53 protein-coding genes are annotated in these 50042 nt (G+C 62.9%); 13 read left to right on the top strand and 40 right to left on the bottom strand.

All coding sequences use genetic code 11. From position 1 onward, the window contains the following. Window positions 1–332 precede the first annotated feature (332 nt). The 3 genes from ACK6AU_RS14870 to ACK6AU_RS14860 all read left to right on the top strand — a co-directional run bounded on the left by ACK6AU_RS14870 (window position 333) and on the right by ACK6AU_RS14860 (window position 3052). Complete coding sequence (locus tag ACK6AU_RS14870) at window positions 333–1022, top strand: crotonase/enoyl-CoA hydratase family protein (protein WP_409299748.1); 690 nt, start codon at window positions 333–335, stop codon at window positions 1020–1022. Between the two features lie 193 nt (window positions 1023–1215). After that, window positions 1216–1938, top strand: coding sequence for a 1-acyl-sn-glycerol-3-phosphate acyltransferase (locus ACK6AU_RS14865; RefSeq protein ID WP_185699546.1), 723 nt, complete (start codon window positions 1216–1218; stop codon window positions 1936–1938). A 142-nt stretch (window positions 1939–2080) separates the two neighbouring features. Next, the gene (locus ACK6AU_RS14860; RefSeq protein ID WP_185699545.1) at window positions 2081–3052 is read left to right on the top strand and encodes a magnesium and cobalt transport protein CorA; all 972 of its coding nucleotides are present in this window, start codon (window positions 2081–2083) and stop codon (window positions 3050–3052) included. 39 nt (window positions 3053–3091) lie between these two features. Here the strand turns inward: ACK6AU_RS14860 and ACK6AU_RS14855 are convergent, their stop codons facing one another. The 3 genes from ACK6AU_RS14855 to ACK6AU_RS14845 form a co-directional block, all read right to left on the bottom strand. Further along, on the bottom strand, window positions 3092–3814 hold the full coding sequence (locus ACK6AU_RS14855) for an amidotransferase (protein ID WP_185699544.1): 723 nt from the start codon (window positions 3812–3814) through the stop codon (window positions 3092–3094). A gap of 105 nt (window positions 3815–3919) precedes the next feature. Then, complete coding sequence (locus tag ACK6AU_RS14850) at window positions 3920–6064, bottom strand: 3-hydroxyacyl-CoA dehydrogenase NAD-binding domain-containing protein (protein WP_185699543.1); 2145 nt, start codon at window positions 6062–6064, stop codon at window positions 3920–3922. A 24-nt stretch (window positions 6065–6088) separates the two neighbouring features. Continuing rightward, a complete protein-coding gene (locus ACK6AU_RS14845; RefSeq protein WP_409299745.1) occupies window positions 6089–7294 on the bottom strand; it encodes an acetyl-CoA C-acetyltransferase in 1206 nt (401 codons plus the stop codon). 600 nt (window positions 7295–7894) lie between these two features. On the opposite strand from ACK6AU_RS14845, the gene ACK6AU_RS14840 reads away from it, so the two are divergent. Both ACK6AU_RS14840 and ACK6AU_RS14835 read left to right on the top strand, forming a co-directional pair. Beyond that, a complete protein-coding gene (locus ACK6AU_RS14840) occupies window positions 7895–8344 on the top strand; it encodes a rhodanese-like domain-containing protein (RefSeq protein WP_185699541.1) in 450 nt (149 codons plus the stop codon). A 35-nt stretch (window positions 8345–8379) separates the two neighbouring features. Next, a complete protein-coding gene (locus tag ACK6AU_RS14835) occupies window positions 8380–9144 on the top strand; it encodes a c-type cytochrome (protein WP_409299750.1) in 765 nt (254 codons plus the stop codon). Window positions 9145–9451: 307 nt separating this feature from the next. On the opposite strand, the gene ACK6AU_RS14830 is transcribed toward ACK6AU_RS14835, so the two are convergent. The 11 genes from ACK6AU_RS14830 to ACK6AU_RS14780 all read right to left on the bottom strand — a co-directional run bounded on the left by ACK6AU_RS14830 (window position 9452) and on the right by ACK6AU_RS14780 (window position 17446). Then, window positions 9452–9793, bottom strand: coding sequence for a ribonuclease E inhibitor RraB (locus ACK6AU_RS14830; protein ID WP_185699540.1), 342 nt, complete (start codon window positions 9791–9793; stop codon window positions 9452–9454). Window positions 9794–10002: 209 nt separating this feature from the next. Then, window positions 10003–10239 carry a hypothetical protein gene (locus ACK6AU_RS14825; RefSeq protein ID WP_409299742.1) on the bottom strand — a complete coding sequence of 79 codons (237 nt, stop codon included), beginning with the start codon at window positions 10237–10239 and terminating at the stop codon, window positions 10003–10005. 142 nt (window positions 10240–10381) lie between these two features. Further along, entirely contained in the window at window positions 10382–10990 is a 609-nt protein-coding gene (locus ACK6AU_RS14820; protein ID WP_185699538.1) for an START domain-containing protein, read from the bottom strand. 43 nt (window positions 10991–11033) lie between these two features. Beyond that, window positions 11034–11288: a YkgJ family cysteine cluster protein gene (locus ACK6AU_RS14815; protein ID WP_185699537.1), complete on the bottom strand. Its 255-nt coding sequence runs from the start codon at window positions 11286–11288 to the stop codon at window positions 11034–11036. 169 nt (window positions 11289–11457) lie between these two features. Next, window positions 11458–11973: a translation initiation factor 2 gene (locus ACK6AU_RS14810; protein WP_409299740.1), complete on the bottom strand. Its 516-nt coding sequence runs from the start codon at window positions 11971–11973 to the stop codon at window positions 11458–11460. Window positions 11974–12043: 70 nt separating this feature from the next. Continuing rightward, window positions 12044–13483, bottom strand: a complete 1440-nt coding sequence (locus ACK6AU_RS14805; protein WP_022643200.1) for a PLP-dependent aminotransferase family protein — start codon at window positions 13481–13483, stop codon at window positions 12044–12046. Window positions 13484–13686: 203 nt separating this feature from the next. Next, complete coding sequence (locus ACK6AU_RS14800) at window positions 13687–14499, bottom strand: OmpA family protein (RefSeq protein WP_185699535.1); 813 nt, start codon at window positions 14497–14499, stop codon at window positions 13687–13689. Further along, window positions 14496–14852, bottom strand: a complete 357-nt coding sequence (locus ACK6AU_RS14795) for a DUF4398 domain-containing protein (protein WP_185699534.1) — start codon at window positions 14850–14852, stop codon at window positions 14496–14498. Before ACK6AU_RS14795 ends, ACK6AU_RS14800 begins: the two co-directional genes overlap by 4 nt. Window positions 14853–14861: 9 nt before the next feature. Next, window positions 14862–15686: an ABC transporter substrate-binding protein gene (locus ACK6AU_RS14790; RefSeq protein ID WP_185699533.1), complete on the bottom strand. Its 825-nt coding sequence runs from the start codon at window positions 15684–15686 to the stop codon at window positions 14862–14864. A gap of 78 nt (window positions 15687–15764) precedes the next feature. After that, entirely contained in the window at window positions 15765–16694 is a 930-nt protein-coding gene (locus tag ACK6AU_RS14785; RefSeq protein WP_409299736.1) for an electron transfer flavoprotein subunit alpha/FixB family protein, read from the bottom strand. Window positions 16695–16696: 2 nt separating this feature from the next. Beyond that, a complete protein-coding gene (locus tag ACK6AU_RS14780; protein ID WP_185699531.1) occupies window positions 16697–17446 on the bottom strand; it encodes an electron transfer flavoprotein subunit beta/FixA family protein in 750 nt (249 codons plus the stop codon). Window positions 17447–17992: 546 nt separating this feature from the next. On the opposite strand from ACK6AU_RS14780, the gene ACK6AU_RS14775 reads away from it, so the two are divergent. Next, the gene (locus tag ACK6AU_RS14775) at window positions 17993–19657 is read left to right on the top strand and encodes an electron transfer flavoprotein-ubiquinone oxidoreductase (protein ID WP_185699530.1); all 1665 of its coding nucleotides are present in this window, start codon (window positions 17993–17995) and stop codon (window positions 19655–19657) included. 58 nt (window positions 19658–19715) lie between these two features. On the opposite strand, the gene ACK6AU_RS14770 is transcribed toward ACK6AU_RS14775, so the two are convergent. Next, window positions 19716–20606: an AraC family transcriptional regulator gene (locus tag ACK6AU_RS14770; RefSeq protein ID WP_185699529.1), complete on the bottom strand. Its 891-nt coding sequence runs from the start codon at window positions 20604–20606 to the stop codon at window positions 19716–19718. Between the two features lie 183 nt (window positions 20607–20789). On the opposite strand from ACK6AU_RS14770, the gene ACK6AU_RS14765 reads away from it, so the two are divergent. After that, complete coding sequence (locus ACK6AU_RS14765) at window positions 20790–21842, top strand: NAD(P)-dependent alcohol dehydrogenase (protein WP_185699528.1); 1053 nt, start codon at window positions 20790–20792, stop codon at window positions 21840–21842. Window positions 21843–21891: 49 nt separating this feature from the next. On the opposite strand, the gene ACK6AU_RS14760 is transcribed toward ACK6AU_RS14765, so the two are convergent. Next, entirely contained in the window at window positions 21892–22371 is a 480-nt protein-coding gene (locus tag ACK6AU_RS14760; RefSeq protein ID WP_185699527.1) for a GNAT family N-acetyltransferase, read from the bottom strand. 179 nt (window positions 22372–22550) lie between these two features. Between ACK6AU_RS14760 and ACK6AU_RS14755 the strand changes: the two genes are divergently transcribed. From ACK6AU_RS14755 to ACK6AU_RS14740, 4 genes are all read left to right on the top strand, one after another. Continuing rightward, the gene (locus ACK6AU_RS14755) at window positions 22551–23192 is read left to right on the top strand and encodes an HD domain-containing protein (protein ID WP_185699526.1); all 642 of its coding nucleotides are present in this window, start codon (window positions 22551–22553) and stop codon (window positions 23190–23192) included. A 114-nt stretch (window positions 23193–23306) separates the two neighbouring features. Continuing rightward, window positions 23307–24521 (top strand): MFS transporter, encoded by a 1215-nt coding sequence (locus ACK6AU_RS14750; protein WP_409299732.1) that lies wholly within the window; start codon window positions 23307–23309, stop codon window positions 24519–24521. A gap of 84 nt (window positions 24522–24605) precedes the next feature. Further along, window positions 24606–24932, top strand: coding sequence for a hypothetical protein (locus ACK6AU_RS14745; RefSeq protein ID WP_409299730.1), 327 nt, complete (start codon window positions 24606–24608; stop codon window positions 24930–24932). Between the two features lie 61 nt (window positions 24933–24993). Further along, window positions 24994–25374 carry a Rho termination factor N-terminal domain-containing protein gene (locus ACK6AU_RS14740; protein WP_185699523.1) on the top strand — a complete coding sequence of 127 codons (381 nt, stop codon included), beginning with the start codon at window positions 24994–24996 and terminating at the stop codon, window positions 25372–25374. 5 nt (window positions 25375–25379) lie between these two features. On the opposite strand, the gene ACK6AU_RS14735 is transcribed toward ACK6AU_RS14740, so the two are convergent. The 21 genes from ACK6AU_RS14735 to ACK6AU_RS14635 all read right to left on the bottom strand — a co-directional run bounded on the left by ACK6AU_RS14735 (window position 25380) and on the right by ACK6AU_RS14635 (window position 43376). Beyond that, the gene (locus tag ACK6AU_RS14735) at window positions 25380–26300 is read right to left on the bottom strand and encodes a PfkB family carbohydrate kinase (RefSeq protein ID WP_409299728.1); all 921 of its coding nucleotides are present in this window, start codon (window positions 26298–26300) and stop codon (window positions 25380–25382) included. Continuing rightward, on the bottom strand, window positions 26293–27759 hold the full coding sequence (locus tag ACK6AU_RS14730; protein ID WP_409299726.1) for a purine-cytosine permease family protein: 1467 nt from the start codon (window positions 27757–27759) through the stop codon (window positions 26293–26295). The genes ACK6AU_RS14735 and ACK6AU_RS14730 overlap by 8 nt, the downstream gene beginning before the upstream one ends. A gap of 162 nt (window positions 27760–27921) precedes the next feature. After that, window positions 27922–28920 carry an ADP-ribosylglycohydrolase family protein gene (locus ACK6AU_RS14725; protein WP_409299724.1) on the bottom strand — a complete coding sequence of 333 codons (999 nt, stop codon included), beginning with the start codon at window positions 28918–28920 and terminating at the stop codon, window positions 27922–27924. Beyond that, entirely contained in the window at window positions 28917–29630 is a 714-nt protein-coding gene (locus ACK6AU_RS14720) for a GntR family transcriptional regulator (RefSeq protein ID WP_185699519.1), read from the bottom strand. Before ACK6AU_RS14720 ends, ACK6AU_RS14725 begins: the two co-directional genes overlap by 4 nt. A gap of 149 nt (window positions 29631–29779) precedes the next feature. After that, the gene (locus tag ACK6AU_RS14715; protein WP_409299722.1) at window positions 29780–30343 is read right to left on the bottom strand and encodes a DUF1285 domain-containing protein; all 564 of its coding nucleotides are present in this window, start codon (window positions 30341–30343) and stop codon (window positions 29780–29782) included. 17 nt (window positions 30344–30360) lie between these two features. Beyond that, window positions 30361–30963 carry a DUF4823 domain-containing protein gene (locus ACK6AU_RS14710; RefSeq protein ID WP_185699517.1) on the bottom strand — a complete coding sequence of 201 codons (603 nt, stop codon included), beginning with the start codon at window positions 30961–30963 and terminating at the stop codon, window positions 30361–30363. 101 nt (window positions 30964–31064) lie between these two features. Continuing rightward, window positions 31065–32033, bottom strand: a complete 969-nt coding sequence (locus ACK6AU_RS14705) for a GTP 3',8-cyclase MoaA (RefSeq protein ID WP_185699516.1) — start codon at window positions 32031–32033, stop codon at window positions 31065–31067. A 138-nt stretch (window positions 32034–32171) separates the two neighbouring features. Further along, window positions 32172–32810 carry a TetR/AcrR family transcriptional regulator gene (locus ACK6AU_RS14700; RefSeq protein WP_185699515.1) on the bottom strand — a complete coding sequence of 213 codons (639 nt, stop codon included), beginning with the start codon at window positions 32808–32810 and terminating at the stop codon, window positions 32172–32174. Further along, entirely contained in the window at window positions 32791–33132 is a 342-nt protein-coding gene (locus ACK6AU_RS14695; protein ID WP_409299719.1) for a hypothetical protein, read from the bottom strand. The genes ACK6AU_RS14700 and ACK6AU_RS14695 overlap by 20 nt, the downstream gene beginning before the upstream one ends. A gap of 409 nt (window positions 33133–33541) precedes the next feature. Next, the gene (locus ACK6AU_RS14690) at window positions 33542–34333 is read right to left on the bottom strand and encodes a TatD family hydrolase (protein WP_409299717.1); all 792 of its coding nucleotides are present in this window, start codon (window positions 34331–34333) and stop codon (window positions 33542–33544) included. 84 nt (window positions 34334–34417) lie between these two features. After that, a complete protein-coding gene (locus ACK6AU_RS14685) occupies window positions 34418–35404 on the bottom strand; it encodes a DNA polymerase III subunit delta' (RefSeq protein ID WP_185699512.1) in 987 nt (328 codons plus the stop codon). Then, entirely contained in the window at window positions 35397–36029 is a 633-nt protein-coding gene (tmk, locus tag ACK6AU_RS14680; protein ID WP_409299715.1) for a dTMP kinase, read from the bottom strand. Before tmk ends, ACK6AU_RS14685 begins: the two co-directional genes overlap by 8 nt. 16 nt (window positions 36030–36045) lie before the next feature. After that, window positions 36046–37209, bottom strand: coding sequence for an endolytic transglycosylase MltG (gene mltG, locus ACK6AU_RS14675; protein ID WP_185699510.1), 1164 nt, complete (start codon window positions 37207–37209; stop codon window positions 36046–36048). 3 nt (window positions 37210–37212) lie between these two features. Beyond that, window positions 37213–38028: an aminodeoxychorismate lyase gene (gene pabC / locus ACK6AU_RS14670; RefSeq protein WP_409299713.1), complete on the bottom strand. Its 816-nt coding sequence runs from the start codon at window positions 38026–38028 to the stop codon at window positions 37213–37215. Continuing rightward, window positions 38028–39272: a beta-ketoacyl-ACP synthase II gene (gene fabF / locus ACK6AU_RS14665; RefSeq protein WP_031321260.1), complete on the bottom strand. Its 1245-nt coding sequence runs from the start codon at window positions 39270–39272 to the stop codon at window positions 38028–38030. Before fabF ends, pabC begins: the two co-directional genes overlap by 1 nt. Before the next feature lie 112 nt (window positions 39273–39384). After that, window positions 39385–39621, bottom strand: a complete 237-nt coding sequence (gene acpP / locus ACK6AU_RS14660; RefSeq protein WP_004884578.1) for an acyl carrier protein — start codon at window positions 39619–39621, stop codon at window positions 39385–39387. Between the two features lie 195 nt (window positions 39622–39816). Beyond that, on the bottom strand, window positions 39817–40557 hold the full coding sequence (gene fabG / locus ACK6AU_RS14655) for a 3-oxoacyl-ACP reductase FabG (protein ID WP_185699508.1): 741 nt from the start codon (window positions 40555–40557) through the stop codon (window positions 39817–39819). 16 nt (window positions 40558–40573) lie between these two features. Then, window positions 40574–41512, bottom strand: a complete 939-nt coding sequence (gene fabD / locus ACK6AU_RS14650; protein ID WP_185699507.1) for an ACP S-malonyltransferase — start codon at window positions 41510–41512, stop codon at window positions 40574–40576. 126 nt (window positions 41513–41638) lie between these two features. After that, on the bottom strand, window positions 41639–42649 hold the full coding sequence (gene plsX, locus ACK6AU_RS14645) for a phosphate acyltransferase PlsX (RefSeq protein ID WP_185699506.1): 1011 nt from the start codon (window positions 42647–42649) through the stop codon (window positions 41639–41641). A gap of 3 nt (window positions 42650–42652) precedes the next feature. Continuing rightward, complete coding sequence (gene rpmF / locus ACK6AU_RS14640) at window positions 42653–42835, bottom strand: 50S ribosomal protein L32 (RefSeq protein WP_003179396.1); 183 nt, start codon at window positions 42833–42835, stop codon at window positions 42653–42655. 13 nt (window positions 42836–42848) lie between these two features. Next, window positions 42849–43376, bottom strand: a complete 528-nt coding sequence (locus tag ACK6AU_RS14635; RefSeq protein WP_053135801.1) for a YceD family protein — start codon at window positions 43374–43376, stop codon at window positions 42849–42851. A gap of 104 nt (window positions 43377–43480) precedes the next feature. Here ACK6AU_RS14635 and ACK6AU_RS14630 point away from each other — a divergent pair, with 104 nt between their 5' ends. Beyond that, complete coding sequence (locus tag ACK6AU_RS14630; RefSeq protein ID WP_409299708.1) at window positions 43481–44059, top strand: Maf family protein; 579 nt, start codon at window positions 43481–43483, stop codon at window positions 44057–44059. Window positions 44060–44109: 50 nt separating this feature from the next. Here the strand turns inward: ACK6AU_RS14630 and sppA are convergent, their stop codons facing one another. Genes sppA through rluC form a run of 3 tightly spaced genes read right to left on the bottom strand, consistent with a single transcriptional unit; the run spans window position 44110 to window position 46729 of the window. Next, on the bottom strand, window positions 44110–45099 hold the full coding sequence (gene sppA, locus ACK6AU_RS14625; protein ID WP_409299706.1) for a signal peptide peptidase SppA: 990 nt from the start codon (window positions 45097–45099) through the stop codon (window positions 44110–44112). 21 nt (window positions 45100–45120) lie between these two features. Further along, window positions 45121–45783 carry an HAD-IA family hydrolase gene (locus tag ACK6AU_RS14620; protein ID WP_409299704.1) on the bottom strand — a complete coding sequence of 221 codons (663 nt, stop codon included), beginning with the start codon at window positions 45781–45783 and terminating at the stop codon, window positions 45121–45123. Further along, a complete protein-coding gene (gene rluC / locus ACK6AU_RS14615; protein ID WP_185699502.1) occupies window positions 45773–46729 on the bottom strand; it encodes a 23S rRNA pseudouridine(955/2504/2580) synthase RluC in 957 nt (318 codons plus the stop codon). Before rluC ends, ACK6AU_RS14620 begins: the two co-directional genes overlap by 11 nt. Before the next feature lie 714 nt (window positions 46730–47443). Between rluC and rne the strand changes: the two genes are divergently transcribed. Then, the coding region (gene rne, locus ACK6AU_RS14610) for a ribonuclease E (protein WP_409299702.1) at window positions 47444–50042 on the top strand (2599 nt) is incomplete at its 3' end.

Below are 50042 nucleotides of genomic sequence, written 5' to 3'. Positions count from 1 at the left end.
CGGACACCTCACCGTTTCTCTTCAAACCGATTCAGTCTGTCGAGGCGCGCTAATGTAGTCGAAAGCTTTTCAGATGGCAAAGGTTTTTTTCAGAATTTTCATGCGCTTAAGCACTTTTCTGGTTTTCAGGGCCTGCACGCCCCTGCGGCACACGGCAAACCGGCCAATCTTCGGCTCGCTCCAGGCTGCCGTGCACCTACAGGGGTGCAGCCCAGCGGGCCGCGCGACCTACCGTCCGGAGCAAAGCCTGACTCATCAGTCAGTCACGGCGCTTTACCGGGCCGGTCATGCTGGGTAACTTCTGCTGCACTTCTAATACAAGGAATTGCGTCATGAGTGAGTTGATTTCCTACCATCTCGAAGACGGTATCGCGACCCTGACCTTGAGCAATGGCAAGGTCAATGCCATCTCCCCGGACGTGATTGCCGCGTTTAATGCCGCACTGGACCAGGCCACCGCCGATCGCGCGGTGGTGATCATCACTGGCCAGCCAGGGATCCTCTCCGGCGGCTATGACCTCAAGGTCATGACCGCAGGTCCCAAGGAGGCCGTGGCCCTGGTGACCCTGGGCTCGACCCTGGCCCGGCGCTTGCTGTCCCATCCGCTCCCGGTGATCGTCGCATGCCCTGGGCACGCAGTAGCCAAGGGCGCCTTCCTGTTGCTGTCGGCCGATTACCGTATCGGTGTCGAGGGGCCCTTCAGCATCGGCCTCAACGAAGTGCAGATCGGCATGACCATGCACCACGCCGGCATCGAGTTGGCCCGTGACCGCCTGCGGCGCTCGGCCTTCCACCGCTCGGTGATCAACGGCGAGATGTTCGACCCGCACAGCGCGGTGGATGCCGGCTTCCTCGACAAGGTAGTCAGCGCCGAAGAGCTCCAGAGCGCCGCCCTGGCCGCTGCGCGCCAGTTGAAGAAGATCAACATGGTGGCCCACAAGAACACCAAGCTGAAGGTACGCAAGGCCCTGCTGGAAAGCCTGGACAACGCCATCCGCGAAGACCAGCAGCACCTGGGCTGATACACCAGGCCCGTTGTCCCATGGCCCGGCCTCGCGCCGGGCTTTTTCATGGGCGTCGACCGCGCATGGTCCCGCGCCCATCGGCATATACGCTCCAATATAGAGCGCCTTCCATCCAGCATGGCAATTGCCGAAAACAGTGCACACTCGTACACTGCGCGACTCTTTGTCCCCAGCGCGGTGGGTCGTTTAGATGCTGTATCTATTACGTATGTCATTGATGGGACTGCACTTTATTGCCGCTGGCACACTAGGCCTGCTGCTGGCGCTGTGTCGTCCCCTGAACCCGGACAACAGCCGCCTGTGCGCCCGCCTCTATGCCTGGCCAGCCATGCGCATCCTGGGCCTGAAGCTCAAGTCCGAGACCGGCCCGCTGATGGATAAACCGCAAAGCTGCGTGATCATCGCCAATCACCAGTCCAACTACGACCTGTTCGTGTTCGGCAATGTGGTGCCACGACGCACCGTGTGCATCGGCAAGAAGAGCCTGAAATGGGTCCCGTTTTTCGGCCAGCTGTTCTGGCTGGCCGGCAATGTGCTGATCGATCGCGGCAACCCGCACAAGGCCCGGCGCTCCATCGTCACCACCACCCATACCCTGCAGCACAAGGACACCTCGATCTGGGTGTTTCCCGAGGGCACGCGCAATAGCGGCAAGGAGTTGCTGCCTTTCAAGCGCGGTGCGTTCCAGATGGCCATCGCCGCCGGGGTACCGATAGTGCCGGTGTGCGCCAGCACTTACACCCGGCACATGCGCCTGAACCGCTGGAACAGCGGCCAGATCCTGATCCGCTCGCTGCCGGCGATCCCCACCGCCGGCCTGGGCATGGACGATATCCCGCACCTGATGGCCCAGTGTCGCCAGCAGATGCTCGAGTGCATCGCCAGCATGGATCGTCAACTGCAATCGGCCTGAACCGCCTGCCTCCACGCCAGCCCGCCCCGTGCGGGCTTTTATTTGCGCGAACTCGGCTTCTATCCGGGACTCTGATGCTGCAATGCAGGCTAAGCTGCTGATTTGCCACCGCTCCCTTGATAAGAAGAAGTGAACCTGAACCATGGGTAGAGTTGTTGCTGCCGCCGTCTACAGCGGCGGAAAGAAAGTCACGGACATCAGCCTCGACGAGGGCGCGGCCTGGGCGGCCAAGCCCGGGCATTTCGTCTGGATCGGCCTGGAAGAACCCAACGCCCACGAACTGGCCAACCTGCAACGCCAATTCAACCTGCATGAACTGGCCATCGAGGACGCCCTGGAGAAGCACAGCCGGCCCAAGCTGGAAACCTTCGGCGACGCCCTGTTCATCGTCACCTACTCGCCGGTGCGCACCGAGGGCAAGCTGGAGTTCATCGAAACCCATATCTTCGCCGGCAATGGCTACATCATTACCGCCCGCAATGGCCACTCGGCCTCCTACGGCCATGTGCGCCAGCGTTGCGAGGCGCGCCCGCTGCTGCTCGACCATGGCGAGGACTTCGTGCTCTATGCCCTGCTGGATTTCGTCACCGAGAACTACCAGCCCGTCAGCGAAGCCATCCACGCCGAGATCGAGGAACTGGAGAGCAACGTGTTGTGCCAGTCGATGAACGAGCGCGACATCCTCAGCCTGCACAGCCTGCGTCGCGATGTGCTGCGCCTGCGCCGCCACGTGGCGCCGATGGTGGAGATCAGCGAGGACCTGCAGAAGCTCAGCTTCCCCTTCATCGACAAGAACATGCGGCCGTATTTCCGCGATGTGCAGATCCATGTCACACGGCAGATGGAAGACCTTTCGACGCTACGCGACATCGCCAGCCAGACCATCGAGATCGGCGTGCTGCTGGAGGCCTCGCGGCAAAGCATCGTGCAGCGCAAGTTCGCCGCCTGGGCGGCGATCCTGGCGTTTCCCACGGCGGTGGCGGGGATCTACGGGATGAACTTCCAGAACATGCCGGAGCTGAGCTGGCACTACGGCTACTTTGGCGTACTGGGTTGCATCGGCGTGGGCTGCGTGGCCCTGTGGGCCAGCTTCAAGCGTTCAGGCTGGCTGTGAAACGACGTGGCCCCACGCCAGGCGGGGCCACGGCTTGCCTCAGGCCGCCGCGGGCTTGTGGGCGACGAAGCGCATCATCCATTCGGCCACGGTAGTGCCGTGATGATCGTGCTCGAGACTGGCCACGCCCTTCTGGTAGACCTGCTCGCCGAGGAACTCCTGGCGCAGGTCGAGCAAGGCGCGGGAGTAGTCGTGGATGAACTCCGGGTGCCCCTGGAAGCACAGCACCTGGTCATTGATGTGGTAAGCCGCGTACGGGCAGAAATCACTGGAGGCGATCACCGTGGCGTTCTCCGGCAAGGCGGTGACCTGGTCCTGGTGGCTGATCAGCAGGGTCAGCTCCTCCACCACCGGGCTCATCCACGGCGCCTTGGCCGCAAGCTTGTAGTTGTGGATGCCCACGCCCCAGCCCTGGTTCGCCCGCTCGCTCTTGCCCCCCAGCAATAGCGCCAGCAACTGATGGCCGAAGCAGATGCCCAGCAGCTTGTCGCCACGCTCGTAGCGCTCCAGCAGGTAGGTCTTGAGGGTCTGGATCCACGGATCGGTACCGAAGGAATCGGCCTTGCTGCCCGTCACCAGGTAGGCATCGAACTTCAGGTCGTCAGCCGGATACTGGCCCTGCACCACGTTGTAGACACTGAACTGCGCGGCGATGGGCTGTTGGGAAAACAGGCGCTGGAACATCTGCCCGTAGCCCTGGTACTGGTCGATCAGTTCGGGACGCAGGATATCGGTTTCAAGAATGCAGATGCGTAGCGACATAAAATATTCCTGACAAGGCGATGGCAATAACGAACACCCCAGAGCCTGCCTTGAAATACCACGGCAAGGCAAGCCCCGGGACCCGTCATTTCCCGCCCGCCAGGCTCAGAACAACTGGCCCTGGCGCGCCTTCTCCAGGAGCAGATTCGGCGGGTTGAAGCGCTCGCCGTATTGGCGTGCCAGGTACTGGGCGCGGGCGATGAAATCCTCTACCCCGTACTGGTTGATGAACTGCAGCGCGCCCCCGCTCCAGGCCGCGAAACCGATGCCGAAGATCGAACCGACGTTGGCGTCGGCCGTGGACTGCAACACACCCTCTTCCACGCAGCGCACGGTCTCGATGGCCTGGATGAACAACAGCCGGTCGCGCACGTCCTGGGGCGAGATCTGCCCGTCGGCCTTGTAGAAGCGCGTACGCAACTGCGGCCACAGATGTTTCTGGCCACCGGCCGGGTAGTCGTAGAAACCGCCACCGGCCGCCTTGCCCGCACGCTTGTACTCGTTGAGCAGCAGGTCGATCACGGCGAATGCCGGGTGTTCGATGGCAGGCTTGCCTTCGGCTTGCAGGTCCTTGGTGGTCTGCAGGCGAATGTGGCTCATCAGGCTCAGGGAGACTTCGTCGGAGATCGCCAGCGGGCCCACGGGCATCCCGGCCTTGCGGGCCTCGGTCTCGATCATCGGCGCGGCGATGCCTTCGCCGAGCATGGCGATGCCTTCGTTGGTGAAGGTGCCGAATACCCGGGAGGTGAAAAAGCCGCGGCTATCGTTGACCACGATCGGGGTCTTCTTGATCTGCTGGACGAAATCGAACCCCCGGGCCAGGGTCTCGTCGCTGGTCTTGGCGCCCTTGATGATTTCCACCAGCGGCATCTTTTCCACGGGGCTGAAGAAATGCAGGCCGATGAACTTTTCCGGATTGGGCACCGCGCTGGCCAGCCCGGTAATGGGCAGGGTCGAGGTATTGGAGGCGATCACCGCCTGCGCGCCGACCACCTGCTGCGCCGCCTTGGAGACCTTGGCCTTGAGCTCGCGATCCTCGTAGACCGCCTCGATGATCAGGTCGCAACCGGCCAGGTCGGCATCTTCGGCGGTGGTGAGGATGCGTGCCAGGGTCGCGTCGCGCTGTTCGGCACTGAGTTGCCCACGGCCGACCTTCTTCTCCAGCAGAGCCGCGGAATGGGCCTTGCCCTTCTCCGCCGCATCGCGGCTGACGTCCTTGAGCACCACCTCGATGCCCGCCACGGCACTGACATAGGCGATGCCCGCGCCCATCATCCCGGCGCCCAGCACCCCGACCTTGCGGGTCGCCTGGGGCGCCACGCCCTGGGGCCGCGAGCCGCCGGCGTTGATTTCATTGAGCTGGAACCAGAAGGTGCCGATCATGTTCTTCGCCACCTGGCCGGTGGTCAGCTCGGTGAAGTAGCGAGCCTCGATCAACTGCGCGGTCTCGAAGTCCACCTGGGCGCCCTCCACCGCGGCACAGAGGATCTTCTCCGGCGCCGGGAAGCAGCCCTGGGTCTTGGTACGCAGGATCGAAGGAGCGATGGCCAGCATCTGCGCCACTTTCGGGTTCGAAGGGGTGCCGCCGGGAATCTGGTAGCCCTTCACATCCCAGGGCTGCCTGGCCGTCGGGTTGCTGGCGATCCAGGCCCGGGCCTTGGCCAGCAGCTCGTCGCGGTCGCCAGCCAGCTCATTCACCAGGCCCGCCTGCAGCGCCTGCCGCGCCCGGACCTTCTTGCCCTCGAGCAGGTACGGCAAGGCCTTCTCCAGGCCCAGCATGCGCACCATGCGCACGATCCCGCCGCCACCGGGCAACAGGCCCAGGGTGACTTCCGGCAGGCCGACCTGCAGCGACTTGTCGTCCAGGGCCACGCGGTAATGACAAGCGAGGCAGATTTCCCAACCGCCGCCCAGGGCCGCGCCGTTGATTGCCGCCACCACCGGCTTGCCCAGGGTCTCCAGCGCCCGCAGTTGGGCCTTGAGGGCCAGAACCATGTCATAGAAGGCCTGAGCCTGGGGTTTGCCGACCTTGATCAGCTCGTTGAGATCGCCGCCGGCGAAGAAGGTTTTCTTCGCCGACGTGACGATCACCCCGGCGATGTCGGCTTGCTCGGCCTGCAACCGGGCCAGGGTGGCGGCCATGGCGTCGCGGTAGGCCGCATTCATGGTGTTGGCGCTCTGGCCCGGCATGTCGATGGTCAGGACCACGATCTGGTCCTGGCCTTTTTCGTAACGGATGGCATCGGTCATGAAAGGATTCCTTGATAGCGGGGCTCAGAGGCGTTCGATGATGGTGGCGATGCCCATGCCGCCGCCGACACACAGGGTGGCCAGGCCATAGCGCTGGCCGCGGGCCTCCAGTTCGTCGAGCAGGGTGCCGAGGATCGCGCAGCCCGTGGCGCCCAGGGGGTGGCCCATGGCGATGGAACCACCGTTGACGTTGACCCTGTCGGGGTCGATGGCCATGTCCTTGATGAACTTGAGCACCACCGAGGCGAAGGCTTCGTTGACCTCGAACAGGTCGATGTCCTCGACCCGCAGCCCGGCCTTGGCCAGGGCCTTGCGGGTGGCCGGTGCCGGGCCGGTGAGCATGATGGTCGGGTCGGTGCTGGTGACCGCAGTGGCGACGATCCGCGCCCGGGGCTCGAGGCCCAGTTCACGCCCCTTGGCCTCGGAGCCGATGAGCATCAGCGCCGCGCCGTCGACGATCCCGGAACTGTTGCCCGGGGTGTGCACATGATCGATCCGCTCGACGTGGCTGTAGACCCGCAAGGCCGTGGCGTCGAACCCCATCTGCCCCATCATCTCGAAGCTCGGCTTGAGGTTGCCCAGGCCCTCGAGGGTCGAGTCGGCACGGATGAATTCGTCATGGTCCAGCAGCAGGAGGCCGTTCTGGTCGCGCACCGGCACCAGGGACTTGGCGAAGGCACCGCCAGCCCGGGCGCGAGCCGCCTTGTGCTGGGATTGCAGGGCGAACCGGTCGACATCCTGGCGAGAGAAGCCTTCGAGGGTGGCGATCAGGTCGGCCCCTATGCCCTGGGGCGTGAAGTGACTGTGCAGGTTGGTCTCGGGGTCCAGCACCCAGGCGCCACCGTCGCTGCCCATGGGCACCCGCGACATGGACTCCACGCCACCGACCACCACCAGTTCCTCGAAGCCGGAGCGCACCTTCATCGCCCCCAGGTTCACCGCCTCGAGGCCCGAGGCGCAGAAGCGGTTGATCTGCACCCCGGCCACGCTGACATCCCAGTCCGCGACCTGCACCGCGGTCTTGGCGATGTCGGCGCCCTGGTCGCCGATGGGCGTCACGCAGCCCAGGACCACATCGTCCACCTGGCTGGTGTCCAGCTCGCAACGCTGGCGCAGGGCCCGCATCAGCCCCGCCACCAGGTTCACCGGCTTCACACTGTGCAAGGCGCCATCGGCCTTGCCTTTGCCACGGGGCGTGCGTAACGCATCGAATATCAAAGCTTGGGTCATGACGTCCTCGAACCGTTTGTGCAGGGAGAAAATGTCGAGTTCCCACCTTAGGCGCGCCAGCATCGGATTCAATGACCGATGCGCTCAGCCGCCTTGACGGTGATGCTCAGACGAACGGTAGGCAGCTAATGGATAGCCCGACAAAGGGTCGCGAGCTGTCTAGCCAAAGGGCGGCCATGGGGGACCGGGAGGAACTTATAAGGTTTTTATCGAATCCCGCGATAAGTTCATACGAATTGGATCTAAGCCAAGGGATTCAGGCCCCTAAGGTAGAAACTGTAGGAAGTCCCGGAGGGTCTTTGCACCGGGACAGGTAAGAAAATGGAAACATGGCCGGCCCATAGTGAAGAACAGGAACCGGCTTGCATTGATGCTCAGGAATAACAACAAAAGGCATTCAGCCATGTTCAAACACTCGAAAGTTCGCCAGGCAGGACTCATCCTCTTCGCAACCACCTTGCTATTGATCTTGCCGAACCTCACCAAGGTGATCGGTTGATTCATGGCGGCTCGATCAACGAGTCATAAAATTGTCCCCGGTTCCTACCGGGGCACGCACTTGTGTGCCAGTCTTCCTGGGGAACATCACGGGGAAGATTCATGCGCCATTGGATTGCACTTGCCGCGCTCTTGAGCGCCTTCAACGCCCACGCCGGAATCATCGACGTCAATCGCGCCGTGGATGAAATCAACGACGGTGCCCTGATCCTGGATCTGCGCAACGACAGCGACTTCGCCGCCGGCAACCTGCACAACTCGCTGCAGGTCAACCTCGAACTGGAGGACGGCACCGGCATCAGCGCCGAGGGCCTGGCCTACCAGTTGCGCAAGGTGGTGCTGGACCCCAACGCCACGGTGGTGATCTACAGCGACACCAACCAGCACGCCCTGGAAGCCGAGGAAACGCTGATCCAGCGCGGTTATTTCGGTATCGTGAACGGCGGCAACTACGAAGAACTCCGGGACGCCTTGTTCGATCACGTGTCGCGACCGGACGACGTGCTGCCCGGCAACGAACCCACTGACGACGATCCGACGGCCATCAATTGAAAACCCTGTTCCTGTACACCGCCCTGTTGCTGAGCATGCCCCTGCACGCCGCACAACTGTTGATCGACCTGGGCTCCGACCGCCGAGCCTGGCAGACCGAAGAGCTGCTGCGCCACCCCGAGGCCCGGGATATCAGCATCCGGGACGATGTCTCCTACAAGCGTGACATGCACTACCGCGCGGTCCCCCTGGCCGACCTGCTCCCGGGCCTCCAGCCCGAGGACCACTTGCAAGCCGTGGCCCTGGACGGCTTCGCCGCCGAACTGAGCGCGGCACCACTGCTTGAGCGCCAGGGGGCCCGGGCTTGGCTGGCCATCGAGGATCCACGTCGACCCTGGCCTGCACTGGCAGCCGGCAAACCCAGCGCCGGCCCTTTCTACCTGGTATGGAGCAACCCTGTGGCCGGGCATATCAGCCCCGAGCAGTGGCCGTTCCAGGTGGCACGGATCCAGCGCCTGGCGCCGGTGGCCGAACGTTTCCCGGCCCTGCGGCCGGACCCCGCGCTAGCCGCCGATGATCCGGTGAACCAGGGTTTTGCCCTGTTCCAGAAAAACTGCCTGGCTTGCCATCGGCTCAACGGCGCCGGGGATTCGCAGTTCGGTCCCGACCTGAACGTCCCCTACAATCCCACCGAATACTTCGGCGGCGACTTCCTCAAGCGCTACATCCGCGACCCACAGAGCCTGCGACGCTGGCCACAGGCGAAGATGCCGGGCTTCAGCAACAGCGTCCTGCCCGATACCGAACTGGAGCTGCTACTGGGTTACCTGCGCCACATGGCCGGGCGCAAGCAGCCCTGAGTCCCTGCCCGGATCGAGTAAAGACCCTGGCTATCACTGGCATAGCCAGAGTCGATTTCACCCACTGCGCATGCCGGCGGATAATCGCCCCCATCGAGCAGCACTTCACCTGCCTGATGAAACCGCTGCTGCAAACCTGATGACGCCGACGACCAACGGATCCGGACTCTCCTGACCGGCTCCCGCTCAAGACCGGTCTTCCCTTTTAGCCACCCTCCCGGGTGGCTTTTTTTGTCTTTGCGGGCCCTGGAATGCAATTGGCCAACCCGTGGGTTGGCCAATCGTCATTCTCGATGCGCTTATCCGGCTATATCAGCCGCCCACGAATCTCATGCTTCACTCCCCAGCCCTCGATGATGCCCCCCAAGGGCTCGACCACCGCTTCGAAGTCCTGTTCGAAGTCACCGATGCCGCCATGGGTGGCATACATCACCTTGCTCAGCTCCAAATACCAGGCACCATCGTCACGCGGGCTGACCTGGGCATTCAGGGATTCGCCGCGAAAGTGTCCCGCCGCCCTGCGCGCCCGCTCCTCATCCGGAAAAATGGCGTAGAACTCGATGGGATGAAAACGTGAAAAATCGAAGCCGCCCTCTTTCATGCGGCGCAGCACGCTGCTGCTGATGTCTTCTTGAAAGGCTGTGCTCATGAAACGTCCTCCTCAAACCGATGGATAGACTTTCCGTGCTTCCCGAATGAGGCCCAAAAGACCCGTGTCACGACCCGGGGGAGGTCGCCAGGAAACAAGCATGGAGCTGGCAAGATCAGGCCTTGGTGAAGAATTCGCTGACCTTGCTTGCAGATTAGCGCCTGCCTCTGGACGCTGCCAGAAATCATGGCCGGTACCATCTCTGTTACTTACTGAATCGGCGTGATGCTCAGAATCTGAATGCTGTTCTGCTCTTTCAGGCTCTTGAGAGTGGGCATGTCGGTGCGCCCCTCCAGGTCGTTGAGATCCAGCTCGGCACTCACCGGCAGTAGCCTGGCCCGCACCAGCTGCGCGGCGAGCTCCAGGGTCGGTGGCTGTTCGCAAGCGAAATCCTCGACGGCCTGGACACCATGATCATCAACGAAAGTGACTTGCCACTTTTGCATCAATACCTCCTCGATGGCCCCTGTATGGGCCTACATAATCTGGACCTTGAGGCCCTGGCAAACGTTCCGCTGTGTCATGGCCCGAAGCCATGAAAAAAGCCGCCCGAAGGCGGCCTTTGGCATGACGGATGGAGCACTGCGCTCAAGGCTTCTCGGCACGAGCCTTGAGTGCCTTCAGGGTGTTGAACGGAGCATCGACCACAAACTTGTTGGCCAGCCAGGAAGGGACACTGCCACCTGGCTCGGTATGGACCTGATAGGTCACTTCCACCTGGTCGGCGCCCTTGGGCACGAATTTCCAATAGCCCTCGACCTGGGCCACGCGCACGAAGCCTTTTTCCTCGGGGATATAGGTCGGCACACCCTCCAGCTTGCGGGTCAGGCTGCCGTCGGCGCCCTGGCTGGTGGTGATGTGCAAGACCGAGTCACGGGCGGTGACCGGCCACGGAGTGTTGAACTGGGTGTAGGTCCAGCTCTGGTCACCCTCATGCTTGAGCAGCTTCTGGGCCTTGCATTCGTGGATCCAGGCGCAAGCCCCGGTTACATCCTCTTGCAGCGCGCGGAGCTTGGCGATGGAGGTCTTCATGGTGGTGACACCACGATAGGCCTTGTACTTGGAACCGGCCACTTCGCTCAAGGAGACCTTGATGCCGTCTTCGTCCTTGGCCGTCTGCCAGTCTTCGGCCTGAGCCGTTGCCGACAACAGCACGGTTAAACCACAGAGCACAGCAATTCGATGCAGCGAACCCATTGTCTTATTCCTTATTGTTGAAGTTCCGTTCATTGAGAACACCCTAAGCCGCCGTCACTTGCTCCCACCAACCGATCAGGCGGATGGCTTCTTCACGACTCTCGCCACAGATCTCGGCATCCGCCTGGAAGGCCCCACACACCGCCGGCCGCTCAGGCAGGCCGAACAGCCCACACAGGTGTTCGACCGAAAGATGCACGCAACGTTCTCCAGCCGGCTTGCCCTGGGGCATTCCGGGAATCGGGGTGCTGATGGAAGGGGCGATGCAGCAAGCGCCACAACCTTCACGGCAGTTCATGACGAAGATTTCCTCGCGACAAGCAAAGAGTGGGATGACGCCGCCCAAGAGTAACCGCTAAAACAGCCGTTTAAAATTACTCGAAGAACGGATTTGACGCACAACCGTGCGTGACCGATCAGTCTCCGACAAAGTGTCGGCCACGACAGTCACAAGGGCGGTAAAGAATTTACTGCTTGAACTCGAAATCCAGGGCGGCGCCCTCGATGTCCCGGCGCTCTTCCCGGCGCAATTGCAGCTGCATCTCGTTGGTAAGTAGACGGCCATTGAGCTGGAACGGCGTACTTTCCTTGGGCTTCTCGCCAAACATCGGCGGCAGCAACGGCGCGCGCTTGGGCAATGGCGCGGCACCCAGGGGTTGCAGGTGCTTGACCATTTCGGTTGGCAGGTTCAAGTCCAGCTTGGGGCTGACCAACGGGGTCTTGATGTCCTGGTAAGCCCACTTGGACTGTTTGACGGGAGCGGATTTCTTGCTCGCTGGCTGGGTCTTGCCGGCATTGGCCCCGGACTTGGTTTTGCTGGCCGGAGCCTTCTTTGCCGGATCTTTGCCAGAGGCCATTGGCTGGCTCGAACGAGCACTACCGGCAGCGGGCTTGTCCACAGGCGCAGCGGCCTGGACGGGCATGGCAACAGCCGCTCCCAACAGGCAGGTGCATAACCAGATGGTAGGAAGAAAGGCTTTCATAAAAACAGGCAGATCGAGAACAAGGTGCCTCTATGCTCGCTCGTTGCACGCCCCATGACAAGCATGGGGCTTAGAATCCACCTGCCGCTTCCTGGCACAGCTGGCTGGCGAGCATCCCTAAGGTCATCAGCGCCCGTTCGGCCTCGCGATTCCACGGGGTACCGCAGTTGAGGCGTACGCAGTGGTTGAACTGCTCGGTATTGCTGAAGATCAATCCGGGGGCGATGCTGATGCCCTGCTGCAGGGCCCGGACATGCAATTCCTGGGTGTTGACCCGTCCCGGCAGGCTGACCCAGAGGATGAAGCCGCCGGTGGGCCGGGTGATCTGCGTGCCTTCCGGGAAGTACTGCTGGACCGCCAGCTGGAAGGCGCTGAGGTTCTTGCGGTACTCCTGGCGGATGTAGCGCAGGTGCCGATCGTAACCGCCGTTCTCAAGGTAAGCCGCGACCGCCATCTGGGTCACGCTGCAAGCCGAATGGGTGCTGAAGGTCTGCAGGCGCTGGATTTCCTGCTGGTACTTGCCAGCGATCATCCAGCCGATACGTACGCCGGGCGACAGGGTCTTGGAGAAGCTGGAACAGTAGATCACCCGGTCCAGGCGGTCATAGGCCTTCAGGGACTTGGTGCGGCCGACCTCGAACATCAGCTCGCCGTAGATATCGTCCTCGACCACCTGGATATCGAAGTCCGATGCCAGGCGCAACAGCTGCTTCTGCCGCTCTTCGGGCATGGTGCCGCCCAAGGGATTGCTCAGGCGCGTGGTCAACACCAGGGCCTTGATCGACCACTGGTTGGCCGCCAGTTGCAAGGCCTCCAGGCTCATGCCAGTGGAGGGATCGCTGGGGATCTCGATGACCTTGAGCCCCAGCAGGTCGGCCAGTTGCAGCAACCCGTAATAGGTCGGCGATTCGGCGGCGATCAGGTCACCGGGTCGCGTCAGGACCCGCAGCGACATCTGCAGCGCGTCGACGCAACCGTGGGTAATCACCACTTCGGACGGGTCGACCACCACGCCGGCATCGCGCATGCGGATTGCCACTTGGCGCCGCAGCGGCTCGAATCCCGGGCTGAACATGTAGCTGAAGGCGCGAGGGCTATGGAAGCGCGTGACCTTGGCCAATTGCTGGTGCAGTGCGCGCACGGGCAGGTAGTCGACGCTGGGCACCGCGGCCCCCAGGGGAAACACCCCTTCCCGGCGCGACTCCACCAGCACCTGCTGGATGATGCTGCTGCGGGTGACCAGCCCTGGACGCTCGACCCGGGCGATATCCGGCGTCGGCGCGGTCAGCGCGGGCGTCTGGTGCACGTAGTAGCCCGACTGCGGTCGCGCGCGGATCAGCCCCTGGTCTTCCAGGTTGGCGTAGGCCTGCAGCACCGTGGCGTGGCTGACATTGAGCTGCGAGCTCATCTTGCGCACCGACGGCACGCGCTCCCCCGGCTGGTAGACACCACGGCGAATATCCTCAGCCAACTGCTGAGCGATACGTTGATAGAGCAAGAGATTGGTCATGGCGCAGCACCCGATTTCACGGTGTTTTATTCTTGTATGAAACAATACCGGCACAGTTTAGAAGTGTACTGGGACAGTTTCCACAATAGTCGAGGACACCAGGCAGTGAAAAGCACCACGGCAATTTTTTTCCAGCCGTTGGGCAGGCATAAAAAAACCCGATGCGGTCAGGCATCGGGTTTTTCATGAAAGCTGGCAGAACCTCAGCGAGCGGCGCCGAGCTGGCCCTTCTCGTCGGAGAAAACGATCTCTACCCGACGGTTCTGCGCCCGGCCGCGCTCGGAAGCGTTGGCCTCCACCGGATAGTCGTCGCCATAACCCTCGACCTGGATGCGCTTTTCGTCGACGCCCAGGTCCACCAGCACATCCGCCACTGCCTGGGCCCGGTCGCGGGACAGCTGCAGGTTGCCCTGATGCTCCCCGGTATTGTCGGTGTACCCCTCGATCCGCACCACGCGCTTGGGATTGAGCTGGAGGAACTGGGCCACCTTGAGCACGATGCGGTTGGCCGAGTTATTGAGCTCCGCCTCGCCGGTATCGAACAACACGTCGCCCAATGTCATCACCAGCCCACGGTCGGTATGGGTAGTGGCCATGCTGAGGATCTGCTCCTCCAGCCACTTGCCTTGCTGCTGCACGCTGCTCAGCTTGGCCTCGCGCAACGCCAGCTGCAGGCGCTGGCGCTCCAGCTCGAGCTTGGCTGCGCGCTCCTGGTTGAGCATCTGCTCGGTGTGTTCCCGGGCAATCTCACTGTAGCGGCGGCTGAGATAGGCGTAATGCTCCACGTCGCTACCACTGCCCCAATAGCTTGAAAGACGATCGGCACGGGCCAGTGACTCACCGGCGCGGATCACATCCTTGGGCGCGCTGCGCAGGACATTGGAGTCCTCCTTGACCTTCTGGAAGTCATTGTAGGCCTGTTGCAGGGCTTCCTCGCTCTGCTGGCCGGCACAACCCACCAGGCTGGCGCAGACCCACAGCAGGGCACTGCCAACTACCGGTTTGGAAATCTTCATTGGGCATCCCCCAGTTGCTTGCGCAGGCGAGTGATGCGGGTATTGAGTAGGTTCACCTGCTCCTGGCTCTTCTGGGTCAGCACCTTGGCTTCGGCCAGGCGCGCATCCAGCTCGGCCTGCTCGGCTCGAACCCGGGCTTTCTTGTAGGACTCATCCTGCATATTGCCCTGGGCCCGGGAAAACTTTTCTTCGGCCAGTTTCAATTCCGGCACCTGCTCGGCCGTAGCCCCCACGGCCTTGGCCTGCTCCAGGGCCCGGGCAGTCAGACGCATCTGCTCGTTGGGGGCCGGATCGGTTGCACAACCGGCCATGGACAGAAAGGCCAAGGCAGCAAAAAGAGGTCGAATAGTCACACAAGATTCCTACGGTTTGGGGCTGCTGACGGGTTGCTGCAACTGGACTTTCCAGCGCTCCAGATTGCGCTGCAACAGGGCCTGCGTCAGACCGGACGCGGGCAATTCTGTCATCTTTTTTGCCAGCTGTCCGCGCAACCATGGATCATTGCAAGCCGAGTTGTGGGACAGCGCCAGGAACAATCCGGGCTTGTCGATGGGCTGGGGAAACGCCGCCAGGTCGCCTGCCATTCCCAGGGACTGGGCCATGACCATGCCGGCGTAGCGAGGCGCCAGCACATAGTCGAACTCCCCCAGCAGCAGCTTCTGGAAAACCTGGGTCAGGTTCGGCAGGCGCTTGAGCTGCAATTGCTCCTTGGCCAGGGCCTGGAATGGCTGGGTCAGGCGGGCCTTTTCCGAAACGGCGCCGGAGTGGCCCTGCAAGTCAGACAACTGGCGGTAATCCAGGGTCGTTTCCTTGCGCGTCCAGACCAGATAGTCGTTCTGCACCAGGGCCGGGTGGATATAGTCCAGGGACTCCAGCTCGTCGAGGGTCAACGGGGCATCGGCGAGCATGTCCATGCGCCCGGTACGCACCTCCTCGAGCGCCTCGGAGCGCTTGCCGGCATACAGCAGCTCGACCTTGAGCCCCAGTTCCCCGGCCACCTGCTGCAGCAAGTCGGCGCTGGCACCGATCAGGTGCCTGGGATCCTGTGGATCACGCCACAGGTAGGGTGGCGCATCGGGGCTGCCGGTCACCACCAGCCGCTCGCACTTGCCCACTGCCATCGCCAGCGAGGGCAACAGCGCCAGCCCCAGCAACACGGGCCAGCCACTCATGCGGCGCAAATCCATGACATCACTCCCTCGATAAACGACAGACAAAAAAAACCCGGCCAAAAGGCCGGGCTCTTTATAAGTGAAGCGGCTGGATTAGACCAGCTTCTCCAGCTCAGGTACGGCCTCGAACAGGTCAGCCACCAGGCCGTAGTCAGCCACCTGGAAGATCGGCGCCTCTTCGTCCTTGTTGATCGCGACGATCACCTTGGAATCCTTCATGCCCGCCAGGTGCTGGATCGCGCCGGAGATACCGACGGCGATGTACAGCTGTGGCGCGACGATCTTGCCGGTCTGGCCGACCTGCATGTCGTTGGGCACGAAGCCTGCGTCCACGGCCGCTCGGGAAGCGCCGACCGCAGCGCCCAGCTTGTCGGCCAGGGCGTACAGGTGCTTGAAGTTATCACCGTTCTGCATGCCACGGCCGCCGGAAACGACGATCTTGGCCGCGGTCAGTTCAGGACGATCGGACTTGGCCAGCTCTTCGCCGACGAAGCTCGACTTGCCGGCATCGTGGGCCGCGCCGACGGCTTCCACCGCAGCCGAACCGCCTTCGGCGGCAACGGCATCGAAACCGGTGGCGCGCACGGTGATGACCTTGACCGCAGCAGTGGACTGCACGGTGGCAATGGCGTTACCGGCGTAGATCGGACGCTTGAAGGTGTCGGCGCTTTCTACCGAGATGATCTCGGAGATCTGGTCGACATCCAGCTGGGCAGCGACCCGCGGCAGGATGTTCTTGCCGTTGGAAGTGGCGGCAGCCAGGATGTGGCTGTAGCCAGCACCCAGCTCGGCAACCAGCGGTGCGACGTTTTCCGGCAGTTGGTGCGCATAGGCAGCGTTGTCGGCTACCAGCACCTTGGCCACGCCAGCGACTTTGGCAGCAGCCTCGGCCACGGCGCCAACGCCTTGACCGGCCACCAGCACGTGAATGTCGCCACCGATTTTGGCAGCAGCGGCGACGGTGTTCAGGGTGGCCTGGGCCAGCGCCTTGTTATCGTGTTCGGCGATTACCAAGATAGTCATGATCAGATTACCTTCGCTTCGTTTTTCAGTTTCTCGACCAGTTCAGCCACCGACTTGACCTTGATGCCCGCGCTGCGTGCAGCCGGCGCTTCGACTTTCAGGGTCTTGTTGGTGGAGGCGGTGGAAACGCCCAAAGCATCAGGAGTCAGGGTCTCGAGCGGCTTCTTCTTGGCTTTCATGATGTTCGGCAGCGACGCGTAGCGTGGCTCGTTCAGGCGCAGGTCGGTGGTGACGATCGCGGGCAGGTTCAGCGCAACGGTCTGCAGGCCGCCATCGATTTCACGGGTGACGTTGACCTTGTCGCCAGCCACTTCGACCTTGGAGGCGAAGGTGCCTTGGGCGTAGCCGCTCAGGGCCGCCAGCATCTGGCCGGTCTGGTTGTTGTCGCTGTCGATGGCCTGTTTACCCAGGATCACCAGCTGTGGCTGTTCCTTGTCGACCACGGCCTTGAGCAGCTTGGCCACGGCCAGGGAGTTCAACTCTTCAGCGGACTCGACGAGGATCGCGCGATCGGCACCCAGTGCCAGGGCGGTACGCAGTTGCTCTTGGGCAGTAGCGGGACCGATGGAGACGACGACGATTTCAGTCGCCACGCCTTTCTCTTTCAGGCGTACGGCTTCTTCCACTGCGATTTCGCAGAAAGGGTTCATCGACATCTTGACGTTGGCGAGGTCGACGCCGGAGTTGTCCGCCTTGACGCGAACCTTGACGTTATAGTCGACCACTCGTTTGACAGCTACAAGAACCTTCATGGATTCCTCGTTACTCTCCGGTGAAAAGAAAGTCGCCTAGGCGAGAACCTGGCGGTTGATGCTCATCGGCACAAGGGCACCTCCAAAAACGCCGGCACACCAAGGTTGACCTTGCTCGCGGGGGGCGATGACCGCTCGTCATTGGTGACCGGCGAGTCATTCATTATCGCGGCGTGTAAACTGCGCACTTCCAAGCTGCGCGGCGCATCACCTTCACTGCCTTTGCCCTGTCTTTAGAGGTGCTCTTGAGACCAACAGTCAGCCTACGGCGAGCGCAAAACCGACCGTATCTTGACCGGAACACCTTTTCCGGTCAATACGGCAAAATGGCCGCTCATAAGCCGCGCTTCTTTGATTTACCTGGCCTGCGGCAATTTCAAACAAACGTTTGTATTGGACGCTAGGAGTGGTGTAGATATAATGCGCCGCCCAAAGAGAAAGGTCGGTCGTCCGTCCCCTCTCCCCCATCGTCGATGGGAGAAAGCGGGACACAATGCCAAACCTCCAATTAGAAAAACCGTTGAGCCTTGAGTAGGAGATAGCCTAGTGGAACGCGAATACATGGAATTCGACGTAGTCATCGTCGGTGCCGGCCCCGCAGGCTTGTCCGCCGCTTGCCGCCTGAAGCAGAAGGCTGCAGAAGCAGGCAAGGAAATCAGCGTCTGCGTCGTTGAAAAAGGCTCCGAAGTCGGCGCCCACATCCTTTCCGGCGCCGTGTTCGAACCACGGGCCCTGAACGAACTCTTCCCTGACTGGAAGGAACTGGGCGCCCCGCTCAACACCCCGGTCACCCGCGACGACATCTATGTCCTGCGCAACGGCGAAGCCGCCACCAAGGTTCCCGACTTCTTTGTGCCCAAGACCATGCACAACGAAGGCAACTACATCATCTCCCTGGGCAACCTGTGCCGCTGGCTGGCCCAGCAGGCCGAGAACCTGGGCGTGGAAATCTACCCAGGCTTCGCCGCCCAGGAAGCCCTGATCGACGAAAACGGCGTGGTCCGCGGCATCCTCACCGGCGACATGGGCGTGGATCGCGAAGGCCATCCCAAGGACGGCATGTATACCCCGGGCATGGAACTGCGCGGCAAGTACACCCTGTTCGCCGAAGGCTGCCGTGGCCATATCGGCAAGCAACTGATCAAGCGCTTCAACCTGGACAGCGACGCCGACGCCCAGCACTACGGCATCGGCCTCAAGGAAATCTGGGAAATCGACCCGGCCAAGCACCAACCAGGCCTGGTGGTGCACACCGCCGGCTGGCCGCTGGACATCATGGGCACCGAGAACACCGGCGGCTCCTTCCTCTATCACCTGGAGAATAACCAGGTGGTGGTCGGCCTGATCGTCGACCTGTCCTACGCCAATACCTACCTGTCGCCGTTCGATGAGTTCCAGCGCCTCAAGCACCACCCGGTGCTCAAGCAGTACCTGGAAGGCGGCAAGCGCATCAGCTACGGCGCCCGTGCCATCTGCAAGGGCGGCCTGAACTCGCTGCCGAAGATGGTGTTCAAGGGCGGCGCGTTGATCGGCTGCGACCTGGGCACCCTGAACTTCGCCAAGATCAAGGGCAGCCACACCGCCATGAAGTCCGGCATGCTGGCCGCCGATGCCGTGGCCGAGTCGCTGCTGGCCGGTTCCGAAGGCGCCGACGAGCTCAACGGCTACGTCAGCGCGTTCAAGTCCAGCTGGCTGCATGACGAGCTGTTCGCCAGCCGTAACTTCGGCCCGGCGATCCACAAGTTCGGCGCCATCGTCGGTGGCGGCTTCAACTGGGTCGACCAGAACCTGTTCGGCGGCAAGCTGCCGTTCACCCTGCACGACACCAAGCCGGACTACGCCTGCCTCAAGCTGGCCAAGGACTGCGTGAAGATCGACTACCCGAAACCCGACGGCAAGCTGAGCTTCGACAAATTGAGCTCGGTGTTCATCTCCGGCACCAACCACGAAGAAGAACAGCCTTGCCACCTGAAGCTCACCGACCCGAGCATCCCCCTGGGCCGCAACCTGCCGCTGTACGACGAGCCAGCCCAGCGCTACTGCCCGGCCGGCGTGTACGAAGTGGTCACTCAGGAAGACGGCGAGAAGCGCTTCCAGATCAACGCCCAGAACTGCGTGCACTGCAAGACCTGTGACATCAAGGACCCTGCGCAGAACATCACCTGGGTCACCCCGGAAGGCTCCGGCGGGCCGACCTACCCGAACATGTAGGTCGACGCCCTGCCCCTCCACCAAGGCCCCCAAATGGGGGCCTTTTTCATTCCAGCATTCAAGCCGCGCGCTCATCCCCCGGGCTGCGCTCGAAGTAGCGCTTGTACTCGCGGCTGAATTGCGAGGTGCTCTGGTATCCCACCCGATGAGCCACCTGGGCCACGCCCAGCCCCTCGCCCAGCAGCAATTGCTGGGCCTTGAGCAACCGCAAGCGCTTGAGGTACTGCACCGGCGACAACAAGGTGCTGCGCTTGAAATGCTCATGGAAGGTCGAAGTACTCATATTGGCGCAGCGAGCCAGGGTCTCGACATTCAACGGCTCGGTGTAGTGCTGGTGCAAATGGTTGAGCGAGGCGGCGACCCGGGCGAAATGCCCCTGCTGCTCCACCAGTGCCCGCAAGGCTTCGGCCTGGGGTCCACGCAAGACGGCGAACAATAGCTCACGGACCCGCGCCGGCCCCATGACCTTGCACTCCAGGGGATCATGCAGGCAGTGCAACAAGCGCTCCACACAACCGCGCATGCCGTCGTCGAGGACCACCGAGGTCATGGACTCCAGGGTCTGCGCCGCGGCTGCGGGCCCATCACCGACGCCCATGGCCAGTACCAGCTCCCTGAGCACGGCGCGGTCGATGCCAATGGAGATTCCCAGCAGCGGCGCGTCGGGCAAGGCGAAGGTTTCGCACTCGAACGGCACCGACAGTGCCTGGATCAGGTAATGCCCGGCGCCGTATTCCAGGGTCCGGGTGCCAAGGTAGGCCAGCTTGCTGCCCTGGACGATGATCATCAGGCTCGGCTCGTAGATCTGCGGCCCCCGGGCCACATCGCAGCTGGCCCGCAGCACCTGGATCCCGGGCAAGGCAGTAGCGGCGAAACCCTCGCGACTGGCCAGGGGCTCGAGCAGCGCGACCAGGGGGGCATTGGCATCCAGATGGCGGGTCAACAACATGTGGGCAAACTTCATGCAAGGGAGGGGATGCCAACATCATCGCAGGTCCGTTGTCCAATGCCCCATGAAAACCGTCGATGGCGGAGGAATAGGCATGACATGCCGAGGAATCGCCATGGTTGCCCGCCAGCCTCGCGCCGACAATGCGCCGCCTCACTTGTCAGCGCTTTGCGAGGTCCCCCCATGTACACCGCCATCGGTTATGCCGCCCAGTCGGCCACCACTCCCCTCGCCCCCATGAGCTTCCAGCGGCGCAGCCCACGCCCGGACGATGTGGCCATCGAGATCCTCTACTGCGGCGTCTGCCACTCCGACATCCACCAGGCCCGCAACGAATGGGGCATCGCCGTGTACCCGCTGATGCCGGGCCATGAAATCATCGGCCGGGTCACCGCCGTCGGCTCCAGCGTCAGCCGGCACAAGGTCGGCGACCTGGTCGGCGTCGGCTGCATGGTGGATTCCTGTCGCCAGTGCGAGGCCTGTGCCGCCAACCTGGAACAATACTGCCTGCAGGGCCCGACCCTGACCTACGCCTCGCCAGACCGGATCGATGGCAGCAACACCATGGGTGGCTACTCCGACAGCATCGTGGTCAGCGAGCATTTCGTGGTGCGCATCCCCGAGTCCCTGGACCCAGCCAGCGCCGCGCCGATCCTCTGCGCCGGCATCACCACCTACTCGCCGCTCAAGCACTACGGCGTCAAGGCCGGGGACAAGGTGGGGATTCTCGGCATGGGCGGCCTGGGCCACATGGGCATCAAGTTCGCCAAGGCCCTGGGGGCCGAAGTGACCTTGTTCACCCGCTCCGCAAGCAAGGCCGAGGAAGCCCGGCAACAAGGCGCGGATCACGTGATCGTGTCCACCGACCCAGCACAGATGCAGGCCGCGGCCGGGCAGTTCGACTTCCTCCTGGACACCATCCCGGTAGCCCACGACCTCAACCCCTACCTCGATACCCTGCGCTTTGACGGCGTGCACATCCTGGTGGGGCTGATCGAACCGGTGGACCCGGCACTGCACGCCGGCAAGCTGGTGATGGGCCGCCGGGTGCTGGCCGGCTCGCTGATCGGCGGCATCGCCGAAACCCAGGAAGTGCTGGATTTCTGCGCCGAGCACGGCATCCGTTGCGACATCGAGATGCTGGATATCCGCCAGATCAACCAGGCCTACGAACGCATGATCAAAGGCGACGTGAAATACCGCTTCGTGATCGACATGGCGACCCTCAAGGGCTGAGTCGCCCTTGCATACGGCGCCAGCGACCCGGATCGCTGGCGCCCGCGCCTCAACCCCGGGCGAAGGCCCGCAGCACCTCGCCATCCATGCGGTACTTGACCCATTCCTCCTGGGGCTGCGCGCCCAGGGACTTGTAGAACTGGATCGCCGGTTCATTCCACTCCAGCACGCTCCACTCGAAACGCCCGCAGTCGTTGTCGCAGGCGATCTGCGCCAGGTGCCGCAACAGTTGCTTGCCGGCCCCTCCACCCCGCTGCTCGGGGGTGATGTAGAGATCCTCCAGGTACAGGCAGTTGCTGCCCAGCCAGGTGGAATAACTGAAGAAGAACACCGCGAAGCCGATCGGCACACCGTCGCGCAGGCATATCAGGCCATGGGCCGTGGCGCCTTCGCTGAACAGGCTGCGCTCGATGTCGGCGACGCTGGCGATCACCTCGTGACGGGCTCGCTCGTAGTCGGCGAGTTCGGTGATGAACGCAAGGATCTGCGGGGCGTCGCTGGGCAGCGCAGGACGAATTTCGACGGTCATCGGCGGTTCTCATGGCGGAATCAGGTCGGCCATATTAGAACGACAGCCGAAAGACATGCACGGGCATTTCTCCGCCATCGGCCATCCATGCTCCGTATCGGCCTTGCACCCCATCGATACTTATCACCACCGGCGTCAGCGGTTAGAGTGGCGGCCCAACCGCCAACCGGAGCCTGCCCATGACTTTCGCGCCCCTGGAGTCCTTGGCCGCCAGCCTGCTGCCCCATGCCTTCGAGCCCCACGACGACGGCGCCCACGACCTGTCCCACCTGTATCGGGTGTGGAGCAACGTCCGGCGTATCGCCGCAGAGGAAGGCGGCGATCTGCGCCTGTTGCTGGCCGCGACCCTGCTCCATGACTGCGTGAACGTGGAAAAAAGCTCGCCGCTGCGCTCCCAGGCGTCACGGCTCTCGGCTGAGCGGGCACGGCAGGTCCTGGCCGACCTGAACTGGAGCGCCAGCGATATCGAGGCCGTGGCCCATGCCATCGCCACCCACAGTTTTTCCGCGGGGCTGACGCCGACCACCCTGGAAGCGCGAATCCTCCAGGATGCCGATCGTCTCGACTCCCTGGGCGCGCTCGGCGTGGCTCGCACCTTCTACGTCTCGGGGCGCCTGGGCCGTGCCCTGTACGACCCGGCCGACCCAAGCGCCAGCCACCGCGAACTGGATGACTCACGCTTCACCCTGGACCACTTCCAGAGCAAGCTGCTGCACTTGGCCGAAGGCTTCCAGACCGCCGCCGGCAGCCGCCTGGCCCAGGTCCGGCATGAGCGCCTCGTACGTTTTCGCCAGGCGCTGCTGGAGGAAATCGGCCAATAACGCCCGTTCTTACTCCGCTGCCGGCTAACCCTGAGGCAGCGAGGAATACAACCAACGCCCGCCACCGTCATGCTAGAAAGCCCCGCATAACCACAAGCATGAAGAGGCGCCTGCATGTCCCCCTGCTCTATCCCGGCCACCCGGGTCCCCGGCCCGGTGTTCGGCGTGTTCTGCCTGGGCAGCTACCTGTTGTCGCTGTCCTATGGCTCGACCTTCCTCCTGGCGTTGCTGATCGGCAGCCACGGCGGTAACGAACAGGACGCCGGCCAAGTGATTGCCGTGGCGATGCTCAGCACTTTCGCCGCGGTGATCGGTTCCGGGCACCTTTCCGACTGGCTCGGCGCCGCCCGCTCGGTGGCCTGGTTCGGCAGCCTGCTGGCCGTGGCCTGCCTGGGGTTCGCCCTGAGCCCGGGGGTTGGCCCGGCGCTGCTGGGGTTCGGCCTGTTCCTGGGCCTGGGCTGGGGGGTGTTCTATACCCTGGGCCCGATCATCGTCGCCATGCTGGTGGAACCGGCCCACCGAGCCCGCTACTTCGCCCTGCTCTCGGGCAGCATGATGACCGGCATCGGCAGCGCGCCACTGCTGGGGCGCCTGGCCAGTGCCCTGGGCTACCCGTTGAGCAGCGCCTTTTTCATCGCCGCGGCGGCCAGCCTGCTGGGCGTGCTGATCTTCTGGAAGCTGGCTGGCCGGTTGCGCAACCAGGCCAACCACCTGCAGGCCACTGCGGCCAGGATCACCTGGAGTGGCAGTGCCCGAGTCCTCAGGTCCGGGGCATCGTTGCCGATCCTGATGGTGGGCCTGGGCGGTTGCGTCTTCGGCGGCTTGTCGAGCTTCCAGACCAGCTACGGTCCCTCCAGGGGCGTGGATTACTCGCTGTTCTTCATCGGCTTCATGAGCGCCGCCATCGCCAGCCGGATGCTGCTGGCCGGCCTGGTGGTCAAGCGTGATCCGTACCGCGCCGCCTGCCTGCTGTCGGGGCTGATGGTGGTGGCGGTCCTGCTGTTGCTGTTCGTCGTGGACAGCAGCACCAGCTACTTGCTGGCCGCCATGGTGCTTGGGGTCGGTTATGGCTTGACCTACTCGGTGATCAATGGCCAGGCCGCCAACGAGGCACCGACTGGTTGTACCTCCCAGGCATTGCTGCTGTTCAGCCTGGCCTATTTCATCGGCGTGTTCGGTTTCCCCTGGCTGGCCGGCAGGCTCATCGTCGGCTCCGGCATCCAGGCCCTGCTGTCCAGCGTCCTGGCGATCGCCGTGCTGAACTGGCTGATCAGCCTTGGCCGCCTGGGTTGGCGGCAGCGCCAACGGCTCCAGGCCCGGGAAGCCTGACACCGTTCGTCGTGTCCTCGGCACCAAGGCCGCGTCCGGGCGGACCAATATCAGGTAGCGACTCTAACGAATGGAGGCGACATCATGATCAAGGTCCAACTCTCAACCCTGGTCCTGGCCGGACTGTTGTCCAGCGTGGCCATGGCCGGCGCCACCGGCCCCACCAACCCGGTGGAAGGCCCCAAGTCCCCGGCCACCCAAGGCTCACCGAAGATCAACATCAACCCGCCGACCATGGATGAAGGCTCGTTGCCACCAGCCACCGGCACTGATCCACGGATCCAGGGCAACGACAACGACCGCCAGGGCGGCGCCGGCACCCTGGACTCCGGGGCACCGGACAACGGCAAGAGCGGCGCCGGCTCCAAGACCACCACCGGCGGCTCGGGCTCCGAAGGCAGCAGCCAGTAACGGGCCATTCGCGCTGTCATCCAGCCAGTCCTGCTTGCCATGATCCAAGAGGAAAGACGCCATGACTCGAGGAAGCAAAGCCAAGTACACCCTGGCCCAGCGCCGCAAGGCGGCGGCCATCGAGGCCAGCTATGAAGAACGCGGCCTGCCCCCGGACGAAGCCGAAGCCAGGGCCTGGGCCACGGTCAACAAACAGTCCGGCGGTGGAGAGCGGGCCGGCGGCTCCGGCAGGGACAAGAACCCGGCGGACAAGGCCCGGGCCCGCAGCGACTCAGCCCGGCGCGCAGCCGCGAGCCGCCAGGGCCACCCGCGTGACAGCCAGGCGTCGCTGGCCACCCAGACCAGGGACAGCCTGATGCAGGAGGCACGCGTTAAGAACATTGCGGGACGCTCGCGGATGCGCAAGCAGGAGTTGATCGAAGCCCTGCGCAAGGCCGGCTGAAGCTTTCAATCGACCCGTAGCAGCACATCCACTTCGGCACTACGAGGAGCGGTGGCCGGCCCCCGGCGCGTCACCGCCAGGGCCGCCGCCGCATTGGCCCGGCGCGCGGCGGCCAGGGGGTCAAGACCGGCGGCCAGCGCGGCGATGAATACTCCGGCGTGGGCATCCCCGGCACCATTGCTGTCCACCGCCTCCACTGCGAACCCAGGTACCCGCACCGCTTCGCCCTGCTGGTTGAGCCAGCAGCCTTGGGCGCCGTCGCGCAGTACCAGCAAGGCATCAGGGGCCAGTTGTGGGGCGAGCCGCAGCATGGCCTCGGCGATGCCCTGGCTAGCGGTGAACTGCAGGGCCTCGACGCGATTGCTGCTCCAGATATCCACCCGGGGCAGCAAGGCCACCAGCAGCGTCGGCTCCACCGAAGCCAGTAGTGGCCCCGGGTCGAACATCAACGGCAGCGTGACCGGCAAGCCCAGCAACCAGTCGAGCAGGGCCTGGGCCTTGTGCGCCTGCAACAGGCTGTAGCCACTGACGTACAAGTAGTCTCCCGCTGTCACCACTACCTGGGCCAGGTCTGCGGCCGACAGCTCGCCCTCGGCGCCGATATGGGAAATGAAGGTGCGTTCGGCACTGTCATCGGTCAGCGCCACGCATACACCGGTGTCGGCGCCAGGGCTGCAGGCCAGGCTCATGCCAATGCCTTCGGCCTGCATCGCCGCGCGAACCAGGTCGCCAAAGCGCCCCTCGCCATGACGGCCGAGGTAGACCACCGGCATACCGCTGCGCGCCGCCGCGGCCATGACGTTGAAACCGCCACCGGCCTCGAAGTTCGCCGAGCGGGCCAGCACATCGCTGCCTGCCGACGGCAGGCCGGGCACGTCCATGACCAGGTCGACGATGACCTGGCCGCTGTGCAGCAACCTAGGCATTGGCCTTCTCGATGAAAGCGGCACGTCGATCGCGAGCGCCGCCCAGGAGCCCATAACCGCCACCGGCCACCAGGAAGGTAACGACCCAGCCCAGGCCGTTCTGGCCCAGCCAGGAATCGGCCAGCGGCCCGGTGAACCAGACATCCTCGGCGGTGGTGCCGATGCTGGTGAAGCAGAACCCCAGGACGATGGCCAGCACCCAGGCGCCGAACGCCCGCCATTCGATGCCACCCTGGTACCAGTAGGCACTGGCCGGGCTGACATCCAGCAAGTCGGCGGCGCTGTAGTGGTGACGGTGGACCAGGTCCATCACGAAGATCCCCACCCAGGCGGTGATGGGTACCGCCAGCAGGGAAATGAAACTGATGAAGGGACCATAGAAGCTGTCGGCGATCAGCATGAAGTAGATCGAGCCGATGAAGATCGCCACGATGTCCACCAGCACCGCATAGACGCGCTTGACCTTGAGGCCCAGGGTCAAGGCGGTAAGACCGGCGGAATACACCGACAGGTTGTTGGACAGCAGCAACCCGCCGAAGGCGGCGATCAGGTACGGCACCGCCATCCAGGTCGGCAGCATGTCACGGATGGCGATGATCGGGTCCATCGCCGACGCCAGGTGGTCATTGCCTACCGATAGCAACCCGCCCAGGGTGATCAGCAGCACCAACGGGATGCCAGCGCCAAAGGCCGCCGAGGCCACCAGGCGGCCGGCAGTGACCGAGCGCTGCTGGTAGCGCGACATATCCGCGCCGGAGCTGGCCCAGCCGATCCCGGTGCCGGCGGCCATGGTGCCAACGCCGATGATCATCGCGCTCATGGGCGCCGGCGAGGCGTTGAACACCGCCGTCCAGTCGATGGTCGCGCAGAGAAAACCGCCCACCAGCACGTTCAACGCACCGAAGCCGTAGGTCGCCCACTTCTGGATCAGCAACAAGGTGGCATGGCCCAGGCCGGACACGCTCAAGGTCAGCAGCACGAAGATGGCAATGAACAGCAAGGTCAGCAGCGGTGCGTCCTTGGCCGAGGCCGGGGTCTGGAAGAGGATCGAACTCAGGGACAGCAGGACGAAGGCCGCGGTGGTGGTATTGACCGTTTCCCAGCCCACCCGGGACAGCATCGACACCAGGGTCGGACCGATGTTGCCACGCACACCGAAGATGGCCCGGGACAGGGTCAGGCTTGGCGCCCGTCCCCGCCGGCCGGCCACGGAGATCAGGCCGACCACCGCGAACGACCCCACCGACCCGAGGATCGCCACCAACAGCACCTGCCAGATCGACAACCCGCGGAAGGCCACCAGCGTCGCCCCGAGGGGCAACCCCAGGATGCTGATGTTGGCTGCGAACCAGACCCAGAACAGTTGCAACGGATGGCCGTCGCACTCTGCCTCGGGAACCGGCTCGATACCCCGGGTCTCCAGTTGTCCGGCACCCTGTCCGGCTGTCGATGAACTCATGTGTGGCGCTCCTTGTGCCATTGTTGTGATGCCAGGCCATTTCGGAAGTCGTTGAACGCCCCGGCATTCCCGGCCGTATCCGGCGCCTGCGCTGCCTGGCAGGCACCGGGTTTTCCCTAACGATCGGCAGCGTGCCGACGATGCAGCGTCAGGCCAGGCGACTCAGCGCAGGGCCAGCAGTTGTTCTACCAGGGGCTGCAGGTCCAGCCCATTGACTTGCCGCAACAGGGCGATCAGCTCGCCAGGCCAGCCTCCCAGGCCCTGGCAGGCACCGAGCATGGCGCCGAGGATCGCCGCGATGGTATCGGTATCGCCGCCCAGGCTGGCCGCCATGCACAGGGCCTCGAACGGCTCCAACCGGCCCTGCGCCACCTGCCCGGCCAGGGCGAAGCTGGCCACCACCGACTCCTGGGAGGCCACCGAGGTACCGACCAGCTCATACAGGGTCTGGGCGAATCCGGCCTTGTCGCCAGCCACGCCCAGGGTCGCGGCCCATTGCAGCCGGGCCGCCATGCTCGCGCCGGCCACCCAGTGCCCGTGCACCTCGGCCTGGTTGGCGATCTGCCGGCCCAGGGCCAGGGCGTCGCCCAGGGACGCACCATTGATACCGGCGGAGACCACTGCCGCGACAGCGGCGGCACTGGCGATGCCCAGGCTGGTGTTATGGGTCACCTGGCAGGCCTGGACCACCGCCCGGATGAATGCCTCGGGCGCCGCCACGTCGCTGGCGATGCCCACCGGGGTGATCCGCATGGCCGCGCCGTTGGTGGTGCCATAGCGCCCCGCCTCCTCCACCGAGTGGCCGGCGAGGATCATTTCGATAGCGTGCTTGGTGGAAGGACCGAGCAAGTCCTGGGAGCCCCTGGCCTGCATCGCCGCTTCCCACTCGATCAGGCTCTGGGCCAGTTCCTGGGGCGCGATATGCCCTTGGCCGCGGACCAGTAACTGGCCGATCAGGATGGCTTGTTCGGTGTCGTCGGTGATCGAGCCCCTGGGCATGTTGGCGGCGATCGGCTGGTCCGGGCCGGCGTCCTCCAGGGTATGGATGGTCCCGAAGCGCTGCAGGATCTGCTCGCGACTCAGGGATTGGGTAGGCATGCCCAGGGCATCGCCCAGGGCCAGTCCGTAAAAAGCGCCTAGTGCCCGCTGCAGCGGGCTCACTGGGACTCTCCAAACTGCAGGTGCATGCGGAAATGCTGCGGGTCCAGCAGGCTCTCGACCTGCTCCATGAAACGCCCCTGGCGGTCGTAAGTCGTGCGCAGGGCCTTGAGGAACACCTCCCCGGTGGAGCGCCCCATCAGTTCGGCATCTTCGACGCTCAGCGGCTCGGCGCCGATCCATTGGTCGCCGCGTTCGCCGATATAGCCGTAGGCAGCCAGGGTTATGGTCAGGGAGTCATCGATCAGGCCGACCCGGGGCAGGCCTTCCAGCTCGCCGGATGCGGGGATCAGCGAACGCTCCAGGGACAATACCCGGCCATCGGTGCTGCGCCGGCGCCGGTCCAGCGCGATGAACTGATCGGTACCCAGGCGATGCTTGAGATCCGGGCGGCAGATCGCCTCCAGGCGCAGCACTTCGGTATTGATCAGTGCCCCACTGTCGGCCAGCGCCTGGGCCCAGCCGTGGTTCTGGTCGAGGGCGACACCGTCGAAGGTGACGATGGAACCGACCCCGCTTTGCGTGGCGATGTAGTTGCGACGCTTGAGCTCGGCCAAAGCCTCACGCAAGGTGCCACGACTGACACCGAATTCTTCGGCCAGGCGATGCTCGCCCGGCAGTTGAGAGCCGTCTTCCATCAGACCGCTTTCAATGCGCCGGATCAGTTCGTCGACCACCCTTTTTTTCTTATCGAATCGGACATGTTTGATCATGTCCGGTGTGATACATGAAACGCCTGAGAAAGAGCAAGAAGTATCTTCTTACAACAGCTCGAAACATCCCCAGGACGACCAAGCGGGGTCCGGCCGTTCATGTCCCGGCGCGTCCGCACAGCTGGCAACTTGCAATAGATTCCAGAGGACTAGGGCTCCTGGCCAATGGGGAAGAATACCCCGTCGCTCCACACCCCCAGCCAGCTCTGGCCGTCGAGGAGGCGGGTCTGCGCCAGGTCCACCAACTGATAGAAGACGTTGCGGTGGATCAGCGCCTCCAGATTGTGTCGAACCAGGATATAGGGCGCCGGCTCCTGGGTCCGGGGATCGATGACCACCCTCAGCGGATGCTGGTGGCCAGCACACACCTGGTCATCGACATTGGTGGCAAAGCGCAGCACCTGCTCTTCACCCTGGCCTTGCACCTCCAGGGTCACGGCGACGAAAGGCGCATCGTCGACCTTGATCCCCACCTTCTCCACCGGAGTAACGAGGAAATAGTCGTCGCCATCGCGGCGGATGATGGTGGAGAACAGCTTGACCATGGGCTTGCGACCGATAGGAGTGCCCAGGTAGTACCAGGTGCCATCGCGAGCGATACGCATGTCGATATCGCCGCAGAAATCGGGGTTCCATGAATGGACCGGCGGCAGGCCCTTTTCGGCCTTGGGAATCTGCGCCAGCAGATCATTGGCTTTGCCTGGACCACTCATACCACCCTCCTCGTCAATCAGTCGCTCAAGCCCAACAGGCTACGAGCGTATTGCTGCAAGGGCGGGCCGAGCAAGTCTTGTGGCTTGTTGTCGTGGAACGTCAGTAAACCGCCGCGACTGCGAATCCGCGCCGAATCGATCAGATACTGGGTACTGGTTTCGATCAACATGATCTGGATGGTGCTGGTATCGATGCCAAGACGGTCCACCGCTTCCTGGTCCAGCCACTCATCGGAGTTGCCGATGCGATCGTCGGCCTTGGCGAAACGCGCATAGAGCAGGTAGTGCGCACCCTGGCTGCGGGCCTCGGCCATGGCCTCGTTGAGGCCTTCCGGAGCCCGGGCCCGACGGACCATGGGGAAATACTCGATGAAACCGTTGAAGGCTTCTTCGGCCACTACGTTGGGCCGTGGATAGGCATTGCCAGGCGGCACGAAATGCCCCTGGGCGATGAAAATGTACGAATCAGGCTGAATGCGGAACGAGCTGGTGCGACGGGTATCGCTGTGATCGAGCACACCCGCGTCGCTCAGGTGGTAGCGCACCCCTTCGCCCATATCACTGACATTCATGCAGCCGCCAAGCGCCAAAAAGGCCAGCAGCAAAACCAGGCTACGCATCCTACCCCTCCAAGATCCGGTGACGGAAAACCGGCGAATGGCCACGAGATGCAGCTTCCGCGCCAGCTCCACGCTTGCAGGGCATGGTTTGCGCAACGGAATCAACCACCGATGATCTTCATCACCGTGGCACCACCCGAGAAGGCCACATCCTGCTTGTCGCCCAGGGCCTTGACCAGCAACCGTTGCAAGGCTGGCAAGGCCTGGTGGCGAGGCTTGTCTAGCAGGTCACCGACATAGTGGCGATTGCTCGACGACAGGCAACCGTGCAACCAGCCGGTGGAAGACAGCCGCAGGCGCGAGCAGGTCCGGCAGAACGGCACGCTTTCGTTGGCGATCACGCCGAAGTGGCCAAGGCCGGGAATCTGGTAGCGCACGGCCGTGGCATCCACCGGCGCGTCGGCCTGGAGGTACTCGTAGTGCTGGCCGATCAGGTCCAGCAATTGCCGCAGGCTGACGAATTGCTGCAGGAAGGCGTTGTTATCGCGGGCCAAGTGGCCCATGCGCATCAACTCGATGAAGCGCAGCTCATACCCCTGCTCGAGGCAGTAATCGAGCAGCGGCATGACCTGATCCAGGTTCTGCCCGCGCAACGGCACCATGTTGACCTTGATCTTCAACCCCGCGGCTCGCGCCTGCTCCAGGCCGTCGAGCACCGTGGCCAGGTCACCGCCACGGGCGATACCGCGAAAGGCCGCGGCGTCCAGGGTATCGAGGGAAACGTTGATACGGCGAATGCCGGCATCCACCAGCAGCGGCAGCTTGCGGGCCAGTAGCTGGCCATTGGTGGTCAGGCTGATGTCTTCCAGGCCCATGCGTGCCACCGCGCCCATGAAGGCCTCCAGCTTGGGACTGACCAGGGGTTCGCCGCCGGTGATACGCAGGCGCTCGATGCCCGCTGCCTCGATCAGATAGGCCACGCCGCGGGCCATCGCCTCGGCCGACAACTCGTCCTGGGCGGCCACCAGCCGCTTGCCGTTGGGCACGCAGTAGGTACAGGCGTAGTTGCAGGCTGACGTCAGGCTGATCCGCAGATTGCGAAAGCGCCTGCCTTGACGATCAACGATCATGGATGACTCCGGCGAAGGAAGGGAAAGGCGCGCAAAACCTGACTCAAAAATCAGATTTTGACAAGTCCCATGCCTGAGTATAAGCCTCGGGCTCTGCGCCATACAGGTGCTGATGGCGCAGTCCCAAGGCGGGTGGGCTCAGTTGCCGGAGGTGTCGGGGTCGCGCTTGCGCTTGTTGCCCATGCGCACGCCGATGTCCATCAGGAACTGGAAGAAACCTTCTTGGTCCTCCAGGACATTGCTCCAGAACGGCGAGTGATACAGCGCCACCGCGCCATGCACCAATGCCCAGGAAGCGCAGTAGTGGAAGTACGGCGGCACGTCTTCCAGCTTGCCTTCGCTGATGCGGCCCTTGATCAGCAGGGTCAGGCGCTCGAAGTTGGAAGCACGGATCTTGTGCAGCTCCTCGACCATCTCCGGTACCTGGTTGCCCTTGACCACCTTTTCTTCCAGGCGGTCGAACAGCCGATAGCGCTGCGGGTCACGCATGCGGAACTCGAAGTAGGCCCGGGACAGGGCTTCCTTGTCCTTGTCGACATCGGCAGAGTGCAGCAACTCGTTCAGGTCGCGCTCATAGTCGAGCATCAGGCGCAGGTAGATCTCCGCCTTGGACTTGAAATGCTTGTAGATGGTCCCTTTGCCGATACCCACGGCATCGGCAATCATCTCGACAGTGACGCTGTCTTCACCTTGTTCGAGGAACAGCTTGAGCGCGGTATCGAGAATTTCTTGCTCGCGGCGGCGAAACTCACGGACCTTACGAGGTTCTTTCTGCATAAGAAAAGATCTGTTCGGGGTCAAAATCGAAGCCGCGTATTATGCCTAAATTGCGCCAAAATGCACGGATCATCCATCGTTGCTGCGGTTTCAGGCATAAAACCCAACCTACCGCCAGCGCCTTGAGAGGCCTGGAAAAGCCGGTATAGGCCATGAATACGGGATCGGCAACCGGTTCCAGGAAAAAACACCCGGCCATTCCAAGCCCCGGAACAGACCACGAAGTTCCAGTTCCCCCACAATGGGAACCCCCATCCCTGGCCAGGGCTGGTCCTTGACGAAAACCAGGCAACGAGTCGTTTTCAATCAGCCACGACAGCATGCCCTGTCCTCATCACACGCCAATCACATCGACAGCTTCGATGCCCAATAGGGACGCACTCTTCGGGCAGTGATGCTCACGACAAAAGGTGAAGAACGACTAGTTCGTTGAAAACCGGGTAATTTCCAGACAACTTCGGCAAATTATCGAGCAAGATCCGACTTTCGCCGAAAGTGAGAACTCAAGCGAAGCGCGCGTATTCCAAATTTGTTTAAGAAACGGACAAGGCAAACTGGACTGAACCCGATCCTGATCAATACTTGAACTGTCGGCGGGACGTCTCCCCCAAGTGAAACGCCGATCTAGGTGCCGAAGGACCGCGTGCCTAAGCTTTACTCCTAATGGTCTTAACCCGGATTCACCCCCCAGAACCCGGGTTTTTTTTGCCTGGAATTCCTCCAGGCCAGGATCAGGCCTGGTCCTTGACCCGTGCCAGGGGGAACAGGCGCTTGAAGTTCGCCGTGGTCTGTGCGGCAAAGGCCTCGTAGGATTCGCCGCGCAACATCGCCAGGAACTCCGCCACTTCACGCACGTACTGCGGCAGGTTGGGCTTGCCGCGATAGGGAATCGGCGCCAGGTAGGGGGAATCGGTTTCCACCAGCAGCCGATCGGCCGGCACTTGCCGGGCCACATCACGCAAGGCGTCGGCATTGCGGAAGGTGACGATCCCCGACAGGGAAATATAGAACCCCAGGTCCAGGGCTTCCTTGGCCATGGCCCAGTCCTCGGTGAAGCAGTGCAAAACCCCGGCATTGGGTAGCGCCGCTTCCCGCAGCAAGGCCAGGGTATCGGCCCGCGCGCCACGGGTATGCACCACCACCGGCTTGCCGGTCTGCTGGGCCGCCTGCAGATGCAGGCGGAAGGACGCCTGCTGCAGCTCGGCCGCCTCGGGCTCGTAGTGATAATCCAGGCCGGTCTCGCCGATGGCCACCACCCGTGGATGGTTCAGTTCGTCCAGCAGCCAGTCCAGCGCCGGCGCGGCCCCAGGCTGCACATCCAAGGGATGCACCCCCACCGAACAGTCGACATCGTCATAACGATCGGCCAGGGCCTTCACGTCCGCAGCATTGTCGGCGCTGACACCGATGCACAGGAAGTGTCCGACGCCGCGCTCGCGGGCCGCCGCCAGAGCGGCATCCAGGGAGCCGTCATGGGCGGCCAGGTCGAGGCGATCAAGGTGGCAATGGGAATCTACGAGCATAGGGGCGGCAACTTGCATCCGATAAATGAAAAGGCCGGATGACTGCATCCGACCCAGGGAAGAACTGATTCTAGGCGCCGGGCGTCAGTTCTGGGTAGGCAACGCCGCCCATTGCACCAGTAGCGCCTCGAGCAGCAGCACCCGGTTGAGGTTGGCCTTGTTCAGGACCTTCTGCCGCTGGGCCAGGATCCAGTCCTGCATGGCCAGCACCTTGGCCTGGGCGGACTTCTGCGCCAGGTACTGCACCACCTTGCGCATGTCCGCCAGCCCCAGGCCTTGCTCATCCTGGGTCAGCTGGTAACGCAGGATCAGGTTCGACCAGTCGCAGAACCAGTCGAACAGCAGCAACAACGGCACGGCGTTCCAGGACTCGGCCAACTGGGTCGGCGATTGCTGCTGCTTGAGCAGCTTCTTCACGCCCTCCACCACCTGCGCCCGCTGTTCCCGAGCGCCCTGGGTGTGCAGGCTGACGGCGGCCAGGGGCGAACCGGCGGCCAGGGCCAGTAACTCCACCCGCTCCTCGTCGCTGCATTCGGGCAAGGCGGCGGCCAGCCAGTGCATGCTCATGGCCTCGCTGGGCAACGGGCACGCCTGCTGCACGCAGCGGCTCTTGATGGTCGGCAGCAATCGGCTGGGCTGGTGGCTGACCAGCAACAGCACGGTGTCCCCGGAAGGTTCTTCGAGGCTCTTCAAGAGGGCGTTGGCGGCATTGATGTTCATCGCCTCCACCGGCTCGATCAGCACCACCTTGCGCCCGCCCAATTGCGCAGTCTGGACCACGAAACTCACCAGGTCGCGAACCTGATCGACCTTGATCGGCTTGTCGGCTTCCTCGGGCTCCAGGATGTAGTTGTCCGGATGACTACCGGCCTGCAACAGCAGGCAAGACTTGCACTGCCCACAGGCCTCCAGGCCCTCCGGTCGCTGGCACAGCAGCCGGGTCATCAGGCGCTCGGCCAGGGCCCGCTTGCCGATACCCGCCGGACCATGCAGGAGATAGGCATGGGCATGCTGGGTGCGCCCCGCCAGTTGCTGCCAAAGGGCATCCTGCCAGGGGAAGACGTCAGCCACGGGCGCGCTCCAGCAACTGCGGCAGCAAGCCATCCAGGGATTGCTGGACCTCGGCCAGGGGTTGGGACGCGTCCACCAGGAAATAACGCTCGGGAGCGGCCTCGGCACGCTTGAGGAAAGCTTGGCGAACCTTCTGGAAGAACTCCCGGCCCTCCTGCTCGAAACGATCCAGTCGACCGCGGGCGCTGGCACGCGCCAGGCCGACTTCCACCGGCAGGTCGAAGACCAGGGTCAAGTCCGGGCGCAGCGGGCCCTGGACGAAGTCTTCCAGGGCCTCGATCCGCGCAAGACTCAAGCCACGGCCGGCGCCTTGGTAGGCATAGGTCGAATCGGTGAAACGATCGCAGAGCACCACTGCGCCGCGCTGCAGTGCCGGGCGAATCACCGTTGCCAGGTGCTGGGCCCGGGCAGCGAATACCAGCAACAGTTCGGTGTCGCTGTTCATGATCTCGTCGGCCGGCGTCAACAGCACCTCGCGAATACGCTCGGCCAGGGGCGTGCCGCCCGGCTCGCGGGTCAGCAACACCTCGATGCCCGCTGCACGCAAGCGCTCGGCGAGGTACTCGCGGTTGGTGCTCTTGCCGGCGCCTTCCGGGCCTTCCAGGGTAATAAACAAACCAGTCACGGGCAGTCCTTCAAATTCATTGCGGGCTTTTCGGCGCTTGCCCGGGCTCGAGGGGAACAGGCGCTGGCGGAGCCGGTTCGACCTCGGCCGGTGCCTGCTCCGGCGCAGCGCTCGGACTCGGCGCCTCGGGAGCTGCGGGGCTGGCGGTCGGAGCCGGGCTGGAGCGGTAGTCGGCACGGCGCTTGAGCTGGAACTCACGCACGGCGCTGTTGTGGGCGTCCAGGTCATCGGAGAACACATGGCTGCCATCTCCGCGGGCGACGAAGTACAGGCTCTTGCCCGGCACCGGGTTGAGCGCGGCGTGGATCGCCTCGCGCCCCACCATGGCAATCGGCGTCGGCGGCAGGCCAGCGTTCATGTAGGTGTTGTAGGGCGTCGCTTCCTTCAGGTGGGCCCGGGTCAACTTGCCGGTGTAGCGCTCACCCAGGCCATAGATCACCGTGGGGTCGGTCTGCAGCAGCATGCCGATCTGCATCCGGCGCACGAACACCCCGGCAATCTGCCCACGCTCCTGGGGTACGCCGGTTTCCTTCTCCACCAGGGAGGCCATGATCAGCGCCTGGTAGGGATCGGTATAGGGAGCATCCTCGGCGCGCTTTTCCCACTCCTTGGCCAGCACGCTGTCCAGGCGATCGTAGGCCTTGGCCAGGAGCTCGGCATCGCTCATGCCCCGGACGAAACGATAGGTATCGGGAAAGAACCGCCCTTCGGGAAACACACCGCCGTGGCCGAGCTTTTCCATCACCTGGGCGTCGCTGAGGCCAGCCAGGGTTTGTTGCAGCTTGTCGCTCTTGGCCAGGGCATTGCGGACCTGGCGGAAGTTCCAGCCCTCCACCAGGGTCAGGCTGTATTGCACCACCTCGCCACGCTGCCAGACACCGATCAGGTCCTGGGCCGTCATGCCCGGGGTCATGCGGTATTCACCGCTGTGCAGGGGCTGGCCCGGCAGGTTGAAACGCCAATACAGGCGCAGCCAGAAAGCATCCTGGATGACGCCGTCGGCTTGCAGGCGGTTGAAGGTTCCAGTGGGGGTGGAGCCGGCGGGAACATCGAGCAGTTGTTCCTGGCTCAGGTTCAACGGTTGCTCCAGGGCCGAATTCAGCTTCCAGGCACTGCCCCCCAGCAGCAGCCCTGCCAGGACCAGTCCGGTTTCCAGCAGGAGCAGTAATTTACGTCTCACGAATCAAGCATCCAGTAGTGCGCGGGTAATGCCCTGCAGTTTACGGGTGAGCGGTCCTGCCGACCAGCGCATCCCGGCACAGCGCAGTACCGGCCAGATGCCATAGACACTGTTGCACACGAAGACCTCATCAGCCCGCCGCAATTGCTCGAGACCGATGTCGGTGATCACCACGGGAATGCCTTGCAGCTGGGCCTGGGCGAGGATTTCGCCGCGCATCACCCCGGCCACGCCACAGCGGCTCAGGTCCGCCGTCAGCAGTTGCCCTCCAGCGACCAGGAACAGATTGCTGAACACGCCCTCGATCACGCGCCCGGCGCCATCGAGCATCAGGCCTTCGGCATGCTCGCTATCGCGCCATTCGGCCCGGGCCAGGACCTGCTCCAGGCGGTTGAGGTGCTTGAGGCCAGCCAGCAAGGGCTGCTCGGACAAGCGCGTGGCGCAAGGAAACAGCTGAACCCCTTGTGCGGCATGGGCCGCTGGATAGGCCGGCAAAGCCCCGCCCTGGAGGATCCGCCGCGCCGGCGCCGCAGGATCGGCCGCGTAGCCGCGCAGGCTATCGCCCCGGGTCAGGATCAGCTTGAGCACCCCTTCGTCCAGGGCTTGGGCGTAGGCCAGCACCTCGCCGCGCACCAGCCCCGGATCCGTCACCAAGGCCAGGCGCCGGCAGCCTTCGGCCAGACGCTGCAAGTGCCGCTCGAGCAGCAGCGGCTTGCCGGATCTGACGGCGATGGTCTCGAACAGGCCATCGCCGTAGGCCAGGCCACGATCCTTGAGCGACAGAGAGTCAGCCGGACGACCGTCGACCCAGCTGTGCATCACTCGGAAAACCGACGGAATACCAGGGAGCCGTTGGTACCGCCAAAACCGAAGGAGTTGGAGAGCACGACATCGATATCCATGCTGCGCGCCGTGTGCGGCACGAAATCCAGGTCGCAGCCTTCGTCGGGCTCATCCAGGTTGATGGTGGGCGGCGCGACCTGACTGTTGATCGCCAACACGCTGAAGATCGCCTCGATCGCCCCGGCGGCGCCCAACAGGTGGCCGGTCATGGACTTGGTGGAGCTGACCGCGAGCTTGTAGGCATGGTCGCCGAACACACTCTTGATCGCTTCGGCTTCCGCCAGGTCGCCAGCTGGCGTCGAAGTGCCATGGGCGTTGATGTACTGCACCTGGTCGGCATTGATCTTCGCGTCGCGCAAGGCATTGGCGATGCAACGGGCAGCACCGGCGCCATCGGCGGGTGGCGAAGTCATGTGGTAGGCGTCACCGCTCATGCCAAAACCGATCAGCTCGGCATAGATGGTGGCACCACGCGCCTTGGCATGCTCCAGCTCTTCCAGGACCAGGGCGCCGGAACCATCGGACAGCACGAAGCCATCACGGCCCTTGTCCCACGGCCGGCTGGCACGGGTCGGTTCGTCGTTGCGGGTCGACAGCGCACGGGAGGCGCCGAAACCACCCATGCCCAGGCCGCAAGCGGCCATCTCGGCACCACCGGCAATCATCACGTCGGCTTCGCCGTAGGCAATGTTGCGCGCAGCCATGCCGATGCAGTGGGTGCCCGTGGTGCACGCTGTGGAAATGGCGTAGTTCGGCCCCTGGAGCCCCAGGTGAATGGACAGGAAACCGGAAATCATGTTGATGATCGAGCCCGGCACGAAGAACGGAGAAATCCGTCGTGGGCCGGAGTCGTGCAGCGTACGGCTGGTTTCTTCGATATTGGTCAGACCGCCAATACCCGAGCCCATGGCGACGCCGATGCGATCACGGTTGGCGTCGGTGACTTCCAGGCCGGCATTGCGTACCGCCTGGAAACCGGCCGCCAGGCCGTATTGGATGAACAGGTCGAGCTTGCGGGCCTCTTTGGCCGACAGGTATTCCTCGACATTGAAGCCCTTTACCGAGCCGCCAAAACGGGTGGAATAGGCAGAAAGGTCGGTGTGCTCGATCAGACCGATGCCACTTTGGCCAGCCAGAATGCCCTGCCAGCTAGTCGGTACATCCGTACCCAGCGGCGACAACATACCCATACCGGTGACTACGACGCGTCTACGCGACACAGCACTCTCCTTTTTCTAATGACGACACTCTTTGCATCAGGCCTAAAGAAAAAACCGCACGCCGTGACGGCAGTGCGGTTTTTCCATGACAGCAAAATACGACTACAAACGATTAAGCCTGGTGGCTGTTAACGTAGTCGATAGCTGCTTGAACGGTAGTGATCTTCTCAGCTTCTTCGTCAGGGATTTCGGTCTCGAATTCCTCTTCCAGAGCCATCACCAGCTCAACGGTGTCAAGGGAGTCGGCACCCAGGTCTTCAACGAAGGAAGCGGTGTTAACAACTTCTTCTTCTTTAACGCCCAGTTGCTCAGCAACGATTTTCTTGACGCGCTCTTCGATGGTGCTCATACCTTGTTTTCACTCCTAATGGACAAATTCAGGCAGCTGGCCAGTGGGTAAGTGTATAGAAAGGCTTTTCAGCTTTTCAACCGAAAGCTTTACCACTCAACCCTTTGGCCATCTGCCTATAAATAGATTGCAGCTTTATAACGGATTTTAGACAGCTCGTATGACACTTTTTTGAAGCAATCCGTCACATTTGCCTTACATATACATCCCGCCGTTGACCGGGATTGTAGCCCCAGTAACGTATGCCGCACCGTCGGATGCCAGGAAAGCGACCACTTGCGCGATCTCATGAGCCTGACCCAGACGGCCCAGCGGAATCTGTGTCTGCAGGGCTTCACGCTGTGCTTCCGGCAGCTCGCGAGTCATATCGGTATCGATGAAACCAGGAGCGACCGAGTTCACAGTGATCGACCGCGAACCTACTTCCCGCGCCAGGGCACGACTGAAACCTTCGAGGCCGGCCTTGGCGGCGGCGTAGTTTACTTGGCCTGCGTTGCCCATGGCACCCACAACCGAGCCAATATTGATAATTCGCCCCCAACGAGCCTTGGTCATGCCGCGCAGGACGCCCTTGGACAGGCGATACAGGCTGTTGAGGTTGGTATCGACCACGTCGTACCACTCGTCATCTTTCATGCGCATCATCAGGTTGTCGCGGGTGATGCCGGCGTTGTTCACCAGGATCGCCGGCGCACCGAACTGCTCGGTGATGCTGGCCAGGACCGCAGCCACGGATTCGTCGCTGGTGACATTGAGCTCCAGGCCAGTGCCTTGAACGCCGTTTTCCTTGAGGGTGGCAGCGATGCGCTCGGCACCCGAGGCGGAAGTGGCGGTACCCACCACGATGGCACCCATGCGCCCCAGTTCGAGGGCGATGGCCTGGCCGATCCCACGGCTGGCGCCGGTCACCAGTGCAACTTTACCTTGCAGACTCATGCAAGCTTCTCCTAGTTCAGGCCAACGCTGCGCGGGCGGCAGCGAAAGCATCCGGGGTATTCAGGTTAGAGGTCGAAACGCCTTCGGCGCAGCGCTTGTTGAGGCCAGCCAGGACCTTGCCCGGGCCGCACTCAACCAGCTCGGTAGCACCGCTGGCGGCCAGGGTTTGCACCGACTCGACCCAACGTACAGGCTTGTACAGTTGCTCCAGCAGATCGTGCTTGAGGCCATCCAGGTCAACCGCCACCGCAGCACTGACGTTCTGCACCAGAGGGATCTGCGGAGCCTGCCAGTCGATCGCGGCGATCGACTCGGCAAAACGCTCGGCCGCAGGGCGCATCAGCTCGCAGTGGGACGGCACGCTGACCGGCAACGGCATGGCACGCTTGGCGCCACGAGCCTTGCAACCTTCGATGGCACGGTCCACGGCAGCCTTGGCACCGGCGATCACCACCTGGCCCGGGGAGTTATAGTTCACCGCGCTGACCACTTCACCTTGCGCCGCCTCTTCGCAGGCGGCCACTACATCGGCATCGTCCAGGCCCAGGACCGCCGCCATGGCGCCCTGCCCTGCCGGCACGGCCTCCTGCATCAGCTGGCCACGACGCTCCACCAGCTTGACCGCCTCGGCCAGGGTCAGGCTGCCGGCAGCGACCAGGGCGCTGTATTCACCCAGGCTGTGGCCGGCAACGAATGCCGGGCGTGCACCACCCTCGGCCAGCCACAGGCGCCACAGAGCGATGGACGCGGTGAGAATCGCGGGTTGAGTCTTGTCGGTCTGGTTCAGCAACTCCGCCGGACCTTCCTGGGTCAGAGCCCAGAGATCGTAGCCCAGGGCATCGGAGGCTTCCTTGAAAGTATCGAGGATCAACGGGTACTGCGCGCCCAGCTCGGCCAACATGCCGAGGGACTGCGAGCCCTGTCCTGGAAAGACGAATGCGAGGGATGCAGACATGTAACGAGCCCCTAATGATCTTGTCGTCGGAGAATTGACGTCACACCGTAGTGGACGCAAGAAACTGACAGTTGGATGGCCAATCGAACCGAGCGGTCACATTTAAGCACCCCACCGGGAAAACGCCTAAGGCAGCAGGTCTTCGAGGCGCCCGTGCAAGCGCCGCGGCAGATCTTCCTGGATCTCGATCAGCGCTCGCTGGATCGCACTCTGGAAGCCCTGGACTCCCGCCGAGCCGTGGCTCTTGACCACGATCCCCTGCAAACCCAGGAAACTTGCGCCATTGTGCCGGGCCGGCGCCAGGTCCGCCTGCAGCCGCCGCATCAAGGGCAAGGCCAAAGCCCCCACCGCCCGGGAAAGCATGCTCTGCTTGAACAGGGCCTCGATACGGGCCGCGATCATGGTCGCCAGGCCTTCACTGGACTTGAGCAGGATATTGCCGACGAAACCGTCGCACACCACCACGTCCGCTTCGCCGCGGTACAGACCGTCACCCTCGACAAAACCGATGTAGTTCAAGCCCCGGGCCTGCTGCAGGAGATTCGCCGCCAGCTTGACCTGCTGATTGCCTTTGATGTCCTCGGTGCCGATGTTCAGCAAGGCCACCCGGGGACGAGCGATGCCCAGGCTCTCCGCCGCAACCGAGCCCATGATGGCGAACTGCAGCAAATGCTCGGCACTGCAATCGACGTTGGCCCCCAGGTCGAGCAACTGGCAGTAGCCACGCTGGGTGGGAATGGCCGCCACCATCGCCGGGCGATCGATACCGGGCAGGGTCTTGAGCACGTAGCGCGACAGCGCCATGAGCGCCCCGGTATTACCGGCACTGACACAGGCCTGGACCTTTTCCTCGCGCAACAGCTCAAGCGCCACCCGCATCGAAGAATCAGGCTTGCCGCGCAAGGCTTGGGAAGGCTTTTCGTCCATGGTGACCACCTCGCTCGCAGGGGTGATCGACAGGCGAGCGCGATCCACGGCCGAATGGCTGGAAATCAATTCTTCAAGGAGGGAGGGTTGACCCACCAGGGTCAGGTGCAGCGAGGGGGCAGCAGACAGGCAGGCAAGACTGGCCTGAACAATGCTGCGGGGACCGAAGTCCCCGCCCATTGCGTCAATCGCGATGACTTGAGCGGACAAGGATTACTCGTCAGCGCCCTTGTCGATCACTTTACGACCACGGTATACGCCTTCAGGCGATACGTGGTGACGCAGGTGAACTTCACCGGTGGTCTTTTCTACGGACAGGGTGCTAGCCTCGAGAGCATCGTGGGAACGACGCATGTCACGGGCAGAGCGGGATTTTTTGTTCTGCTGAACAGCCATAATTGATTAACTCCTAAACGTTTGGGTCACGCTTTAACTGCGCCAATACACTGAACGGGTTGGACCGCGTTACCTCGTCCTCGCTCGGTTCGGGCTCATCGAGCCCCGCCGGCTGCTGGCATTCTTCCGGATGATGAGCAGGCACGATAGGCAAGGCGAGCAACAGCTCATCCTCGATCAACGCCTGCAGATCCAAAGGATCTTCGCCCAGTTCCAGCACGTCATAACCTTTCGGCAACGACTGGGTATTCGCACCCTCCTTCACCACCGCGTAACTGCATTCGCTGTGGATCGGCAGGGTGACCAGCTCAAGACAACGCTGGCAAACCATCTTGACTTCGACGTCGATGGAGCTGTGGATAACTACAGCTTTACGTTCGTCACGCTCGAAAACGAATTTAGCCTGCACCGTACCGACATCGTCGGCAAGCGGGTCGCAGAGTCTCTCCAAATCGGCCAGCAGCACTTCCCCCTGAAGGGTGGTACCACGGTCAGCCAATTTGCGCGGGTCAACGTGAGGTGGAATCGGGTCATTCAACATAGGCGCAGCATTATAGGGATGCCCCCGGCCATGTCAAAGGAAATTCAGCCCTGTCCGTCACTTGCCCGCCCCGCTAGAATTCCCGGCCCGCCCAGGAGATGCGCATGCTGCCTTTACTACTTGCCTCAAGCTCGACCTACCGCCGGGAATTACTGTCCCGCCTGCAACTGCCATTCACCTGCAGCTCTCCCGATATAGACGAAAGCCATCGCCCGGGCGAAAGCGCCGTGGAACTGGTCAAACGCCTGGCCGAAGAAAAGGCTCGCGCCCTCGCCCCCAGCCACCCAGGCCACCTGATCATCGGCTCGGATCAAGTCGCAGTATTGGGCGAACGAATCATCGGCAAGCCCCACACCTTCGACAAGGCCCGCCAGCAACTGCTGGACGCCAGCGGCGCCAGCGTGACCTTCCTCACCGGCCTGGCCCTGCTCAACAGCCAGACCGGCCAATGCCAGGTCGACTGCATTCCCTTCACAGTGCACATGCGCACCCTGGACGACCAGCGCATCGAGCGCTATCTGAATGCCGAGCGCCCCTTCGATTGCGCCGGCAGCTTCAAGGCCGAGGGCCTCGGGGTCAGCCTGTTCAAAAGCACTGACGGCAGCGACGCCACCAGCCTAGTCGGACTGCCACTGATACGCCTGGTGGACATGCTGCTGGTCGAAGGCGTGGACATACCTTGAGACCACGAAAAAGCCGGCCATAAGGCCGGCTTTCATTGGACGCCAGAGGCTCAACGCAAGGTCGGCCCCTGGAAGCCCATCCACATGGCGATCTTCTCGGCGACGCTGGCGCCCAGCCTCTTCGAGAAGCGATCGAAGGGCGATTCCTGGACGGTGAAGTCCACCACTTCCTTCTCGCCAATCACGTCACGCGCAACCGAACTGGTATTGCCCAGCCCGTCGACCAACCCCAGTTGCAAGGCCTGCTCGCCGGACCACACCAGGCCGGAAAACAGCTCGGGGTGCTCCTTGTCCTTCAACCGCTCGCCACGCCCTTGCTTGACGCTGGCGATGAACTGGCGATGAGTGGTGTCCAGCACACCCTGCCAGAACTGAGTCTCCTCGGGTTTTTGCGGCTGGAAGGGATCGAGGAACGACTTATGCTCGCCAGAGGTATAGGTGCGACGCTCGATCCCGAGCTTCTCCATGGTCCCGACAAAGCCATACCCAGCCGCCGTCACGCCGATAGATCCAACCAAACTGGCTTTGTCGGCATAAATCTGATCAGCGGCACTGGCGATATAGTAAGCACCTGAAGCCCCCAGATCGGAAATCACCGCATAGACCTTGGTGTCCTTGTGCAAGCCCCGCAGGCGACGGATCTCGTCATAGACATACCCGGACTGCACCGGACTACCACCCGGACTGTTGATTCGCAGGACGATACCCTTGACCTTCGGATCGTCGAAAGCGGTGCGCAAACTACCGACGATATTGTCCGCACTGGCAGACTCCTTGTCCGCGATCACCCCGGTCACATCGATTACCGCGGTGTAGCTGCTACCCCGGGTAGCGTTCTTCTCGATGCTCATCAACGGAGTGAACATGAGCAATGCCACGAACAGATAGACAAAGGTCAGCAACTTGAAGAAGATCCCCCAGCGCCGCGAGCGCCGCTGCTCCTGGACACTGGCCAACAGAGTCTTTTCCAAGAGCTTCCAGCTTCTGTCATCAGGGCTTTCGGCGCCCGTTGTGCCTGGCGCCTTCCATTCGTCGGTCATGCCTACTACCTCAGCAACAAATTAACTCGCAGCCCGACCGAGCCAGGCATGCAATTGAGGAAAATGATCGATGGACAAGCGCGGCTCCAGCATTTGCAAGGCCTCGATAGGCTGGGCACCGTAGCTTACGGCGACCGAATCCATGCCCGCATTGCGCGCCATCAACAGGTCGAAGGAAGAATCCCCAACCATCAGCGCCTGCCTGGCTCCGACCCCGCAATGCGCAAGGATTTCTTCCAACATCAAGGGATGCGGCTTGCTGGCAGTCTCATCTGCGGCCCGGGTGATATCGAAGTACCCCTCCCAACCATGAGCCTTCAGTACCCGATCAAGGCCACGCCGCGCCTTGCCGGTCGCGACTGCCAACCGATACCCCTCGGCCCGAAAGCTCTCGAGCGACTGCGCCACCCCATCAAACAGCGGCGAGGGCTCGGCGTCGAGCGCGATGTAGTGATCAGCGTAGTGCTGACGAAACGTCACCAACTGCTCATCATCGATTTCCGGATACAGGGTCCGGATCGCCTCCGGCAGGCCCAGTCCGATGATGCCCTTGACGGCGGAATCATCGCACCGGGGAAAGCCGGAACGGTCGGCGGACACATGCATTGATTCGACAATCCGACCAATGGAATCCGCCAGGGTGCCATCCCAATCGAAGATCAGCAGCTTGTAATCAGGGTGCACTCAGGCGCTCCACGGTCTTGGCCCACATTTCGTCCACCGGGGCCTGCAATTTCAGCTCGCCACCATCGGGCAGCGGCACCGTCAACATATAGGCGTGCAGGAACAGGCGTTTACCGCCCAGATCGCGGATTTCCCGAGTGAAATCATCGTCGCCGTACTTGCTGTCGCCAGCGATGCAATGCCCGGCATGCAGGGTATGCACTCGAATCTGGTGCGTACGCCCAGTCACCGGCTTGGCTTCGACCATGGTGGCAAAGTCGCCGAAACGGCGCAGAACCTTGAATACCGTCAAAGCCTCCTTGCCTTCTTCGTTGACCTCCACCATGCGCTCCCCGGAACGCAGGTTGCTCTTGAGCAACGGGGCCCGCACCTGCTTCAAGGCCGTCGCCCAATGACCGCGCACCAACGCCATGTAGCGCTTATCCACGCCGTCGCCACGCAATGCAGCATGCAAATGACGCAACATGCTGCGTTTCTTGGCGATCATCAGGAGCCCGGAAGTGTCGCGATCGAGGCGATGCACCAACTCCAGCTCCTTGGCATCTGGCCGCAACTGACGAAAGGCTTCGATCACGCCGAAATTCAGGCCGCTACCACCATGCACGGCAATGCCGGCCGGCTTGTTGATCACGATCAGCGCCTTGTCCTCGAAGACGATCGAAGCCTCCAGGCGCTGCAGCAACCCCTGGGCCAGAGGCACAGGCTCATCGCGCTCGGGCACGCGCACCGGCGGCACGCGCACAAGATCGCCTTCCTGCAACTTGTACTCGGGCTTGATCCGCCCCTTGTTCACCCGCACTTCGCCTTTGCGCAAGATGCGATAAATCAAGGTCTTGGGCACGCCCTTGAGTCGAGCGAGAAGGAAATTATCAATACGTTGGCCGGCATATTCCGGCGTGACCTCAAGCAGTTGAACGCCTGGAGTCGAGGGGGCAGTAGTCGTCATGCCGCGGATAATAACAATTTTTATGGATTTGAAGCACTTAATGATTACTGCTATAGTCGCGAACGCCGCCAAAAGCGGCTGGACAGAGGAACAGCGGCCAACAGCCGGCCCTGACCAACGCAATTCATGAGGACGCAAGGCCGTCCTACGCAACGCTCGCCACATAACGGACGAGTTGGACGCTGTAACAAGCGCAGGTGACATGAGGCCTGAAACCCGTAGGAAGCAGAGTTATCACTCGCCTCTTACGCAGCGATTAACGGCCAGTTCACAAAGTGCAGTCAGCGGCTAATAACACCCAGGCGGAAGTTGTGGAAACAACGCCTTAGCCATGATGCGTGACCTCCCCTTTCGGAGTTCACGGTAAATGCCAACCCGCTGCGGATTCTGCGCGCGGCAGCACCCGAATTATCAGGGATACGTGTAGGGTGGAGATGCACAACCGTCGGACTGTGTAGCATTAGGCTTTATCAAGACGCTTCATCTCGTCCACAGTCGCCGGTTGATTCCTCCTCCTGACAGACTTTTGCTTAAGCGGTGCTTTAGTCACCACAGCAAGCAGGACGCGTGAGTCGCGACTTCGTCCCCGGTTGACAGGGACGAACCTCGCTAGACACTCGAGTGGTCAACCACTCCTGACGCACCTGACACCGACCGTGAGAAGTCGTGTGTGCCGAACGCCGTTTCCGGCAGCCCGGAAACCGACGGTACTACATGAAAAGAATGCTGATTAACGCAACTCAACCCGAAGAGTTGCGTGTTGCCCTGGTAGATGGCCAGCGCCTCTACGACCTGGACATCGAGTCCGGTGCACGCGAGCAGAAAAAGGCCAACATCTATAAAGGCCGCATCACTCGCATCGAACCTAGCCTGGAGGCTGCCTTTGTCGATTTCGGCTCTGAGCGCCACGGCTTCCTGCCTCTCAAAGAAATCTCCCGCGAATACTTCAAGAAAGCCCCTGAAGGCCGCGTCAATATCAAGGACGTCCTGAGCGAAGGCCAGGAAGTCATCGTCCAGGTCGAGAAAGAAGAGCGTGGCAACAAGGGCGCAGCCCTGACCACCTTCATCAGCCTGGCCGGCCGCTACCTGGTCCTGATGCCGAACAACCCTCGCGCCGGCGGCATCTCGCGCCGCATCGAAGGCGAAGAGCGCAACGAACTGCGCGAAGCGCTGAACGGCCTGGTGGCACCTGCCGACATGGGCCTGATCGTCCGCACTGCCGGCCTGGGCCGCAGCAGCGAAGAAATGCAGTGGGACCTGGACTACCTGCTGCAACTCTGGACTGCCATCAAGGAAGCGTCCCAGGACCGTTCCGCGCCATTCCTGATCTACCAGGAAAGCAACGTCATCATCCGCGCGATCCGCGACTACCTGCGCCAGGATATTGGCGAAGTACTGATCGACAGCGTCGAAGCCCAGGACGAAGCCCTGACCTTCATCCGCCAGGTGATGCCGCAGTACGCCAGCAAGATCAAGCTGTACGAAGACAGCGTGCCGCTGTTCAACCGTTTCCAGATCGAAAGTCAGATCGAGACCGCCTTCCAGCGCGTGGTCGAACTGCCTTCCGGCGGCTCCATCGTCATCGACCCGACAGAAGCCCTGGTGTCCATCGACATCAACTCGGCTCGCGCCACCAAGGGCAGCGATATCGAAGAAACCGCCCTGCAGACCAACCTGGAAGCGGCCGAGGAAATCGCCCGCCAACTGCGTCTGCGTGATATCGGCGGCCTGATCGTCATCGACTTCATCGACATGACCCCGGCCAAGAACCAGCGCGCCGTGGAAGAAAAAGTCCGCGAATGCCTGGAAGCCGACCGCGCCCGCGTGCAGATCGGCCGTATTTCGCGCTTCGGCCTGCTGGAAATGTCCCGTCAGCGCCTGCGCCCATCCCTGGGCGAAAGCAGCGGCATCGTCTGCCCACGCTGCAGCGGCACCGGTATCATCCGTGACGTCGAGTCGCTGTCCCTGGCCATCCTGCGCCTGATCGAAGAAGAAGCCCTGAAGGACCGCACCGCCGAAGTCCGCGCCCAGGTACCGATCCCGGTCGCCGCGTTCCTGCTCAACGAAAAACGCAACTCGATCACCAAGATCGAACTGCGTACCCGCGCCCGCATCGTCATCCTGCCTAACGATCACCTCGAGACGCCGCACTTCGAAGTCCAGCGCCTGCGCGATGACAACCCGGACGCCAACAACAACCAGTCCAGCTACGAGATCGCCGCTGCCGCTGCCGAGGCCGAGGAGCCACAACCGGCTGCCGGCACTCGCACCCTGGTTCGCCAGGAAGCCGCGGTGAAGACTGCCCCGGCTCGCGCCAACGCTCCGATTCCTGCCGAAGCCGCCGCCCCGGCGCCAGCACCGGCTCCAGTTGCCGAGCCAAGCCTGTTCAAGGGCCTGGTCAAGTCCCTGGTCAGCCTGTTTGCCAGCAAGGAAGAGCCTGCCGCACCGGTGGTAGCCGAGAAACCGGCCCCCGAGCGTCCTGCCCGCAACGAAGAACGTCGCAACGGTCGCCAGCAGAGCCGCAACCGCAACGGTCGTCGCGACGAAGATCGCAAGCCACGCGAGGAACGCGCACCACGGGAAGAACGTCACCCACGCGAACTGCGCGAAGCTCGCGATGAAGGCCAGGCCGCTCGCGAAGAGCGCCAGCCACGTGCGCCGCGTGAAGAACGCCAGCCACGCGCACCGCGTGAAGACCGCAAGCCTCGCGGTGAGCGTGAAGAGCGCGTACGCGAACTGCGCGAACCCCTGGACGCCGCTCCAGCGGTAGCCGCTGCCGCCGCTACTGCGGCCGTCGCCGAAGAGCGTCCGGCTCGCCAACCACGGGAAGAGCGTCAACCACGCCCGCCACGTGAAGAGCGTCAACCTCGTGCAGAACAGGCACAGGCCGCAGCCGCCAGCGAAGAAGAAGCACTGCCTAACGAAGAGCAACTGCAGGAAGAAGGCCAGGACAACGCCGAAGGCGAGCGTCCACGTCGTCGCTCCCGCGGCCAGCGTCGTCGCAGTAACCGTCGCGAGCGTCAGCGTGACGCCAACGGCAACCTGATCGAAGGCTCGGAAGAAAACACCGAAGAGCCAAGCAGCACCGACCTGGCTGCCGGCCTGGCGGTCACCGCTGCCGTTGCCAGCACCGTGATCAGCGCCAACGCCGAAGCCGAAGCTCATCAGCAAGCCGAACGCGCCACCGCCGCCGTTGCCGAACCAGCCCCTGAAGCGCCGGCGGTCGAAGCCACCACCGCGGGAAAAGCGCCCGGCGCACCAGCCGCGGAAGGGGCCCCCGCAGCCCAAGGCCGACCCGCCGCTGAACCCCCGG

It is taken from the genome of Pseudomonas sp. KCJK8993, assembly GCF_046230915.1.
In the GTDB taxonomy this organism is placed as follows: domain Bacteria; phylum Pseudomonadota; class Gammaproteobacteria; order Pseudomonadales; family Pseudomonadaceae; genus Aquipseudomonas; species Aquipseudomonas piscis.
Note: the sequence above shows the minus strand (reverse complement) of the source record. Positions and strands in the feature narration are given on the sequence as shown.

What these genes read in the sequence shown, in the direction of transcription:
- ACK6AU_RS14870 (WP_409299748.1), top strand. Translation starts at nt 333, where the DNA reads ATGAGTGAGTTGATTTCCTACCATCTCGAAGACGGTATCGCGACCCTG.
- ACK6AU_RS14865 (WP_185699546.1), top strand. Translation starts at nt 1,216, where the DNA reads ATGCTGTATCTATTACGTATGTCATTGATGGGACTGCACTTTATTGCC.
- ACK6AU_RS14860 (WP_185699545.1), top strand. Translation starts at nt 2,081, where the DNA reads ATGGGTAGAGTTGTTGCTGCCGCCGTCTACAGCGGCGGAAAGAAAGTC.
- ACK6AU_RS14855 (WP_185699544.1), bottom strand. Translation starts at nt 3,814, where the DNA reads ATGTCGCTACGCATCTGCATTCTTGAAACCGATATCCTGCGTCCCGAA.
- ACK6AU_RS14850 (WP_185699543.1), bottom strand. Translation starts at nt 6,064, where the DNA reads ATGACCGATGCCATCCGTTACGAAAAAGGCCAGGACCAGATCGTGGTC.
- ACK6AU_RS14845 (WP_409299745.1), bottom strand. Translation starts at nt 7,294, where the DNA reads ATGACCCAAGCTTTGATATTCGATGCGTTACGCACGCCCCGTGGCAAA.
- ACK6AU_RS14840 (WP_185699541.1), top strand. Translation starts at nt 7,895, where the DNA reads ATGCGCCATTGGATTGCACTTGCCGCGCTCTTGAGCGCCTTCAACGCC.
- ACK6AU_RS14835 (WP_409299750.1), top strand. Translation starts at nt 8,380, where the DNA reads ATGCCCCTGCACGCCGCACAACTGTTGATCGACCTGGGCTCCGACCGC.
- ACK6AU_RS14830 (WP_185699540.1), bottom strand. Translation starts at nt 9,793, where the DNA reads ATGAGCACAGCCTTTCAAGAAGACATCAGCAGCAGCGTGCTGCGCCGC.
- ACK6AU_RS14825 (WP_409299742.1), bottom strand. Translation starts at nt 10,239, where the DNA reads ATGCAAAAGTGGCAAGTCACTTTCGTTGATGATCATGGTGTCCAGGCC.
- ACK6AU_RS14820 (WP_185699538.1), bottom strand. Translation starts at nt 10,990, where the DNA reads ATGGGTTCGCTGCATCGAATTGCTGTGCTCTGTGGTTTAACCGTGCTG.
- ACK6AU_RS14815 (WP_185699537.1), bottom strand. Translation starts at nt 11,288, where the DNA reads ATGAACTGCCGTGAAGGTTGTGGCGCTTGCTGCATCGCCCCTTCCATC.
- ACK6AU_RS14810 (WP_409299740.1), bottom strand. Translation starts at nt 11,973, where the DNA reads ATGAAAGCCTTTCTTCCTACCATCTGGTTATGCACCTGCCTGTTGGGA.
- ACK6AU_RS14805 (WP_022643200.1), bottom strand. Translation starts at nt 13,483, where the DNA reads ATGACCAATCTCTTGCTCTATCAACGTATCGCTCAGCAGTTGGCTGAG.
- ACK6AU_RS14800 (WP_185699535.1), bottom strand. Translation starts at nt 14,499, where the DNA reads ATGAAGATTTCCAAACCGGTAGTTGGCAGTGCCCTGCTGTGGGTCTGC.
- ACK6AU_RS14790 (WP_185699533.1), bottom strand. Translation starts at nt 15,686, where the DNA reads ATGGATTTGCGCCGCATGAGTGGCTGGCCCGTGTTGCTGGGGCTGGCG.
- ACK6AU_RS14785 (WP_409299736.1), bottom strand. Translation starts at nt 16,694, where the DNA reads ATGACTATCTTGGTAATCGCCGAACACGATAACAAGGCGCTGGCCCAG.
- ACK6AU_RS14780 (WP_185699531.1), bottom strand. Translation starts at nt 17,446, where the DNA reads ATGAAGGTTCTTGTAGCTGTCAAACGAGTGGTCGACTATAACGTCAAG.
- ACK6AU_RS14770 (WP_185699529.1), bottom strand. Translation starts at nt 20,606, where the DNA reads ATGTTGTTGACCCGCCATCTGGATGCCAATGCCCCCCTGGTCGCGCTG.
- ACK6AU_RS14765 (WP_185699528.1), top strand. Translation starts at nt 20,790, where the DNA reads ATGTACACCGCCATCGGTTATGCCGCCCAGTCGGCCACCACTCCCCTC.
- ACK6AU_RS14760 (WP_185699527.1), bottom strand. Translation starts at nt 22,371, where the DNA reads ATGACCGTCGAAATTCGTCCTGCGCTGCCCAGCGACGCCCCGCAGATC.
- ACK6AU_RS14755 (WP_185699526.1), top strand. Translation starts at nt 22,551, where the DNA reads ATGACTTTCGCGCCCCTGGAGTCCTTGGCCGCCAGCCTGCTGCCCCAT.
- ACK6AU_RS14750 (WP_409299732.1), top strand. Translation starts at nt 23,307, where the DNA reads ATGTCCCCCTGCTCTATCCCGGCCACCCGGGTCCCCGGCCCGGTGTTC.
- ACK6AU_RS14745 (WP_409299730.1), top strand. Translation starts at nt 24,606, where the DNA reads ATGATCAAGGTCCAACTCTCAACCCTGGTCCTGGCCGGACTGTTGTCC.
- ACK6AU_RS14740 (WP_185699523.1), top strand. Translation starts at nt 24,994, where the DNA reads ATGACTCGAGGAAGCAAAGCCAAGTACACCCTGGCCCAGCGCCGCAAG.
- ACK6AU_RS14735 (WP_409299728.1), bottom strand. Translation starts at nt 26,300, where the DNA reads ATGCCTAGGTTGCTGCACAGCGGCCAGGTCATCGTCGACCTGGTCATG.
- ACK6AU_RS14730 (WP_409299726.1), bottom strand. Translation starts at nt 27,759, where the DNA reads ATGAGTTCATCGACAGCCGGACAGGGTGCCGGACAACTGGAGACCCGG.
- ACK6AU_RS14720 (WP_185699519.1), bottom strand. Translation starts at nt 29,630, where the DNA reads ATGATCAAACATGTCCGATTCGATAAGAAAAAAAGGGTGGTCGACGAA.
- ACK6AU_RS14715 (WP_409299722.1), bottom strand. Translation starts at nt 30,343, where the DNA reads ATGAGTGGTCCAGGCAAAGCCAATGATCTGCTGGCGCAGATTCCCAAG.
- ACK6AU_RS14710 (WP_185699517.1), bottom strand. Translation starts at nt 30,963, where the DNA reads ATGCGTAGCCTGGTTTTGCTGCTGGCCTTTTTGGCGCTTGGCGGCTGC.
- ACK6AU_RS14705 (WP_185699516.1), bottom strand. Translation starts at nt 32,033, where the DNA reads ATGATCGTTGATCGTCAAGGCAGGCGCTTTCGCAATCTGCGGATCAGC.
- ACK6AU_RS14700 (WP_185699515.1), bottom strand. Translation starts at nt 32,810, where the DNA reads ATGCAGAAAGAACCTCGTAAGGTCCGTGAGTTTCGCCGCCGCGAGCAA.
- ACK6AU_RS14695 (WP_409299719.1), bottom strand. Translation starts at nt 33,132, where the DNA reads ATGCTGTCGTGGCTGATTGAAAACGACTCGTTGCCTGGTTTTCGTCAA.
- ACK6AU_RS14690 (WP_409299717.1), bottom strand. Translation starts at nt 34,333, where the DNA reads ATGCTCGTAGATTCCCATTGCCACCTTGATCGCCTCGACCTGGCCGCC.
- pabC (WP_409299713.1), bottom strand. Translation starts at nt 38,028, where the DNA reads ATGCACAGCTGGGTCGACGGTCGTCCGGCTGACTCTCTGTCGCTCAAG.
- acpP (WP_004884578.1), bottom strand. Translation starts at nt 39,621, where the DNA reads ATGAGCACCATCGAAGAGCGCGTCAAGAAAATCGTTGCTGAGCAACTG.
- fabG (WP_185699508.1), bottom strand. Translation starts at nt 40,557, where the DNA reads ATGAGTCTGCAAGGTAAAGTTGCACTGGTGACCGGCGCCAGCCGTGGG.
- fabD (WP_185699507.1), bottom strand. Translation starts at nt 41,512, where the DNA reads ATGTCTGCATCCCTCGCATTCGTCTTTCCAGGACAGGGCTCGCAGTCC.
- rpmF (WP_003179396.1), bottom strand. Translation starts at nt 42,835, where the DNA reads ATGGCTGTTCAGCAGAACAAAAAATCCCGCTCTGCCCGTGACATGCGT.
- ACK6AU_RS14635 (WP_053135801.1), bottom strand. Translation starts at nt 43,376, where the DNA reads ATGTTGAATGACCCGATTCCACCTCACGTTGACCCGCGCAAATTGGCT.
- ACK6AU_RS14630 (WP_409299708.1), top strand. Translation starts at nt 43,481, where the DNA reads ATGCTGCCTTTACTACTTGCCTCAAGCTCGACCTACCGCCGGGAATTA.
- sppA (WP_409299706.1), bottom strand. Translation starts at nt 45,099, where the DNA reads ATGACCGACGAATGGAAGGCGCCAGGCACAACGGGCGCCGAAAGCCCT.
- rluC (WP_185699502.1), bottom strand. Translation starts at nt 46,729, where the DNA reads ATGACGACTACTGCCCCCTCGACTCCAGGCGTTCAACTGCTTGAGGTC.